The following is a 57,671-nucleotide window of genomic DNA, read 5'->3' on the forward strand; positions in this document are numbered from 1 at the left end:
CGGAGCTGATCAAGACCGCCGTCGAGGAGATGCTGCGCTACGAGAGCTCGAACCAGCTCGGCAACCGCATGACCACGGAACAGGTCGAGCTCGGCGGAGTCATGCTCGATGCCGGCACGTCGGTGACGTTGTGCATCGGCGCCGCCAACCGGGACCCCGCGCACTTTCCGGAGCCCGAGCGCTTCGACATCGCACGGACGCCGAACCGCCATCTCGCGTTCGCGACCGGCGTGCATCAATGTGCCGGCATGGCGCTGGCGCGGCTCGAAGGCGCGATCGCGATCTCGCGCTTCCTCGCACGCTTTCCCGACTATGCCGTCAGCGGCCGGCCGGTGCGCGGCGGACGGGTGAGGTTCCGCGGCTTCCTGAGCGTGCCTTGCGCCATCGGCTGACGTCATGAACATCAACCAGATGCGTGAGCGCTGGGCCGATCCGCTCCTGACGGGGCTGACCGTGCTGCTCATGATCATGATGTTCGTGGTCTCTCCGCTGCAGGCGCTGGGGATCTTCGCGTTCCAGGCCTCTGAACTGTTCCTGGCGCTTCTCCTCGTCGTCGGCATCTTCGTCATATCGGGCAGCCCGATCGCGGTCGTCGCCATGCTGATCGCCCTCGCCATGATCGTGACGGGCGCGATCCTGCGGCTCCGGTCGCCGTCGATCCTCGACCTCAATCTCTTCGCCGGCTGCTGGTTCATCGTCGGGACGACGATGGCCTGGGCGGTGGCACGCGCGATCTTCGCGCCGGGCCGCGTGACCTATCACCGCGTGATCGGCGCGGTCCTGCTCTACCTCACGGTCGCGGTGATCTTCTCGGCGCTCTACACCTTCATCGGGTCGCTGGTGCCGAACGCGTTCTCCGGCATGAAGGTGGAGGACAGCCCGGCGCTCGCGAGCCAGGTGATCTATTTCAGCTTCGCGACGCTGACGACCACCGGCTATGGCGACGTCGCCCCGGTGCATCCGATCGCGCGCAGCCTGTGCAACATCGAAGCCATCTTCGGCCAGCTCTACCCGGCAACGCTGCTCGCCCGTCTCGTCACGCTCGAGATCGCGCATCGCGAGCCGGACGAGACCTCCTGAGCGCCGTCCAGACAAAAACGGCGAAAACAACCCCATGCACAGTAGCCGGGGCTTTCACGCGAGACTCCCTGTGGGTTCGCGGAACCAGTTGACCTGCCGGACAAATCGGCGACATGCGCGCATCCAGCGCCCGGACGCCTAGACCACGGTCCTGTGCCGCTCGATACAGGTGCGCAGCACCTCGTCCATCGGCTTCCCCCACCAGTCGTTGGAGAAGATCTCGATCTCCGAATAGCCGGCGTAGCCTTGCGCCTCGACCGCTGCGCGGGCCGACCTGATGTCGATGACGCCGTCGCCCATCATGCCGCGATCGTTGAGGATGTCCTTGGTCGGCACCAGCCAGTCGCAGACATGGAAGGCGAGCAGGCGGTCCTTGCCGGCGCGCGCGATCTGGACCATCAGCTCCGGGTCCCACCAGATGTGATAGACGTCGAGCGCGACACCGAGCATGCCCGAGCGAGCGGGATCTAGCCGGTCGCAGATGTCGAGCGCCTGCTTCGTCGTGTTGACGCAGGCGCGGTCCGCCGCATAGGCCGGATGCAGGGGTTCGATCGCCAGCGGCAGCTTCGCCTGCCTGGCATAGTCGAGCATCTCGGCGAGAGCCTCCTCGACCTGCCCGCGCGCCGCGACGATGTCCTTCGATGCCGCGCTGCCCGGCCGCGAATATTGCGGCAGGCCGCCGACGACGAGGACGATGCAGGACGCCCCCAGCGCCTTCGCTTCGTCGACGCAGCGCCGGTTGTCGTCGCGCACGTCGCCGCGACGCGAGCCGTCGGACGTGAACATGCCGCCGCGGCAATAGCCCGAGAGATCGAGACCGGCATCACGCACGGCGCGGACGGCCCGATCGAGACCGACGGAGGCCACCTGATCGCGCCAGGGATCGATTGCGCGGATGCCGTGCCTTGCGCAGGCATCGATGATCTCCACGAGATCGCCCTGCTTGCGGACCGTCGCCGTGTTCAGCGACAGCCAGCGGTGGTCGGACGAAAAATCGCGCATCAGGAATCCAGCCCGTGCGAGGCCAGCACGGTCTTCATCCGCCGCGTCGCAAGTTCCGGATCGGCGAGCAAGCCGGCCTGGTCCGCCAGGCGGAACAACTCGGCCAGATGCAGCATCGAGCGTGCGCTCTCCTGCCCGCCGGCCATGGTGAAGTGATCCTGGTGGCCGTTGAGATAGGCCATGAACACGACGCCGGTCTTGTAGAAGCGTGTCGGTGCCTTGAAGATGTGGCGCGACAGCGGCACAGTCGGTCCAAGCACGTCATGGAAGCCGGCTTCGTCACCGGCCGCGAGCCGCGACAGCGCGTAGGATGCCGCGGGCGCAATCGCATCGAAGATGCCGAGCAGCGCGTGCGAGAAGCCCTGCTCGTCGCCTGCGATCAACTCCGCGTAGTTGAAATCGTCGCCCGTATACATCTTGATGCGCTTGTCGAGACGCCTGCGCATGTCGATCTCGCGCTGCTTGTCGAGCAGCGAGACCTTGACGCCGTCGACCTTGGCCGCGTTGCCGTTGATGATGGCCACCGCGGCGTCCATGGCCTTGTCGAGGTCCCCAGTGCCCCAATATCCCGTCAGCGCCGGATCGAACATGTCGCCGAGCCAGTGGATGATCACGGGCTCGCGGACCTGCGACAGCACGCGGTCATAGACCTTCGCGTAATCGTCGGCGTTGCGGCCGAGCTTGGCCAGCGCGCGCGACGCCATCAGGATGATGCGGCCGCCGACTTTCTCGACCGCGGAGATCTGCTCCTCATAGGCGCGGATCACGTCGTCGATGGTCCTGGCATCCTCGACCGCGAGATGGTCGGTGCCTGCACCTGAGAACACGAGCGCGTTGCGGCGCTTCGCGGCCGCGACCGAGCGGGTGATCAGTTCCAGCGAGGTCGGCCAGTCCAGCCCCATGCCGCGCTGCGCGGTATCCATGGCTTCAGCGACACCGAGCCCGAGATCCCAGACATGCTCGCGGAAAGCGATGGTCTTGTCCCAGTCGACGGCGACCGACAGCCAGGGATCATTGTCCGCGAAGGGATCGACGACGGTATGCACCGCTGAGAAGGCGATGCGGTTCAGCGGTCCCTCGAGCTTCGCGGGAAAGCTCCGCGACGCCGCGAGCCGGTAGGTCTCGATCGACCGGTCGGCTTTCGGCAGGCTCAACGACAATGACGACATCGGCAGGACGGGCTTGTTCATGATCTCGGACCTCTCCCCGTCATGGCGAGCGAAGCGAAGCAATCCAGGATATCTCCGCAAGGAAGGTCTGGATTGCTTCGTCGCCTCGCTCCTCGCCATGACGGCTCTATTGACGTTGGAACCCTATCGACCTCAGGCCTTGATCGGCGCGACATCGATCCAGCGCCGCTCCTTCCAGCTCTTCAGGGCGCATTCGGCGAGCTGCACGCCCTTGGCGCCTTCGAGCAACGTGAACTTGTAGGGCGCATCCTCGTAGACGTGACGGATGAACATCTCCCACTGCTCCTTGAAGCCGTTGTCGTAGGTGACGTTGTCCGGCAGCTTCTGCCAGTCGCCGTAGAAATCGTGCAGCCGCTTCTCGTCGGGATTCCACACCGGCCGGGGCGTCGCCTGGCGCGCCTGGATCATGCAGTCGGTAAGACCAGCGACCGCCGAACCGAGCGTGCCATCGACCTGGAAGGTGACGAGGTCGTCGCGATAGACGCGCGTGACCCAGGACATGTTGATGTGGGCGATGATACCGCCCTCGAGCTGGAACGTCGCGTAGGCGGAATCGTCGGCGGTCGCCTTGTACTTCTTGCCCTGCTCGTCGAAGCGCTCGGGGATGTCGGTGTTGCCGATACAGACCACGCTCTGGACGTTGCCGAAGAGATTGTCGAGCACGTAACGCCAATGACAGACCATGTCGAGGATGATGCCGCCGCCGTCTTCGTCGCGGTAGTTCCACGACGGCCGCTGCGCCTCCTGCCAGCCGCCCTCGAACACCCAATAGCCGAACTCGCCGCGCACCGAGAGGATCCGGCCGAAGAAGCCGGAGTCGCGCAGGAAGGCGATCTTCTTCAGGCCGGGCAGGAACAGCTTGTCCTGCACGGTGCCGTGCTTGACGCCTTTGGCGTTGGCAAGCCTCACGACCTCGACGGCTTCCTCGAAATTCGTCGCGATCGGCTTCTCGCAATAGACGTGCTTTCCGGCGTTGATGGCCTGGGTCAACAGGCCTGGCCGCGCCTGTGTCGTCGCCGCATCGAAGAACATGGTGTCGTTCTTGTCCGCGAGTGCCGCGTCGAGATCGGTGGTCCAGCGCGTGATGTTGAAGCGCTTGGCGAGCGCCTCGACCTTCTCGGGACTGCGGCCGACCAGGATCGGATCGGGCAACACGCGGTCACCGTTCTTCAAGCGAACACCGCCCTGGTCGCGGATCGCGACGATCGAGCGGATCAGATGCTGGTTGAGCCCCATGCGGCCAGTGACGCCGTTCATGATGAGGCCGAGGCGTTGCGTGGTCATGCCAATTGCTCCTGACGTGATTTTGGCTGTGCGAGCGGGCCAAGTGTCGACCAGTCCGGATGGACCGACGTCGCGAAGCCCGTTGCGTCGAGCGATCCCGTGAGGAGATCGCCGTCGTGAATGGAGAGCCGGACGCCCTGCCCCGTGTCGACATAGAGATCCGGATGCGCGGCCGCGAACGCCTGCGCTTCGACGGCAGGCGTCTCGCCGAACCCGTCGACATAGTGATGGCCGTTGCGCTCGGCGTGGGTCACGCCGATCAGGGCGCCCAGAGCGAGGTCCTGCTGCACGGCGAGCCCCGCCTGACAGGTGAGGTCCTCGCCGGTCACGAAGAACCTCTCGGTGCCCGTGCTCCATTTCGCGGCACGCGTCGCGTTGACGATGGACTTGTAGAGCCCCTTGCACGATTTCGAGGAGATGCCGCAATAGCCGAGCGCCCGCGCCGCCGGGAACGCATCGTAGGAATCATCGGCCTCGTCGATGATGAAACCGTGCGCGGCCAGCGCGCCGAGCGGTGATTGCCGGGTGATGTCGCGCGGCATCGGCTGCTCGACATAGAGCAGTCTCGACGCGATCGGCCACAGATCGGCATCCCGGTCGAGACGGTCGATCAGCGCCCGCAGCGCCGCGAGATCGGCGTATTGCTCGTTGGCGTCGAGCGTCACCTTGTAGTCATGCCCCAGCGTGTTCAGTTCCCGGCCGATACGCGCCAGCCGTTCGGCATCGGCTGCCGGATCACCCGACAGCTTCAGCTTGAAATAGCGCGCGCCGGCATTCTCATGCGTATCGGCGACACCGCCCTCACCCTCGACGGCGTCGTCGAGCCCGACGGTGTGCCTGATGGCCACACGCGGCAGCGGCTTTCGCGCGGCAAGGAACTGCGTGATGTCGCTCCCCTGCACATCGGGCGAAAGCCTTGCGTCGATGCCAGCGATGTTCCCCGCCATCCCATCGAAGACATTGGTCCCGGCGGCGCGGAGCAGCGCATCGAGGATCGCCTTGTCGATCTCGGCCGGGCCATAGGCCGCGGCGAGCGGCGGGATGTTTTCCTTCGCGCAGGCGGCGACCTGGGCGCCGATGCACGCCGCATGCAGCCCGAAGGGCGTCTCGAAGCCGGATTGCGCGAGATAGAGGCCACGCGCGATCTCGAGCGAACGGCGCAGGCCGTCCACCGTCTGCGCCGGCGTCAGTTCCGGGCGCTTGTCGAACCATTTCGGCACCAGCATCTCGGCACCCGCGCCGGTCGCGGCGCCCTTGCCTTCGACCTCGATCTCGACCCGCACGAAGAGCTGCGGCGTCGCGTTGATCGTGATCGCGCCGAAGCGGAACGGCCGCGCGAAATGCACGGGACGTTCGAAGAACGCGATGTCTCGCAGCTTCAGGCGTGGGGACATGGTGTCACAACGACGCGAGATGAGCTTGATGCAGCAATCATGACCCCGAGCGGCTCGCCTCTCCCGCTTTCAGAAGAAGTCGACGCGCAGCGCCGGGTGAGGGTTCTGCCCGCAATGGAAAAATCCCACTGCGGAGATACCCTCTCCCGGCTGCGAGGGAGGAGGCGCACCGTTCGTGGGGTTGCGATCACCGTCGATCTCATGAGGCCTAATCCAATGCCCCTTGCGAGAAGAAATGCTTGCGGATGCGCTGGACGAGTTCGGTGAAGACCGGGTCGGCCATCACGTCGAGCGAGCGCGGGCGCGGCAGCGGAACATCGTAGATCGCGGCGATCGCACCGGGCCGCTCGGTCATGACCAGCACGCGATCGGCGAGGAACACCGCTTCCGGAATCGAATGCGTGATCAGCAGCACCGTCTTCCTGGTTTCGCGCTGGATCCGCATCAGCTCGACATTCATGCGCTCGCGCGTCAACGCATCGAGCGCGCCGAACGGCTCGTCCATCAGCATGATCTTGGGATCATGCACGAGGGCACGGCAGATCGAGGCGCGCTGCTGCATGCCGCCGGACAGCTGCCAGGGCAGTTTCTTCTCGAAGCCTTCCAGCCCGACGAGTTTCAACAATTCCTTGGCCCGAGCGAGGTACTTGTCCCGCGGCAGGCGTTTCATGTCGATCGGCAGCATCACGTTGGCGAGGATGTTGCGCCATGGCAGGAGCAACGCGTTCTGGAAGACGATGCCGACATTGCCGTGCGGCTTCGTCACCTTCTCGCCCTCGACCAGGACCTCGCCCGTGGTCGGCGGCAGCAATCCCGAGATCAGCTTGAGTAGCGTGGACTTGCCGCAGCCGGACGGGCCGACCACGACGAAGAACTCGCCGTCGTTGATCTGAAAATCGAGCGGACGCAGCGACGGCACGTCGCCGTCGCGCGTCCGGTAGGTCTTCGACACGCCGGACAGCGTGATGCCCGACGAATCGCCCGCAGCCCGGTCGCTCACCAGTCTCAGATGTGCGGCCGGCTGCACGTCGTCGCTCGGTCGTGACGCTGGTTTCACGAGTCGCCCTTCGGCAGATAGTCGTTGGTGTAGAAGGCCTTCGGGTTCTCCTTCGCCTTGGCGTCGAGGCCGCCATATTCGACCATCAGGTTGACCGAATCCGTCATGTTCTGGTCGGTTACCTGGAACGGACGCTTGCTCTTCGTCTCAGGCGTCCGGTAGAGCGGAATGGTCAGCTCGAAGCCCTGCGTCAGCGTGTCGATCTTGCCGCCCTTCGGGTTGGCGTCGAGGATCGACTGTGCCGCCGCCTTCGGATCCTTCTCCGCGGCTTCAACCGCCTTGGTCGTCGCCGACATAAAGCGGCGGACGAGATCGGCGTTGGCCTTCACGTAGTCGGAATTGGCGATGATGCCGGAGGAGACCATGTTGATGCCGTAGTCGGCGAACTTGATCGGGAAGACGTCCTTTCCGGTGGCGTCCTTAATCTTCATCGACTGGTCCATGACGTAGCCGAGCAGCAGATCGGCCTGGCCGTTGATCACGGCGTTGAGCTTGGTCTGACCGTCGCCGGCAACGGTTTGGAAATCGCTTTCCTTCAGGCCGGTCTTCTTCAGGAACAGCGGCCAGATCTGGGTCATGGAGTCGGCGGGCGTGATCGCCACCGTCTTGCCCTTGATGTCTTCGGGCTTCCTGATGTTCTTGTCGACAAAGCCCATGGCGGACATCGGGCTGGTCTGGAGCAGCACGCCGGTCGCGATCACCGGCGCGCCCTTGATCGCGGCGCGCATCATGGTGGGAATGTCGACATAGCCGAAATCGGCGGTCTTGGCGGCAACGGCCTGCGTGGTCGCGGCGGAGCCACGTCCTTCCTGGATTTCGAGGTCGATGCCCTCGGCCGCGTAGATGCCCTTGGCCTTGCCGTAATAGAACGGCGCGTGCTCGCCATAGACGTACCAGTTCAGCATCAGCACGACCTTGTCGGCCGCCTGCGCCGGCGCTGCCGCGAATGCCATCAGCGCCGCCGAAACAGCCCCAATCCACCACTTCATCGCTACTCTCCCTTGTCCTTGTTGCTTCGGCCATTGTTGGCCGTTCGTTGCTTCACTCGTCGTTCGAGCATGGCCCTTGTCGGAAAGCCGCTGCATACCCTGCGCCCATGCGGCCCTCCGGATCCGGATCATGTTCTAGGAGGCGAAAATCACGTCCTCGCGCTGGCTGACATGCCAGGGAATGATCAGCTTCTCGATCCGGTCCACGATCCAGAACAGCACCACGCCGAGCAGTGCGAGGATCACGAGGGCCGCGAACATGGTCGGCAGGTCGAACGTGCCGATCGAGCGCTGCATCACGTAGCCGATGCCGGAATTGGAGCCGACGAATTCGCCGACGACGGCCCCGACCACGGCAAGCGTCACCGACACCTTGAGGCCCGAGAAGATCGCCGGCAGCGCATGGGGCAGGTTCACCGCGCAGAACACCTGAAACCGGCTGCCCTGCATGGCGCGGGCAAGATCGACCATGTCGGGGTCGACCGACTTGAACCCCTGCACGGCCGAGACGACCACCGGGAAGAAGCCGAGCAGGAAGGCCGAGATCACCTTCGGCACGATGCCGAAGCCGAACCAGACCACGAACAGCGGCGCGATCGCGATCTTCGGGACCGATTGAGAGAACACCAGCAGCGGATAGACGTAGCTCTCCACCGTCTTCGATCCGGCGATCAGCATCGCGACGGGAATGCCGAACAGCGCCGACAGCAGGAAACCGCACACGGTCGCATAGGTGGTCGGCCAGCACTGGCGCAGCAGTTCCGGCCAGTCGGTGCGCAGCACGGCGACGACGTCGGCGGGCGATGGGATCTGATAGGCGGGAATCTTGAACAGCCGGATCGCGAGATCCCAGGCCACCACGATGAAGACGAGAAACAGGAACGGCCTGACCCAGGCCGCATTCAGCATCTTGGACACCGCACCTTGCGGCCTCATCTCAGCCACGTCTCGCTCCCGGCGTTCTTCTTGGTTCGGACGAGAAATTAACCCGTTGGATAAATACTGTCCAGCGGTTTCCCTGTGGCGTTTTGCGCCGGTTCCGGGCGAATGGGAGACGGGGTCGCGTGCCTCAGACGCAGGCCTGGCGGAGCGCCGCCGCGCCGGGGCACGCGTATCCGCAGAGGACCGCCTTCCGGGTCCCGGTTCAGCGCAGCGTCACTTCGTGCCGCAGTTCGCCCGGGACACGAGACCGCGACTTTAGCAGCCGGATGCCTCCTCCTCGTCATTGCGAACGCAGCGAAGCAATCCAGACAGTCGCCGCGGCAAGATTCTGGATTGCTTCGCTACGCTCGCAATGACGGAGCAAGGTCGGAAAGCACCACCCCATGGCCCGCCCTTCGCGGGCGATGACGGCGGAGTATTGGGCTACTACACGGTCTGTGCCACCGCGGCGCGCGATTTCGGCGCCTTGGCGATCTCGAACAGCGCGGCCGACTGCCCCGTCAGCGCCGCCAGGACGAGGCCGACCATGTGCGCCAGCCGCTCGTCCTTGGCATCCTTGGCCAGCAGATCGCGGCCGAAGATGACGCTGAGCGTCGCCGAGTTCGAGAGGTAGAAGAAGCAGAGCCCGGCGATCGAGATGTAGAGCTGCACCGGATCGACCGCTACCTGGAAATCGCCGCTGTCGACGCCGCGCCGGACCACGGTGCGGATCATCTCGACGAAAGGTGAGTGCATCGACTTGACCTTGGTCGAGCGCTTCAGATGCTTGGCGCGCGCGAGGTTCTCGGTCTGCAGCAGCGAGAGGAATTCGGGATTGCGCAGGAAATAGTTCCAGGTGAACTCGATCAGCCGCCTGATGGCCTGCGGCGGTTCGAGGTGCTCGAGATCGAGCCCCCGCTCCTCGCTGCGGATCTTGTCATAGGCACCTTCAAGCACGGTCAGGTAGAGATCGTCCTTGTTGCCGACGTGGTAGTAGAGCATGCGCTTGTTGGCGCCGGCCTTGGCCGCGATACGGTCGACCCGCGCACCCGCGAGGCCGTGGGTCGAGAACTCCTGCTTGGCCGCTTCGAGAATGCGCAGCCGCATCCCTTCGGGATCGCGCTGCCACTTCAGATTTCGTTTCGCCTTCGCCAAACCGGTCGCTCGCTGGGTGCTCGTCCGGATCGCGTTTATCATGCACACGGCCCGCCGCATAGTTTCGTCATTGCGGGCGCGGCGAAGCAATCCAGACTGCCACCGGGAGACAGTCTGGATTGCATCGTCGCGGGAGCTCCTCGCAATGACGGCGGAGAGAGCGGCGGTCAGTCCGCCGGTTTCGGCGAGCGCTCCAGCAGGACGGTCTGGATGCCGCAGGTCCCGTTCCGCACCGTGGCGATCCGGGTCCCCGGCTTGCGGCCGTTGCGGACCTCGCTGACGTCGACGCCGGCCTTGATCAGGCGCGCACGCGTCGCGTCGATGTCGGCCACGCGCCAGCTCAGGCCCCACAGACGGTCATGCAGGGAGTCGCCGCCCGCCACCGGGCGCCGCACCACCTCGACGATGAGGTCGCCGCAGCGGAAGAACATCAGCTGGCCCCAATCGTGGTGCGATCGATCGAGCGCGAGATCGAGCCCGAGCCGCGCACCATAGAGCGCGGCGGCCCGATCGGAATCCTCGGTCGTGACCACGACGTGGTCGAGCCCCTCGATCGGCGCAACGTCGGTTGCGATCGACTGCGGACGTTGCCCGGTTAGCGCGAGGAAGAACATGCGCACGCCCCGTGTCAGCTCGGTCGCGGCGCGGGTGCGTTTCCAGTGCAGGACCGCGCCGGTCGCGGCGTCGCGGCTCTCGACATCGGCGACGGGATCCGGCTTGAGCGCGACCCGCTCCAGGCGCCGGTGCATCCTGGCCATGTCTGCGACACGAAAGCACAGGCTGGCAAGCATGCCGTCGTGGTCGTCGAGCAGCTCGCGCATGCGCGCGGCGTTCGCACCGGTGCCGCTCGGCGCCATCAACTCGATCGTCACGTTCTCGAGCGTGAACAGCACCCGGTCGGCGCCGTCGCCGGAGTTCTGCCAGGCCGGCGCGCGCCCGAGCAGCGTCTGATAGACCGCCCTGGCCGCATCGATATCCCTGACCAGAGCGACGATATGATCGAGCCCGGTGATCATCTTCTCTTCCTCCCGACGGGGCCGGAACCGACGAGCCCGAAAGACCGTTGGCTCTGCCCGGCCGATGCTGGCCCCGCCACGGTCGTATTCCGGCCCCATACTGACCTCAAGCGCCTATGGCTATGGCTTTGCGAATAATTTTGGCGTTCCTCCCGCGGAAGCGGTGCTAAGGTAAGCAAGCCGGCCGGGACCACCCAGCGCATCACGGACAAGCAATGCAGGCTCTCTTTATCGGACAGACTTATATCGACGTCGTCTTCATCACCGACCACATGCCGACCGGCGACGAGAAGCACGTGGCCTCGGACTATGCGGTCTCCTTCGGCGGCAACGCGGTCACCGCGGCGTTCTGCTGCGCCAAGCTCGGCATCGTGCCGGACCTCATCGCCACCGCGGCCAATGACTGGCTTGGACGCATGTTCCAGGACATGTGCGCGAAATACGCGATCTCGCTGCACGGGCGGAAGGTGAACCAGTCGTCGCTCTCCTTCATCATGCCCAAGGACGGCAAGCGCGCCATCGTCCGCTGCCGCGACGACTCCCACATCCATCCCTTCCCGATCCTCAACCTCGGCAATTGCCGCGCGCTGCATGTCGACGGCCATCAGCCCGATGCCGCGATCCATTATGCCAAGGTCTGCCGCGAGGCCGGCATCCTGACCTCGCTCGACGGCGGCGGCCTGCGCACCAACACGCATGAGCTGCTCGAATTCATCGACGTCGCGATCGTGGCCGAGCGCCTGTGCGAGCAGATGGACCTGACGCCGGAAAAGATGCTCGATTATCTCAAGAGCCGCGGCTGCAAGATCGGCGGCGTCACCATGGGCGAGAAGGGCCTGCTCTGGTACAACGAGACCGGCGCGGTCGAGACCATGCCGGCGATGCCGATCCCGCGCGAGCGCGTGCTCGACACCAACGGCGCCGGCGACGTCTTCCACGGCGCCTATGTCTATTCCTACCTCGCTCATCCCGGCAAAAGCTGGCGCGAGCATTTCGACTTCGCGCGTGCCGCCTCGACCTTCAAGATCCAGCGCCTCGGCAACGAGGCCGGCCTGCCGACCCTTGTCGACATCGCCAAGGTCAGGCACGAGTTCGAGGTCAAGGTCTGAGGCGCGATGAACAATCGCCGTGCTTTGGATCGTCGTTGTCTGAGCACGGTCCTTCCGGAAAATCGCGGGGCGCTTTTCCGGATCACGACCTAGTTTTCGCCGGGGGTATCGCATGGGCCGCGTCTTCGTCGCCGGCAGCATCAACATGGACGTGGTGGCCATCGCCGACCGCCATCCCAGGGTCGGCGAGACGGTCGCCGGCCGGCAGGTGCTGTATTTCCCCGGGGGCAAGGGCGCCAACCAGGCCGTCGCCGCCTCGCGGCTCGGCGTGCGGACCACGCTGATCGGCCGGCTCGGCAAGGATTCCTTCGGCGCGGAGCTGAGGACCTTCCTCGGCGACCAGGGCATCGATCTCGGCTCCATCCGGGACACGCCCGAGGCGCACACCGGCACCGCCATCATCACGGTGGCGGAGGCCGACAACACCATCGTGGTGATTCCCGGCAGCAACGCGCTGATCGGCGAGGACGACGTCGCTACGGTTCCGCTGGAGAAGGGCGACGTCGCGGTCAGCCAGTTCGAGATTCCGCTTCCGACCATCGCCGCGTTCTTTCGGCGCGCGCGCGGCGCGGGCGCCGTGACGATGCTCAACCCGGCGCCGGCGCAGACGTTCTCCGGCGAGCTGCTCGCGCTCGTCGACATCCTCGTGCTGAACGAGACCGAGCTCGGCTTTCTCGCCGGCACCGAACTGTCCGACGGCGACGACGCCGAACGGATCATCGGCGTGGCGCGGCAGCTCAGGGCGCGCGAGGATCAGACCATCTGCGTCACGCTCGGCAAGCGTGGCGTGATTGCGCTCGCCGGCCGCGAAGAGGTGACCGTGCCCGGCCGCGCGGTGAAAGCGGTCGACACGACCGGCGCGGGCGATTGCTTCGTCGGCGCGCTCGCCGCGCAACTGGCCGAGGGCGCCCCCTTGCGCTCAGCACTCGCCTTCGCCAACGCCGCCGCCTCGATCTCCGTGCAGCGCATGGGCGCCGGTCCGTCGATGCCGACGGCGGCGGAAGTGGCGGCCGTGTTGTAGAGCGCGGCGCTTCTTCACCTCACCCCGCTTGCGGGGAGAGGTCGGATTGCATCGAAGATGCAATCCGGGTGAGGCAAAGTCTCCGCGCGATCAACGCCCACTGCATGCGGGGATGGAGGCCCCTCACCCCAACCCTCTCCCCCGAAAGAACGGGGCGAGGGACAAGAGGTTCAGGCCAGCGCGCCCTTCAGGTCGAAGCCTTCATCGGCGGCCTGCTCCGGCGTGATCGAGCGGTCCATGCCCTGCAACCTGCGGCCGAACATGTGATCGCCGGCGCGGTTGATGGACTCGATGCCCAGCAGCTTGTCGCCCTTGTAGCAGAACGCCGAGAACGCCTTGCCGGTGGGATTGCCGCGCAGCACGACCCGGTCGTAGCCGGTGGTGAGACCCGCGATCTGGAGCTTGTCGTCGCCCTGATCGCTCCAGAACCAGGGATGCCCGTCATAGGCCCTCCGGTCGCCGGTGAGGCGCGCCGCCACGCAGCGCGCATGATCGGTGGCATTCTGCACGGACTCCAGCCGCAACGACCCGCCGAAGCGCGGGCTCGCGAACAGCGCGCAGTCGCCGATCGCCGAAATGTCGGGATCGGCGGTCGAGAGATATTCGTCGACGACGATGCCGGAGGCGACCGGCAGCCCGGCTTCCGCCGCGAGCTCGATGTTCGGCAGCACGCCGACGCCGACCACGATGAGGTCTGCGGGCAAGTGACGGCCATCGCTGAGGCTGACGCCGGTGACCTTGTCGCCGTCGGCCTCGATGCTGGTGGCCTGCACGCCGAGATGGATGCGGATACCGGCCTCGCGATGCCGCTGCTGGAAGTACTCGGAAACCTCGGCCGTCACCGCGCGCGCCATCACCCGCGGAGCGAGTTCGAGCACGTCGACTTCCAGCCCCTTGATCCGCGCGGTGGACGCGAATTCGAGGCCGATGAAGCCGGCGCCGATGATCACCGCCCGCTTCTTCGACGGGATGATCGTCCGCAGCGTCTCGCTGTCGTCGAGGATGCGCAGATATTTTACGTCAGGCAGGTTGGCGTTGGGCAGATCTAGCAGGCGGTTTCGGGCGCCGGTCGCCAGCACGAGGTGGCCATAAGGCAGCGTCTCGCCCGAGGCGAGGTGCACCTTGCGCGCGGGGCGCTCGATCGACGCCGCCCGGCCCGCGATCAGCTCGATCTTCTGATCCTGATAGAATTTCTCGGGCCGGAACATCAGGCTCTCCGGTCCGGCCGAGCCCTTGATGTAGGCCTTCGACAAGGGCGGCCGCTGATACGGCAAATGCGCCTCGTCGTTGATCAGGCAGATGCGGTCGGAAAAACCCGCCTGGCGAAGCGATGCCGCGACCTGGTAGCCGCCATGGCCGGCACCGACGATGATCACCGGACCGTCCGTCATTGGAACAGCCCATTTCCGGAGACACGAGCGTAACCCATGTCGTCTCCTCTCTCGCTGATTTTGGCTTGCTGGCCCCGTCCGGAGCTACCGGCGCTCGTGTCCGTCCCTAAACGAAGGCGGCCCATTTGACCCTATCGTTCCGCCCGGCGCAAGGGCATCGGCCGGCTGCCGGCAGCGGGGATTGTCACCCCGCGCCTTCTGCGATTTAGTTGCGCAAACGACCTCCTGCCGGAGAATCCCCCGATGTCAGCTCCCGTCTCCCATCCCGACGATCCCGCCCTGCTCCGGATCGATGGCCCGATCGCGACGATCACGCTCAACCGCCCCGCGGCGTTCAACTCGATCAACCTCGCGATCGCGCAGAAGCTCGAACAGCTCGCGACCTATATCGAAGGCGACGACGACATCAGGGTCGTGGTCATCGAAGGCGAAGGCCGCGCCTTCTCTGCCGGCGGCGACCTGCAGACCATCGGCGCCGCGGCCGAAGCCAATACGGTGACGCCGGTCGTCGGCGAGTTGCTGAAGCACTACCATGCCTTCATCGACATCATCCGGCGGATGCCGAAGCTGTCGCTGTCCAGCGTCCACGGCTCGGCCGCCGGCGCCGGCATGGGCCTCGCCTTCGTCACCGACCTCTGCATCGCCGCGGACGACGCGCGCTTCACGCCCGCCTATGCCAAAATCGGCGTTTCGCCCGACGGCGGCAGCACGGTCGGCATCGTCGGGACGGTCGGATCCCGTCGCGCGCTGCAGATCTTCCTGTCCGAGGACAATTTCACCGCGCAGCAGGCTCATCAGTGGGGTCTCGTCGCGAAGACTGTTCCCGCAGCCGAGTTGAAGGCGGCGACACGGCAGTTCGCCGAACGGCTGGCGCAGAATCCACCCGCCGCGATCGCCGGCACCAAGTCGCTGGTCTATCAGGCCGCGACCACGCCGGTGAAACAGCAGCTCGACGCCGAGGAGCACAAGATCATCATGGCGATGAACACCGAGGAGTTTCGTGTCGCCGTGAAAAAATTCACGAGCAAGGGCAAGTGAGCGCGCCGACGCCTCCGCGCTCGTTCTGCTGCCTGCGCCATGGCGCGACCGACTGGAACAGGCAGGGACTTTTCCAGGGCCGCACCGACAATCCGCTGAACGCGGACGGGCTTGCACATGCGCACGATGCGGCCGGCGTGCTGCAGCGCGCGAGCATCACCCGCATCGTCAGCAGCCCATTGCTGCGCGCGCTGAAGACGGCCGAGATCATCGGCGCGGCCGTCTCGGTGCCGGTCGCCGTGGATTCCGGCATCATCGAATTCGACTTCGGCAGTTTTGAGGGCCTGCCCGTTCGCGACACCATGGCCGCGCGCGGCGTCAAATCGGCGGAAGGGCTGGTTTCGATCCTGCCCGATGACGGCGAGGCCTGGAGCGCCATGACCGAGCGATCGCTCGCCTGCGTCTCACTCTGGCTGGAGCGGCACCCCGACGACCATTTCCTGTTCGTCTGCCATGACGCGGTGATGCAGGGCATGGCGAAGTCGCTCACCGGCGGCTACTTCAAGAACAGCCACGGCACGCCGTTCCGCTATGTCCGCGACGCCGCGCACTGGCGCGTCGAGCAGATCGTCACTTAGGACAGATGTAGCCGACACCCGCCGGCGACTTGAAGCAGCCGACCGATTCCGGCAGGACCTGACGCGGCAACCACAGCACGACGCTCGGGAAGTAGATCGCGAACGCGATGGTGGCGAAGAACACGACATAGATCGGCAGTGCGGCGCGCAAGGCCTTGGCGAAGCTGATGCCGACGAATTTCGACGCCATCAGCAGCACGAGCCCATAGGGCGGCGTGATCAGGCCGAAAGCCAGCGTGGCGATCAGCACCACGCCCATATGAACGCCGTTGATGTCACCCGCCTCCGTCAGCGTGTTGACCAGCGGCATGAAGATGATGATGGTCGGCACCGGCTCGATGAAATCGCCGACCACGGTGAACAGCAGCACCATCAGCAGCATGATCAAATGCGGGTCGTTGCCGGCGATCGAGGTGATCCAGTCGGCGATGTAGCTCGCGCCACGCAAGTAAGCGAGCATCCAGCCGAAGGCGTTGGCGGCGCCGATGGTGATCAGCGGCAGCGAGAAGATCAGGCCCGCGAGACAGAAATCGTAAGGTATCTTCCTGAGGTGGCCGCGATTCAGCGCCGGGATCACCACCAGGATGATCCAGACCACGGCGACGACGCCCGCCTCGGTCGGCGTGAACCAGCCGGTGAGGATGCCACCGAGCAGGATCACCGGGATCATCAGCGGCAGGGCCGCATCGCCGGCCGCGAATACTACCTGCCGCAGCGGCGCGCGCGGCTTGCGCAGGCCCGACGGGCCGAAGAAATAGCAGTAGATCATCAAGCCGAAACCGATCATCAGGCCCGGCACCACACCCGCCATGAACAGGCCGGCGATGGAGACATTTCCGACCGCGCCGTAGACCACGGCCGTGATGCTCGGCGGCACCAGCGCCGCAATGGTCGAGGCGGAGGCGATGATCGCGGCAATGAAGGCGGGCTCATAGCCCTCGCGCTTCATCGGACCGCCCAGCGCGCGGCTCATGACGGCGACGTCGGCGGTGGTCGATCCCGACATTTCCGAGAAGAACATGCTGAAGACGACGACGACCTGCGACAAGCCGCCCCGGATGTGTCCGACCAGCGACACCGACAGGTTCGCTATCCGCACCACCACGTTCGCCGAACTCATGAGCTCGCCGACCAGCAGGAAGAACGGGATCGCGAGCAGCGCTTCGGAATCGACGCCGTCGAAAATCTTCTGGATGATCGCCGCCAGCGAGACGTCGGACAGGATCGCGCCGACGAAGACGCCCGCCATCAGCGAAAAGGGCACGGGCACGCCGAGATAGCCGAACGACAGGAAGCAGATCGACATCAACGTCAGGACGACGGGTGCGCTCACGGCTGCGCCCTCACCTGCGTGCCGTCGACGGCCGGCGCGGCTTCCTCGTCCGGCGGCTCGGGATGATCGAACCCGTTTCGCAGGCCGTTGACGAGCTGTTCGATCGTGAACAGGCCGACCAGAATGCCCGACAACGGGATGATCGCGTAGAGCGAGGCGATCGGCGTACCCGACGGGAGGCGAAAACTGCCGAAGCCGCGCAGATAGTTCTGGTAGCCGTACCAGATCAGGCAGAAGGCGACACCGAGGACGACGAGGCGAATGACGACCTCGACGATCAGGCGCGGCGTTCCCTGCATCGCCTCCGAGATCGCCGTGAGATAGAGGTGGTCGTTGCGCCGGGTCGCCGCCGCCGTGCCGACGAAGATCGCGTAGATGAACAGCGTCGAGGTGACCTCCTGAAGCCACAGCCAGGGATGACCGATGGTCCGGGTGACGATGTCGGCGGCGACCGACAGCGAGAAGCCGAAGCAGAGCGCCCCGCACAGGATCATCAGCGTCAGCTCGAGCCAGTCGAGCCACCGCCATTTCAGATGGCGCTGCCGCTTCAGGACCAGCTTGTCGGCGATGGCCATTGACCTCTCCGTCGTCCCGGCGACGCCCGGGACCCATAAACCCGAAAGGGAGTTGTTGCGCGAGCCGGCGATCAAAGTCATCGCCGAACTCCATCCTGTGGTCATGGGTCCCGGCCTTCGCCGGGACGACGCGGAAGACCGCCTGCGCGGCGACCTAGTTGATCGACCGGATCAGGTCCTTGATCTTCTCGGCGTGCGGGCCGAGTTCCTTGGCGAGCTTGTCGAGATAGGGATCGGCGATCGCCGTGAAGCTCTTCTTGTCGACGTTGTCGACGACCTTGACGCCCATCTTCTTGAGCTTCTCGGCCGCGGCCCGCTCCAGCTCGAAGGCCTTCGCCGGCTCCTTCAGGCTGATCTCGCTCGCTGCGGTCTGCACCCACTGCTTCTGCTCCGCCGATAGACTCTGCCAGAGCTTGTCGGAGACGAACACCAGCGCATTGTTGGCTTCATGCTCGGTGATGTTCAGGACGGGGGCGACCTCGTAGTGCTTGTTGACGAGATAGACGTTGATGCTGTTCTCGGCGACGTCGACGACCCCGGTCTGCAGGCTCGTGTAGACGCTGCCGAACGGCATGTGCACGGTCTGGGCGCCATAGGCGGGGAACATGGTGTCCTCGGTCGCGGTCGCCTGGACCCGGACCTTCAGGCCCTTGATGTCGCCGACATTGTGAATCTCCTTCTTGGAGTACATGTGGCGCACGCCCTGCGAGCCCGTCGCGATGACGTGCAGGCCCTGGGTGGTCTCGTCGATCATGGTCCTGAGCGCTTCGAACACGCGAGGATCAGCCAGCCCCTTGATGACGTGGTTCTCGTCGCGGAACAGGAAGTGCAGCGACATCACGCCGGCCTGCGGCGAGATCGTCGCGGTGTTGGCGGAGGAGATGATCGCGAATTCGATGTCACCGGCCTTCACGAGCTGCAGCAATTGCGGCTCCTGCCCGAGCTGCGCGCCGGGATACTGGTCGATGATCATTGTGCCTTTGCTCAATTCCTTGAGCTTGTCGGCAAAGAGGTCGCCGGCGACCGAATAGCCGGTGTTGCGCGGCTGGTCGTAGGCGAAGCGATAATGCTTCACCTCCTGTGCCCCGGCTCCGCTGGTGAACAGCATGGCGGCCGCAACCGCCAACCCACGCATGGATCGTGCAATCATCGTTTCCCCCTGTTTTATCGCCCGCCGCTTCAGCGGTCTGAGCGTTCGTCCGGGTGGTTGATCACCCCTTCCCAGTCCCTGGCCCAGTCCTCTGCATGAAATCGAAGTCGCAGCCCTCGTCGGCCTGCAGGATGGTCTCGTTGAACAGCCAGGCGTAGCCGCGCCGTGCTTCCTCCGGCGCCGCAGGCGGCTTCAGGCCGGTGCGGCGGCGTTCCAGTTCGGCGGCATCGACCAGCAGCTCGATGCTGCGCCTGGCGACGTCGAGCCGGATCATGTCGCCGTTGCGCACGAGCGCCAGCGGCCCGCCGACGGCGGATTCCGGGGTGATATGCAGCACGATGGTGCCGAAGGCGGTCCCGCTCATGCGCGCGTCCGAGATCCGCACCATGTCCTTGGTCCCGCCGCGCGCCAGCTTCTTGGGGATCGGCAGGTAGCCCGCCTCGGGCATGCCGGGTGCGCCCTTCGGGCCGGCATTGCGCAGGACGAGGACGTCATCGGCGGTGACGTCGAGATCGGGATCATCGACCCGCAAGGTCATGTCCTCGACGGATTCGAACACCACCGCGCGCCCGGTGTGCTGCAACAGCTTGGGACTCGCCGCCGACTGCTTGATGACCGCTCCGCGCGGCGCGAGATTGCCGTGCAGGACGGCGAGACCGCCTTCCTTCTTGATCGGATTGTCGCGCGGACGGATCGCGTCCTGGCCGGGCACGTCCTCCGCATTCGCGACGACGTCGCGCAGCGTCTGGCCCGTGATCGTCTTCGCATCGAGGTCGACGAGGTCGCCGAGTTGCGCCAGCAGCTTCGGCACACCGCCGGCGTGATGGAAATGCTCCATGTAGTGCTCACCGGACGGCTTGAGGTCGACCAGCACCGGCACCTCGCGGCCGATCTGGTCGAACACCTCGAGATCGAGCCGGTGCGGCGAGCGATGCGCCATTGCCGTCAGATGGATCAGGCCGTTGGTCGAGCCGCCGATCGCCTGCAGCACGACCTGCGCGTTCCTGAACGAGGCCGGCGTCAACAACTCGCTCGGCTTCGGGCCCTTGGTCTTGGCCATCTCGGCAGCAACCCGGCCGCTGGCCTCGGCGAGGCGGAAGCGCTCGGCATGCGGCGCGGGGATCGTCGCACTCATGGGCAGCGAGAGGCCCATTGTTTCAATCATGCAGGCCATCGTGGAGGCCGTGCCCATCACCATGCAGGTGCCGACCGACGGCGCGAGGCGGCCGTTGACCGCCTCGATCTCGGCATCGTCCATGTCGCCGGCACGGTATTTCGCCCACAGCCGGCGACAATCGGTGCAGGCGCCGAGCACCTCACCTTTGTGATGGCCCACCACCATGGGTCCGACCGGAATGACGACCGTCGGCAGGTCGGCGCTGATCGCGGCCATGACCTGCGCGGGGAGCGTCTTGTCGCAGCCGCCGATGACGATCACGGAATCCATCGGCTGGGCGCGGATCATCTCCTCGGTATCCATCGCCATCAGATTGCGCAGATACATCGACGTCGGATGCGCGAAGCTCTCCGCGATCGAGATGGTCGGAAACACGAACGGCATCGCGCCGGACAGCATCACACCGCGCTTCGCAGCCTCGATGATCTGCGGGACGTTGCCGTGGCAGGGATTGTAATCGCTGTAGGTGTTGGTGATGCCGACGATCGGGCGCTCCAGCGCATCGTCGGAATAGCCCATGGCCTTGATGAACGCCTTGCGCAGGAACAGGGAGAAGCCGGCATCGCCATAGCTCGTCAGACCCTTGCGCAAACCACTCGTCATCATACGGCTCCTTCCAAGCTGCCATTGTGGTACAGTCTGCCCCCCGATTGTCAATAAGATTGGTCCATATCGTCGCGCTTTCTGATTTGGACTGCGCCCGGGGGCATCAATTATTGACAATCTGAGGCTTCCCTGCTCCACAGAGCGAACCGGCCGACGCCGGAGGCCGAGAGGGATGTCCGACATTCGCACCGCAGATGCCATGACGATCCGGCGTGACGATCCGGACGACGTCGTCGCGCGGCTGGAGGAAGACATCATCTTCGGCCGACTTCCGCCGGGCGCGCGCCTGACCGAGGACGCCCTGATGTCGCGCTACGGCACGTCGCGGCACTTCGTGCGCCAGGCGCTGGTGGAGGCGGAGCGGCGCGGCATCGTCCGCCGCGAGAAGAATGTCGGTGCGACCGTGCGGTTCTATTCGGCGGACGAGGTGCGTCAGATCTACGAGGTCCGCGAGATGCTGACCCGGCAGGCGGCGCTGATGATCCCCCTGCCCGCACCGCAAAGCCTGATCGAGGAGCTCGGCGAATTGCAGCGGCGCTATTGCGCCAAGGCCGATCTGCAGGACCTGCGCGGCATCCACGAGGCCAACGACGCCTTCCACGTGGCGCTGTTCGGAGCCTGCGGCAATCCCTATCTGGTGCGCTCGCTGCAGGACTACATGAACCTGACGCTGCCGATGCGCGCGAAGAATCTCGCCGACCGCGAGGGACTGGCGCAATCGCGTCGCCAGCATGAACTGATGATCGAGCTGCTCAGGGGACGCGACAGCTGGGCGCTCGCCCAGCTCTGCGTCGACCACATGCAGTTCAGCAAGTCGGATTACCTGGCACGTATCGCCGCCGAGCCCGGGCGTTAGCACGTGCCGCGGCGCTGCGCGCGCCAACCGGATCTCACTGCGCCCTGATCCTGGCCGCCCGGATCACCCTGGCCCATTTCTCAAGCTCGGTCCCGATCTGCGCGGTGAATTCCTCCGGCGTGCTGCCGACCGGGGCGAACCCGAGCTGCTCCAATTGTCCCTTCACATCCGGCTTCCTCATGCTTTCGGCGATCGCGTGGTTGAGGAAGGCGATGATCTCGCCGGGCGTTCCGGCCGGGACGAAGACGCCGAACCAATTGTCGAACTCGATCTCGGGATGGCCGGCTTCGGCCATGGTGGGAACGTCCGGGAGCGCCTGCAGCCGCGTCCGGTACGCGACCGCGAGCGCCCGCAGGTTGCCGTCCCTCACCTCCGGCACGATCGGTGCCGGAGCAGCGAGGCACATCGAGGTGTGGCCTCCGATCGTCGAGGCCATCGCCAGCGCCGCGCTGTTGTACGGGATGTGCACCAGGTCGAGATCGAGAGACTGGCGCAACATCTCTCCGAGCAGATGGCCCGGCGATCCCACACCCGCCGTCGCGTAATTGTATTTGCCGGGATCAGCCCTGATGAGCGAGATCAGCTCCCCGATCGTCCGGGCCGGCAAAGCGGGATACAGCGCAAGCACGATGGTCGTGCTGACCGCGAGCGTCACCGGATCGAACGACTTGTGGGCATCGTAGGGAACGTTGTCGTACAGGAGCGGATTGGTCACATAGCTGGGCACCGCGACCAGCATCGTATATCCGTCTGCCGCCGCCAGCGCCGCGCGACCTATGCCGATATTGCCGCCCGCGCCGCTGATGTTCTCGATGTAGAATTGCTGCCCGATACGCTCCGAGAGCTTTTCGCCGAGGATGCGCCCCAAGACGTCGGCGTTTCCACCGGCCCCGAACGGGACGATCATCCGCACCGGACGCACCGGATAGCTCGGTGCGGCGGCAACGCACCGGGACGCGGACAGCGCGGCAGCGCCGACCACCATTCGCAGACATTGCCGGCGGAGAAGGTCCATGACGTCCTCCCGTTCCGCCAACGCTATCACCAAACGCGTCGTTCCCGCAGAGGAGTCTCGGAGTTCGGTCAGTCGACTTGACCAACATGCGCCGGCGATCTCCGCAGGCGCATGCGCGACGAAGTCAACACATCGCCTAGCGCTTGTTCCAGTCGACGATGCGGCTCGCGTCGCCGTCGAACTCGTTGCTGCAGAATGAGCCGCCCTGGTAGTGGTCGCCGACCGGATCCGGCTTCAGCTTGGCCTGCTCCGCCATCGCGTGCTCGCGGAAATCCTCGGAGCGGCCGGTCGGGCGATAACCGAACTCGTAGGCGCGGTGATTGTCCCACCAGGCGCGATCGTTGAGCGAGGCGCCGTAGAAGATCTCGAAATGGATGTCGGGATGTTCGAGCCCGATCCTGCAGAGCTGCACGAGGTCGTCGGGCTTCAGCCAGATCGAGAGCCGGCGCTGGTCGAGCGGCATGTCGCCGAAATTGCCGATGCGGATGCAGGTCACCTTGAGGCCGTGCTTGTCGGCATAGAGCGCGCCGACCGCTTCGCCGAACACCTTGCTGACGCCGTAGCGGCCGTCGGGGCGCGCGGTGACGTCGGTGCCGATCCTGTGGTGGCGCGGATAGAAACCGACGGCGTGGTTCGACGAGGCGAACACCACCCGCTTGACGCCCTTCCTGTAGGCGGCCTCGAACAGATTATAGCCCCCGATGATGTTGGCCTGGAGAATGTCGTCCCAGGGTCCCTCGACCGAATAGCCGCCGAAATGGATGATGCCGTCGACGCCCTCGCAGATCGCCTCGACCTGCGCCATGTCGGACAAATCCGCCGCCTTGAATTTCTCGTTCGGTGCGAGGTCGGCGGGCGCGCGGATATCGCTGAGCAGGAGGTCCGGATAGATCGGCGGCAGCAGTTTCCGCAGGCGCGTGCCGATCCCGCCCGAAGCTCCCGTCATCAAGATGCGCGGCATTTCTTCCCTCGTCGTTGGCGACCGATTTGCGGTCATTCGTCCCAGATGATAGCAGACTTGGCCAGAGGGAACGCAACGACGAGAACAGCAAATGACAGAAGCATCGTCCCAGGGCTGGCGGCCGGCGACCTATTACCCCGATCCGGCGATCCGCGCACTCGACCCGCGCTTCGAAAAATACTGGCTGAAGCTGTCGGCCGTGGAGCGGCTCGCGACAGGCCTGCGCTGGGCCGAGGGGCCGGTGTGGTTCGGCGACGGGCGCTACCTTCTGTGCAGCGACATTCCGAACCAGCGCATCATCAAATGGGAAGAGGAAACGGGGGCCGTCAGCGTCTTTCGCAAGCCCTCCAATTTCGCCAACGGCAACACGCGCGACCGCCAGGGCCGGCTGATCACCTGCGAGCACGGCGGCCGGCGCGTGGTCCGCACCGAATATGACGGCACCATCACCGTGCTGATGGATTCGTTCGGCGGCAAACGGCTGAACTCGCCGAACGACGTCGTGGTCAAATCCGACGGCTCGATCTGGTTCAGCGACCCGACCTTCGGCCTGCTCGGCAATTACGAGGGCTACAAGGCGGAACCGGAGATCGACCCGAACGTCTACCGGCTCGATCCCGCGACCGGCAAGGCGACCATCGTTGCCGAGGGCGTGCTCGGCCCGAACGGGCTGTGCTTCTCGCCGGACGAGAAAATCCTCTACGTCGTGGAATCGCGCGGCGTGCCGAACCGCAAGATCCTCGCCTACGACGTCTCCGCGGACGGGACCAAGATCTCCAACAAGCGCATCTTCGTCGACGCGGGTCCCGGCACGCCGGACGGCATGCGCTGCGACATCGACGGCAATCTCTGGTGCGGCTGGGGCATGGGCGATCCCGAACTCGACGGTGTCGTCGTGTTCGCACCCGACGGCGTCATGATCGGCCGCATCGCCCTGCCCGAACGCTGCGCCAACCTCTGCTTCGGCGGGGTCAAGCGCAACCGCCTGTTCATGGCGGCGAGCCAGTCGATCTACGCGCTGTATGTGAACACGCAGGGCGCACTGGGGGGCTGACGCTTTCCGCGATGATGGTCTCGCAGCGTCACAGAGCGAGACGTGCCCGCCACGTCTTGCTCGTCGTCGCATGGTGGGCACGTCGCTGCGCACCTTTGCCTACCCTGCGAGATCCCTCCTACGTCATTGCGAGCGACGCGAGGCAATCCAGACTGTCGCTGACGAACGAGTCTGGATTATTTCGCTCGCAACGACGGAGAGAAGGCAACCGCGTCACCACGAAACGAAAAACGCCGGAGCGGCTTCCCGCTCCGGCGTCATGTCTGGTCAGGCTGCGAGGCTTACGCCGCGTTGAAGCCGGCGACCGCCTTCACTTCGAGGAAGTCCTCGAGGCCGTACTTGCCCCACTCGCGACCGTTGCCCGACTGCTTGTAGCCGCCGAACGGCGCGGTGCGGTCGTTGGGAACGCCCTGGAGGTTGACGTTGCCAGCACGGATCTGGCGACCGACGCGCTTGGCGTTCTCGACCGTGTCGGCCGTAACGTAGCCGGCAAGACCGTAGGGCGTGTCGTTGGCGATCTGCACGGCATCGGCCTCGTCCTTGGCGCCGATGATGGTCAGCACCGGTCCGAAGATCTCCTCGCGGGCGATCGTCATGTCAGAGGTGACGTCGGCGAAGATGGTCGGACGGACGTAGAAGCCCTTGTTGACGCCCTCGGGCAGGCCCGGGCCGCCGGCGACGAGCGTTGCGCCCTCGTCGATGCCCTTCTTGATCAGCGCCTGGATCTTGTCCCACTGGCCGCGATTGACCACGGGGCCGATGGTGGTGCCGTCGGCGCGCGGATCGCCCGCCTTGGTCTTGTCGGCCACAGCCTTCGCGATCGCGGCGACTTCCTTCATCTTCGACAACGGCACGATCATGCGCGAGGGCGCGTTGCAGGACTGGCCGGAGTTGTTGAACATGTGCATCACGCCGCCGGTCACCGCCTTCTGCAGGTCGGCGCCTTCGAGGATGACGTTCGGCGACTTGCCACCGAGCTCCTGGCTGACGCGCTTCACGGTCGGAGCCGCGCGCTTGGCAACGTCGATGCCGGCACGGGTCGAGCCGGTGAAGGAGATCATGTCGATGTCGGGATGCTCGCTCATGGCGGCGCCGACCTCGGGGCCGAGACCGTTGACGAGGTTAAACACGCCCTTCGGCACGCCGGCTTCATGGAGGATTTCCGCGAAGATCAGCGCAGAGGTCGGCGTGAACTCCGACGGCTTCAGGATCATGGTGCAGCCGGCGGCGAGCGCGGGCGCGACCTTGCAGGCGATCTGGTTCAGCGGCCAGTTCCAGGGCGTGATCATGCCGACCACGCCGACCGGCTCACGCAGCACCATCGCGGTACCGACCGGCTCCTCGAAATGATAGTTCTTGAGCACGTCGAGCGTGGTCATGAGATGGCCGAGGCCGGCGCCGGCCTGGAGCTTCTCCGCCATCGGCAGCGGCGCACCCATTTCGTCGGAGACGGACGCACCGATCTCCTTCAGACGGCCCTTGTAGATCTCGATGACCTTGGTGAGCAGCGCGACGCGCTCCTCGCGGCTGGTCTGGGAAAAAGTTGCAAAGGCGCGCTTGGCAGCGGCGACCGCCTTGTCGACGTCGGCCTTGGAGCCGAGCGCAATCTCGTACATCGCCTCTTCCGTCGCCGGATTGACCACGGGCGTGGACTTCTTGACGGCGGGATCGACCCAGGCGCCGTCGATGTAGAATTGCATACGATTGACCATCGTTAACCTCTTCTTGGGGATGGAGGGGGCGTTTCGGCAGGCATCCTTGCACGAAAGCGCCAGCAATAGAACCCGCCATATGCGGGGCCAGCATTGCGGCAGACAGGGACTATATGAGCCGGTGGCGCGAGTGTGGCAAGGTGGCCGGCGCTCATTCCCGACCGCGCCGAACGCGCGAACCGGAAATCCATTTCACTGGCTGTACCAAAGGCTCATCGATTTCGGGCTCGCGTCGACGGGCGCCCCGAAATCACAGAGTGGTTACCTCGACTACACCGCCATCTTGCGATGGACGATCGGCGCGCCCGTGGTGAGGCTTTCGGCCGCATCGATGATCGCGTTGGCGTCGATGCCGTAGTGGCGGTAGAGGTCGGCGATCGTCCCGGTCTGGCCGAACTGCTCGACGCCGAGCGCCTCGACGCGATGGCCGCGGACGCTGCCGAGCCAGCCGAGCGCGGCGGGATGGCCGTCGATCACGGTCACGATCCCGCAATCGCGCGGCAGCGGCGCCAGCAACTTTTCGATGTGGCTGAGGTGCTGCACACCACGGCGGTCGCGCCGCAATCTTCGCGCCGCCGTCCATCCCGAGTGAAGGCGGTCGGCCGACGTGATCGCGAGCAGGCCGATGTCGCGCCGGCTCTCGCCGATGAAGCCGGTCGCCTCGATCGCTTCGGGGGCGACCGCGCCGGTGTAGGCGATCACGACCTCGGCGTTGGGCCCCGGCTTGCGCAGCCAATAGGCACCGTCCGTGATGCCCTTCTCCAGCTCCGGCGTCATGATCCGCTGCGCCTGCTCGATGCTGCGCGTGGAGAGCCGCAGGTAGACCGACCCGCCCTCGCCCGCATCGCGCTGCATGTGGTCGAATCCGAACGCCATGATCGCGGCGAGTTCGTCCACGAAAGCCGGTTCGAACGAGGCGAGCCCGTCCTGCGCCATGCCGATCAAGGGCGTCGCGATCGACTGGTGCGCGCCGCCTTCGGGCGCGAGCGTGATGCCGGACGGCGTCGCCGCCACCATGAACCGCGCATCCTGGTAGCAGGCATAGTTCAGCGCATCGAGCCCGCGCTCGATGAAGGGATCGTAGAGCGTGCCGACCGGCAGCAGCCGTTCGCCGTTGATCTGGTGCGACAGGCCGAGCGCGGACAGCATGATGAACAGGTTCATCTCGGCGATGCCGAGCTCGAGGTGCTGGCCCTTCGGCGAAGCATCCCAGTTGAAGGTCGAGGGGATTTTCTCGCTGCGGAATAAATCCGCCTTCTCGGCGCGCGCGAACAGGCCGCGCCGGTTCACCCAGGGACCGAGATTGGTCGAGACAGTCACGTCGGGCGACGTCGTCACGATACGCCTGGCAAGCTCGCTGTCGCCGCGCGCGATCTCGTTCAGCACCAGCCCGAATCCTTGCTGCGTCGACATCTGCGGCGACGGCTTGAAGGTGAGCTGCGCCGGCACCTCGACGACGGGCGCCGTCAGCCGGCGGCCGTCCTGGTTGAACGGCACCTTCGCGAGGAATGTTTCGAGTTTGGCGACCTCGTACGAGAGGCCCTCGAACTTGTCCCATTCGTGGCCGGGGCGGATGTTCTGGCTCGCGCGCCACTTCTCCAGCTGTGCGACCGTCATCAGGCCGGCATGATTGTCCTTGTGGCCCTGGAACGGCAGGCCGACTCCCTTGACCGTGTAGGCGATGAAGCAGACCGGCCGGTCGTGATCGATGGACTCGAAGGCCTCGAGCATGCTCGCCATGTCGTGACCACCGAGGTTCGACATCAGCGCCAGCAAATCCTCGTCGCTGCGGCGATCGATCAGCTTCGTGATCGGCCCCTGATCGCCGATCTCGTCGTGCAGATGCTTGCGGAAGGCCGCGCCGCCCTGGAAGCACAGCGCCGCATAGAGCGCGTTCGGGCAATTGTCGATCCAGCCTTTGAGCGCCTCGCCGCCGGGCTCGGCAAAGGCCTCGCGCATCAGGCGGCCGTATTTCACGATCACCACGTCCCAGCCGAAATTGCGGAACATGGTCTCGAACTTTTCCCACAGCCCTTCGCGCACGACGGCATCGAGCGACTGGCGGTTGTAGTCGACCACCCACCAGGTGTTGCGCAGGCCATGCTTCCAGCCCTCGGCCAGCGCCTCGAAGATGTTGCCCTCGTCCATCTCGGCGTCGCCGACCAGCGCGATCATCCGGCCCTCGCGGCGGTCCTTCATCCAGCCATGCGCCTTGACGTAGTCCTGCACCAGCGAGGAGAACAGCGTCTGAGCGACGCCGAGGCCGACCGAGCCGGTCGAGAAATCGACGTCGTCGACATCCTTGGTGCGCGACGGATAGGACTGCGCGCCCTTGAAGCCGCGGAAATTCTCCAGCTTCTCACGGCTCTGCCGCCCGAACAGATATTGGATGGCGTGGAAAACGGGGCTGGCATGCGGCTTCACCGCGACCCGGTCCTCCGGCCGCAGCACCGAGAAGTACAGCGCCGACATGATCGTGGCGAGCGAGGCCGACGAGGCCTGGTGCCCGCCGACCTTCAGGCCGTCCGCATTGGGGCGGATGTGGTTGGCATGGTGGATCGTCCACGACGACAGCCACAGCACCTTGCGGGCCAGCGCGGACAGGGTTTCGAGGCGAGCGGAATCAACGGGCATGGCAATGCTCCCGGAATCGAGGCCCCCGATCATAGGCCTGCCGGCCGGGCCAAACTTCTCAATTCTTCGCGCCATAACCGGGTATATTGGGATAATTTACCAATCAGACCGCCATAGATACAGGTTTCATCCCAATGTCCGAACTCGATGCCATCGACCGCAAGATCCTCGCTTTGCTCCAGGCCGACAGCCGGCTGACGATGCAGGAGCTGGCCGAGAAGGTCGGCCTCTCGGTCTCGCCCTGCCATCGCCGGGTCAAGCTGCTGGAGGCGCGCGGCGTCATCACCCGCTACATCGCCACCGTCGACCAGAAGGCGCTGGGACTGCATGTCAGCGTGTTCATCTCGATCAAGCTGGCGCGGCAGAAGGAGGAGGACCTCAACCGCTTCGCGCGGGCGATCTCGAAATGGGACGAGGTGCTGGAATGCTACCTGATGACCGGCAACCGCGACTACCTCCTGCGGGTGGTCGCGGCCGACCTCTCATCCTACGAGGCTTTCCTCAAGAACAAGCTGACCCGGCTCGACGGCATCGCCTCGATCGAGTCGAGCTTCGCGCTGAGCCAGGTGAAATATTCGATCGCGCTGCCGGTGTGACGATACTGCCGGGCCTTTTCGGACCACCTGGCCCCGGAAAGCGCACGCCCCCGGCGTCAGGCAGTCGCTGTCACATGCACGCAACAAACCCCGTCGATGGTCGTTGGCAACTGGCACCTGAGCCGAGAGAAGGACCCATGACCGCAGCCGACCACACCTCCGAAACCGCCAAGCGCGAGCGCATCATCCGGGAGATGGCCGACAGCCTCGACGAGGAGCTGGAACTCGAACTGGACGACGCCCGCCTCGACGAACTGCTGGGCGAGACCGACGCGGCCCACCCGACGGTCGATCGCAAGGTCTATTTCAAGGAATTGCTGCGTCTGCAGGGGGAACTGGTCAAGCTTCAGGACTGGGTGCAGAGCGAGCGAAAAAAGGTCGTCGTGCTGTTCGAGGGCCGCGACTCCGCCGGCAAGGGCGGCGTCATCAAGCGCATCACCCAGCGCCTCAATCCCCGCATCTGCCGGGTTGCCGCCCTTCCGGCGCCGAGCGAGCGCGAACGCACCCAATGGTATTTCCAGCGCTACGTGGCGCATCTGCCGGCCGGCGGAGAGATGGTGCTGTTCGACCGAAGCTGGTACAATCGCGCCGGCGTCGAGCGGGTGATGGGTTTCTGTTCCGAGGACGAGTATCAGGAGTTCTTCAAATCGGTGCCAGAATTCGAGCGGATGCTGATCCGCTCCGGCATCATCCTGCTCAAGTACTGGTTCTCGATCACCGACGACGAGCAGCAGTTCCGTTTCACCATGCGCATCAAGGATCCGCTGAAGCAGTGGAAGTTGAGCCCGATGGACGTCGAGGCGCGCAGCCGCTGGGAGCTCTACACCAAGGCCAAGGAGACGATGCTGGAGCATACGCACCTGCCGGACTCGCCATGGTGGATCGTCGATGCCGTGGACAAGAAGCGCGCGCGGCTCAATTGCATCTCGCACCTCCTGAACCAGATTCCCTACCAGGAGGTCTCGCACGTGCCGGTGGTGCTGCCGCCGCGCGCCCGCAACCCCGACTATCACCGCGGACCAATTCCGCTGGAGATGTACGTGCCCGCGAAATACTGACCGCGCCCGCCGCGTGAGGCGGCGGGCCCGCTTTCGGATGAGGAAAGCAGGATGCCCGTGCCGAGCGATCTGAGCGTAACGAGGGACGTCTCGCTCCGCCGCCGCTATCGCTTCGGCCCGTGGCTCGCGCTCGCGAGCTTTCTTTCGGCCGTGACCGCCGTCCTGGCGATCGCCTACTGGGTGTGGCAGCCGACGACGCTGCGCATTGCCGTCGGCCCGTCCGGGAGCGAAGACGAGGCACTCGTTCTCGCCATCGCGAATGCTCTCGATGCGAAGGCGGGCTCGCTGCGGCTTGCGCCGATCGCGACGGACGGCACGCTGCAAAGCCTCAACCTGCTCGGCGCGGGAAAGACCGATCTCGCGGTGGCGCGTGGCGATTTCGACATGCCCACCAACACGAATTCGGTGGCGATCCTGCGCAGGAATTTCGTGGTGCTGTGGGCGCCGACGGGACGCAAGGGCGCGGCCAGATCGAAGGTTACGGAGATTGCGGCGCTTGCGGGACACCGCATCGGTGTGGTCGGCCTCGGCGACGCCAACCTGACCCTGCTTCGCGTCATCCTGGCGGAATCCGGCGTCAATCCGCAGAAGGTGACGGTCGTGCAGTTCGGGCCCGACCACATCTCCGAGATGACGCAGGACCCGACACTCGACGCCTTCATGATGGTCGGCTCACTCGACGCCAAGGTGCTCGCCGATGCGATCGCGGCCACCACGCGCCTGCGCGGTGAGCCAAAATTTCTCGCGGTCGACGTCTCCGAAGCGATCGCCGAGCGCCACCCGCTCTATGAGTCCGAGGAAATCCCGGCGGGCGTATTCGCCGCCTCGCCGCAACGGCCCGACGACAAGGTCGAGACCATCGGCATCAATCATTTGATCGTGGCGCCCGCCACGCTGTCCGAGGACACAGTCGCGACCTTCACACGCGAGCTGTTCGCGGTCCGGCAAACGCTGGTGAGGACCTTGCCCGCGGCCGCGCACATCCAGAAGCCCGACACCGACAAGGACGCCGCACTGCCGGCCCATCCCGGCGCCGCCGCCTATATCGACGGCAACGAACGCAGCTTCATGGACAAGTACAGCGACTATATCTGGGGCGCGGTGCTGCTGCTGTCCGGTCTCGGCTCCGTGGCTGCGTGGCTGCGGCACTATCTGAGGCGCGAGGAGCGCAGCATCAACGCGCTGCATCGCGACCGCCTCCTTACCGCGATTTCCAGCGTGCGCGAGGCCGCCTCGCTCGACGATCTCGCCGCCATGCAGAGCGCGGCCGACGAGATCCTGCGCGAGACGCTGGCCTGTCACGAGGACGGCGCCATCGAGGACGGCGACCTCGCCGCCTTCGGTCTCGTCCTGGCGCAATTCCACCAGGCGATCGTCGACCGCCGGGCCGTGATCGCCCGAACGGACGCGTCCGACGCATCCGCGAAGCCGGGCAGCGGCGCCCTTCAGCCGGTCCCTATCTCCACGGTCGCACGATGATCTTGGTGTGGGCCTCGGGATTGGCGAGGTCGGCAAACGCCTTCGCGACGCCGTCGATGCCGACTTCGGCGGTGACCATCGCGGCCGCATCCACCTCGCCCTCGGCGATCAGGCGCAGCGACGCCGCGAATTCATCCGGCGTGTAGCCGAGCACGTACTGGACGTTGAGCTCCTTCATGATGCCCAGCATCGGCTCGCTCTTGTCGGTCTCCATGCAGACGCCGACCACGACGATCCGCGCATCCCGCGGCGCGCCTTCGAACACCTGCTGCAGCAGCCCCGGCACGCCGACGCACTCGAAGATCAATGCCGGCTTCAGCGCCGGCAGCATCGCCTGGAACGGCGGACGCGCCGCCTTCTCGGCGTCCGACATCTGCGCGTGCTCGGCCCAGGTCGCATAGGGCTGCGATACCCTGGGGTCGACCACGACGTCGGCGCCGAGCTTCGTCGCCAGCGCACGCCGGGCCGGCGAATAATCGGCAGCGATGATCGGATGCACGCCCCTGATCTTCAGGGCGGCGATCACCGCGAGGCCGACCGGGCCGCAACCGATCACGAGCGGCACCTCGCCGCCCCGGAGATTGGCCTTGGCAACGGCGTGAACGCCGACCGCGAGCGGCTCGGTCAGCGCGGCATGTTCGGGCGCAAGACCATTGGGCACTTCGAGCAGCAGCGGCTCGCTGAGCAGCATCGCCTCGGCATAGCCGCCGACATTTTCGTTGGAATAGCCGATGCCCTCGATGCCCTGCGGCGTGACGAGGGCCGGCAGCGAGCAGACACGGGTGCCAGGCTTGAGCTTGCGTTGAGAGCCCGGACCAAAGTCGACGATCTCGCAGCAGAACTCGTGGCCGAACACGACGTCGCGCGCCAGATCCATCGGCTTGCGTCCGGCCTTCCTCGCCATCTCCACCATGCGGTGGGCGTGCTGGCGCGCGTGCAGATCGGACCCGCAGATGCCGCAGGCGAGAGTCCTGACCAGCACCTGGCCGTTGCCGGGCTTTGGCTCCGGCAGCTGGTCGACGACGATCTCGCCGTTCCTGAAAATCGCGGCTCGCATCCGGCTCCTCCCTGGTTGTTGGAGCCGTTGATAGCATGAAGCGGGACGCGCGAACTTGCGTCAGGGGTTCGGGGAACGCTCTTCCAGCACGAGGAGCTGGGCGCGGCGGATACGCTCGCGATGGGCAATGTAGAGGCCGCTGGCGACGATGAAGGCCGCACCGGTGACCGTCCAGACATCCGGCATCTCGCCGAACAGGAAGAACCCGAGGATGCTGACCCAGAGCAGCTGCGTGTAGGAGAACGGCGCCAGCACCGAGGCATCGCCATAGCGATAGGCGAGCACGACGATCCACTGCCCTACGGTGGACGCAACGCCGATGACGATGCCGAGACCGATCGCGCTCCAGCTCGGCGTCACCCAGACGAACGGCACCATCGCCGTGAGGATCACGACGCCCGTCAGCGCGGAATAGGCCATCGTGGTCACCACGGCCTCCCGCCCGCTCATCATCCGCGTCAGGATCAGCGCGGCGGCCCAGCAGAACGCCGAGATGATCGGGAAGAACGCCGCGACATGGAACGCGCTGGAGCCGGGGCGCAGGATGATCATCACGCCGACCAGGCCGACGGCGGTCGCGACCCAGCGGCGCATGCCTACCTTCTCGCTGAGGAAGACGATCGACAGCGCAGTGACGAACAGCGGTGCGACGAAGCCGGTGGCCGACGCTTCCGCGATGGGAAGAAAACGCAGGCCGCTGATGAAGAACAGCGAAGAGCCGAGCAGCGCCACGCCGCGCATCACGTGCAGACCGAGCCGCGTCGTATGCATCGCGTAGAACGGCGACCCCGGAAGCATCACCGGCGTGAACATCAGCGCGAATGTCAGGAAACGGATCCAGGTGATCTCGATCGAGGGCAGGCTCGACGACAGGTATTTCGCGGTGACGTCGGAGCAGCCGAGAAAGACCGTCGACAACAGCACCAGCGCGATGCCCTTGAAGGGATGATCGACGCGCGCGGGTGCGCGGCGTGTCTCCGGCTTCTTCTCGGGCGCGGGCATGGGAATACTGTCGAGCCTTGCGGCTGCGGCGGGCGGCGGTGTCACGGCTGAAACCCGGGGAAAATTCGAATCGAGTACAGCCGGTAAAAAACGACAAATGCGCAGCGTTCACAACTTCCGAAAACAGGATGCCGTTATGCGCTGACGGGCACGCGCGTCAACGTCCCATTAATCATGGGTGATTGTGCACTACAACATGGGGAGGCTGTGCGGCTTCGGGCCGCGCGGAAACGCCGCATCCAGTGCCGCAATCTCGTCACTCGTCAGCACGATATCACCGGCAGCCGCATTTTCGCCCGCATGCTCCGCCGACGACGCCTTCGGGATCGCGCACACCGTAGTTGCCCGGGTGAGGAAGCTCAACGCGACCTGACGCGGTGTCGCGCGACGCGCTTCCGCGATGCGCGCGAGCTCAGCGCCGCCCTTGCTCCTGGTCGTTGGAAAATCGTCGTGGCCGAACGGCGAATACGCGACCACGGCGACGCCGTGCCGCTCGCACCACGGGATCACCGCGTGCTCGATCGCGCGTTCCTTCAAATGATAAAGCACCTGATTGCAGGCGATCCTACCCTCGCCGGCAATGTCGAGAATCTCGTCGAGATCGTCGGCATCGAAATTGGAAACGCCCCAGGATTTGATCTTGCCGGCCTTCACCAGTTCCTCGAACGCGGCGACGGTGTCCTCCAGCGGATAGGAACCGCGCCAATGCAGCAGATAGCAGTCGAGACGATCGGTCTTCAGCCGCTTCAGCGAGCGCTCGCAGGCCGTGATCGTGCCGCGGCGCGAGGCGTTGCTCGGCAACACTTTTGAAACCAGGAACACTTCATCGCGCCGGGTCGAGATCGCGTCCGCGATGACGAGTTCCGCATCGCCATACAGCTCCGCGGTGTCGATATGCGTCATGCCGAGATCGAGTCCGCGCTGGAGCGCGGCGATCGCGCGCTTGCGGTCGCCGTGGTCGAGGTACCAAGTGCCCTGCCCGATGACGGAGACCTCTGCGCCCGTCTTGCCGAAGGGATGTGTTTTCATGTTCGCTCCACTGTCCGCTCTGTATTCCCGATCTCGCGGGGACAGAACCCTGTTCAAGCGTTCAGCACACCGATATCGGCGACCAGCACGCTGCCGGTTCCAGACTCCGTGATATAGAGACGATCCTTGTTCGCGCCACCGATCGCGACATTGGTGCAGCTCGGTCCCGCGCACGATTTGATTCGCGCGATCAATTCGCCGTTCGGTGCGAACACGAAGACGTGGCCCAGCGAAGCGTGGCCGACGTAGAGACGGCCGGCCGCGTCCATGGTCATGCCGTCGGGACCGCTGGTGCCGAACAGCGAGCAGAAGCGCCCCACCTTGGACACGCTGCCATCCCTCATGAACGGCAGCCGCCAAACCGCGTTATCGCGCGTCATGGCGACGAACAGTACGGTTTCACTGGGATCGAGCACCAGTCCGTTGGGGCTGATGCCGGTATCGATCAGGCAATCGAGCCGGCCGCCCGTCGTCAGCCGGTAAACGCGGCCGCTGGGATCGTGCAGGCCGGTCTGTCCCTGATCGGTGAAATAGATGTCGCCGTTGGACGCGAGATGGAGATCGTTGCAGCCGCGGAAGGATTCCGAATTGCGCGCGGTCAGGACCGGCGTGATGCGACCTGCCCCGGCGTCCAGCTCCATGATGCCGTGCATGTAGTCCGCCACCAGGATGCGGCCATCGGACGCGATCTTCAGCCCGTTCGGCCAGCCATCATATTCGATCGCGAGCGACCATTCGCCATCGGGCGCGATGCGGAAGATCCGGCCGAAGGGAATGTCGACGATGTAGAGATGGCCATCCTTGTCGAACGATGGTCCCTCGATGAACGAGTCGGTCGGCACACCGGGGCGGTTGGCGTCCGCCCAATCGGTCCGCTCACCCCTGTGGCGGAATTTGTCGGGCATGGCGGAGAAAATCTTGGTGTCGATCAGGCGCGGCGGCGTTTCCAGATACATCATTGTTGTTATGTTCGTTGGATTGGCGGGATGCGCGGCAGCATAGGGCACAATGGACGGCCCGTCGATTGGTGCAGGGAGACATCACCGCGCCGATGCGAGGGTCGCCCAGCCCCAGACGCTCATGGAAGGTGGCACGCCCAGCTGCATCAACACCGTCATTGCAAGCGCAGCGAAGCAATCCAGCCCGCCGCGGATGCATTTTCGGTTGCCTCGCAGCGCTCGCAATGACGACGGAGAGAGCTGCGGCTACCCCGCCGCGCCCACGAGCGTGACCTGCTTCGCCGGCGCCGTTTCGGTCTGCGCGATCAGCCGTTTCAGCTCGGGGATGCAGGAGCCGCAATTGGTCCCGGCCTTGAGCTTTGCGCCGATTTCCGCGGCGGTCCGCGCCCCCGCGGCGATGGTGTCGCAGATGGTGCCGCGGCCGACGCCGAAACAGGCGCAGACGATCGGCCCGGTCGAGGCGGCGCCCTCGGCGGATTTGCCGGACAGCAGCATGCGGCGCTGGTCGTCGGTGACGCGGTCGGCGGCGAATACGCTCTTCACCACATCCCAGTCCCCGGCGTCGTGCGCGGGGCCGACGAACAGGCAGGTTTCGATGCGGTCGTCGATGAACGAGGCCGCGCGATAGACCCCGCCGCCGAAATCGCGATATTCGGCAACGTCGTCGCCCGTGACGCCGTCGAGCCAGGTCGGCCAGCGCGCGAGGTCGGCATTGTCGGCGAAGAGATAGCCGAATCCGCCTCCAACCGTCGCACGCGTCCACCACAGATTCGGCGGCAGCGCGAGCTGACGGCGCGAGAGCGCGAAGCCGCGAAAGACGTATTCGTAGGGAGCGATCGCCGCCGGAGTCGCCTTCGTCTCGGGCTGGCCGGAGAACGGATCGGTGAACGATGCCGCCAGCGCGCCGACGCGACCGTGCGAGGCGTTCATCGCGCTCCAGTGGATCGGCGCGAACAGCGAGCCGCGCTGCTGGCGGTCGCTGACGACGACCTTGAGGATGCACTGGCCGTGGTCGGTCGTGACGCGCGCAAAGCCGCCATGGTCGACGCTGTATCTGTTGGCGTCGTCGGGATGGATTTCGACGAACGGCTCGGGCAGATGCGCGCCGAGACGCTGGCTCAGCCCGGTGCGCGTCATGGTGTGCCACTGGTCACGGATGCGGCCCGTGTTCAGCCGCAGCGGACGCGACGGTCCGGTCTCGCTGCGCAGCGCCGGCACCTCCGGCGCAATGAAGCGGCCTCTGCCGTCATTGGTGAAGAAGCCGCCCTTGGCGAAGAAGCGTTCGCCGGGCACGGCCCCTTCGCGCGCCGGCCACTGCACGGGCTTCAGCGCGTCGAAGCCTTCGTCGGACAGCGCCATGAGCGCGCCGATGTCGAAATCGCGGCTGCCGTTGTTTTCGAAGGCCGAGAGCGCGGCGTGCTCGCGGAAGATATCCGCCGCCGATTTGTAGTTGAAGCTATCGCCGAAGCCGAGACGCCTGGCGGTCTCGCTGAGAATCCACCAGTCCGGACGGGCCTCGCCCGGCGCCGGCAGGAACGCGCGCTGGCGCGAGATCCGCCTTTCGGAATTGGTCACGGTGCCCGACTTCTCGCCCCAGGCCAGCGCGGGCAGCAGCACATGCGGCCCCGCCTCCACCGTGTCGTTGGAGAGCACGTTCTCGGAGACGACGAACAGCTCGAGCTTCTTCAGCGCCTCGCGCACGAAATCGGCATCGGGCAGCGAAACCGCCGGGTTGGTGCCCATCACCCACAACGCCTTGACCTCGCCGCGGTGGATCGCCTCGAACAGCTGCACCGCCTTCAGCCCCTCATGGGTGGCGATGCGCGGCGCCTTCCAGAACCGCCGCACCCGGTCGATGTCCGGTGGCGTGAAGTTCATGTGCGCGGCGAGTTGATTGGCGAGACCACCGACCTCGCGGCCGCCCATCGCGTTGGGCTGGCCGGTCAGCGAGAACGGCGAGGCCCCGGGCTTGCCGATGCGGCCGGTGGCGAGGTGGCAATTGATGATGGCATTGACCTTGTCGGTGCCCTGCGCCGACTGGTTGACGCCCTGCGAATAGAGCGTGACGACGCGCGTGGTGTCACGGAACATCTTGAAGAAGGCGGCGACATCCTGCTCGGACAGGCCGGTGGCGAGCGCGGTCGCGGCGATGCTGCCCGCAATGTTGCGGGCACGCGCCAGCGCATCGTCGAAGCCCGACGTGTTGATCGCGACGTAGTCCTTGTCGAGCGCGCCATTGTCGACGAGATGGACGAACAGGCCGGAGAACAGCGCAGTGTCGGTGCCGGGCTTCAGGCCCAGGAACAGATCGACATCGCTCGCGGTGTCGGTGCGGCGCGGATCGATCACGATCATGCGCGCGCCGCGTTCCTGCCGGTTCCTGAGCATGCGCTGGAACAGTACGGGATGGCACCAGGCCGCGTTCGAACCGACGAAAACCAGAAGGTCGGCCTGGTCGAGATCCTCGTAGCAGCCGGGCACGGTGTCGGCGCCGAAGGCGCGACGATGTCCGGCGACAGACGAGGCCATGCAGAGCCGCGAATTGGTGTCGACATTGGCCGTGCCGACGAAGCCCTTCATCAGCTTGTTGGCGACGTAATAGTCCTCGGTGAGGAGCTGGCCGGAGAGATAGAACGCCACCGCATCGGCCCCGTCGCGCGCGATGATGTGCTGCATGCGGTGGGCGACGTGGTCGAGCGCATCGCTCCAGGCGACGCGTTCGAGCACGCCCTTGCAGCGGATCATGGGATAGAGCAGCCGGCTCTCGAGCCCGACCGTCTCCCCGAGCGCGGAGCCCTTGGAGCACAGCCGTCCGAAATTGGCGGGATGATCGGGATCGCCGGCGATCGCCGCGCCGCCCTTGCCGTCGGGCGTCGCCAAGACGCCGCAGCCGACGCCGCAATACGGACAGGTCGTTCGGGTGGCGCGGAGTGCCGGATCGATCGCCGTCATATCAACCCGCCTCTCTCAAGCCGCTCTGGCGGGACGCGCGAGCGCGCGGCCGAACATCATGTCGGTGCGGATCGCCGCAACGTTCTCGCGATTGCGGATCAGCTCGAGATACCAGAGCCCATCGAGCGTATCACCGATCAGCACCGCTCCCGTGAGCCGGCCGTCGGCGATGACGAGTTTCTTGTAGGTGCCGCGCCCGCGATCCGAGAGAACGAGGCTCTCGCTGCCCTCCCCGCCCATGAAGTCACCGGCGGAGAACACGCCGACACCCGACACCTTGAGATTCGTCGAGACCACGCTGCCCTCATAGGCCGCGGGGCGGCCGGCGAGATGCCGCGCCAGCACGCGCGCCTGCTCGTAGGCGGGTTCGACGAGGCCATAGCAGAGGCCGCGGTGCTCGGCACATTCTCCGAGCGCGAAGATGTCGGCCGAGCCGGTCTGCATCACGTCGTTGACGACGATGCCGCGATTGACCGCGATGCCCGCCTCCTTCGCGAGCGTGACGTTGGGCCTGATGCCGGCGGCGAAGATCACCGCATCGGCTTCGATGCGGCTACCATCGGCGAGTTCGACGGCCTCGACACGGTCCTCGCCGTGAATGCGGGCCGTCGAGGCGTTCAGCAGGATGCGGATGCCCTTGCGCTCCACGAGCATCTTGAGCAGCTCGGCCGCGGGCGGATCGAGCTGCCGCTCCATCAGGCGGTCCATCAGATGCAGCAGCGTCACCGGCGCGCCGGCCTTGGCGAGGCCGTAGGCGGCCTCGAGCCCCAGCAAACCGCCGCCGACCACGACGACGCGCTTCTTCGCGGCCGCAAGCGTCAGCAGCAGGTCGACGTCGCGGGTGTCGCGAAAGGTGTGCACGCCGGCAAGATCGGCGCCGGGCACGTTCAGCCGCAGCGGCGTCGAGCCGGTGGCGAGCACGAGCTTGGAAAACTCCATGCTCTCCTCGCCGGCGATCTTCAGCTCGCGGCGGCCGACATCTATTTCGGTGACGCGGTAGCCGTAGCGGACGGTGACGCCGCGATGGCGCCACCAATCGGCCGGCTTCAGCTCGATCTCGTGCGAGCCGGTCTCGCCGGCCAGCACGGAGGACAGCAGCACGCGATTGTAGGCGAGCCGCGGCTCATCGCCGATAACGGCAACCGCGTAGCGGCCGAGTGCGGTCTTGGCGAGTTCATCGACAAGCCGCGCAGCCGCCATGCCGTTACCGACGATGACCAGCGGTTCGCTCACGCGCCACCTCCTATTCAGCGGCCTGCGACGGCGCGCCGTAGGCCTCGGAAATCATGAAGCCCGACAGCACGCCGTAGGCGTCGGTCCAGGCGGTTGCCAGTTCGGGTGTCCAGGCTTCGCCGAGGCCCTTCTCCAGCGTCCAGAGCAACGTCGCGCCCACGACGGGGTAGTGCTCGGCCTTGGCGCCGTAGGCGACATGCCGCTTGGCGAGCGCGGAAGCCGCGGGAAGAATGGACTCAAGGTTCGACAGGCCGCTCACGACGGCGGCGAGCATGCCCATCAGCTTCTTGCGCTGCTCGGTCATGTCCTCGGGGAACATCGCGCGCACCGACGGCGCCACCTCGAACAGGCGGTCGTAGAACAGCACGGCCGCCGCCTCGGAAATCGGCGCGACCTTGGAAAAGCTCTGCTGGACGAGGGCGATCTGGTCCGATGTCATGATGTTCTCCTGCCTGTTTCGGTTTGCCTTCGTTCGCGCCGTTGCGAACCAGGTTCATGGGTCAAACTTCATCAGAGGGACTTCTCCCCGCGTGCGGGAAGAAGCGACATTCGTGCCAGTTTCAGACTCTCGCCTCGGCGAGGCTCGGCGCGCCCTCGCCCTGCGGGCTGCGACGCAGGTAGAACCACCAGGTCAGTCCGAGGCAGGAGGCGTAGAAGACGAGATAGATCGCGAGCGCGAGCTGCGGCCCGCCGGTCATGGCGATCGACTTGCCGAAACCGCTCGGGATCAGATAGCCGCCGACGGCCCCGACCGCGCCGATGAAACCCACCGCCGCACCGCTCTCGATGCTCGCCGTCTTCATCGCGGCCGCACGTGCCGCATCGCCCTTGCCGCGCGCCTTGAACAGGTTCTCCTCGCGGAAGATCGAGGGGATCATGCGGTAGGTCGAGCCGTTGCCGATGCCCGTCGTGACGAACAGGACCAGGAACATCGCGAGGAAGCCGGTGAAATCCTTGTGCCCGACGAAGTAGAGCACCCCGACCGTGGCCGCAGCCATCGCGATGAAATTCCAGAAGGTGATGATCGAGCCGCCGACCTTGTCCGCCAGCCAGCCACCGAAGGGACGCGCCAGCGAGCCGAGCAGAGGTCCGAGGAACGCGATCGAGATCGTCACCGACGGAAACTGCGTCTTGATCAGCAGCGGAAACGCCGCGGAGTATCCAATGAAGGAGCCGAACGTGCCGATGTAGAGATACGCCATGATCCAGGTGTGCCTGCGCTTGACCACCGCGAGCTGGTTCCCGATCGACGATTTGGCCGTGGCAAGATTGTTCATGAAGAACACCGCGCCGAACACCGCGATCGCGATCGGCAGCACCCACATAAGGCCCGCGTTCTGCAGGAAGACGCCGTCGACGGGGCTCGCCTGGAACAGGTTGATGATGGCGAGCGTCATCAGGATCGGGGTCAGAAGCTGCACGCTGGAGACGCCGATATTGCCCCCGGCCGCATTCAGTCCCAGCGCCCATCCCTTCATCCGGTCCGGAAAGAAGAACGAGATGTTGGTCATGCTGGAGGCGAAATTGCCGCCGCCGAGGCCGGCGGTCGAGGCCACCAGCAGCATCAGCCAGAACGGCGTGTCCGGCTGACCCACGAAGTACGCCAGCGACAAGGTCGGAATGAACAGCACCGCCGCGCTGAAGATGGTCCAGTTGCGCCCGCCGAAGGTCGTGACCGCGAATGTGTACGGAAAGCGCATCAGGGCGCCGATCAGGCCGGGAACGGCGACGAGCTGGAACAGCTGGTCGGTGGTGTAGTGGAAGCCGGCCTGCGGCAGCTTGGTGGCGACGATGCTCCAGATCAGCCACACCGAGAAGCCGATATGCTCGGCCACGATCGACCAGATCAGGTTGCGCCTCGCGACGGCTTTGCCGCCGGCATTCCAGAACGCCTCGTCTTCGGGGCGCCAGTCGGAAATCCATGTCGGATTCTTCGTCATTGCTAATCCCTTCCAGTCTCACCGCTGCGCCGTTGCAGGCTCTGCCTCCACACGGAGGCGCGCTTCGAGGCGAGGCCCCGATGGCGAGTTCACGATGCTGATTGATGATGTTGAGGGACGTCGTCGTTGGCGTCGGAGAAAGTGCTTCAATTTCCGTGCCAACCGCAGGCGATCGGGAAATTCAGGGAATTCAGAGGCTTGTTCGTATTGCCCGAAATTTTTGCAGGCCGATTTCGCACGCAAAATTTGCGATTCGCTCAATCCATGTGCGACGCACAAGGATTGAGCGAAGTGACTCCTGATTGAGCGTGGCGTTTCAACGCGCTTACGCAGCCTCGACGAAGCGGTGACGCTCGTAGAGGAATTCGAGCACGCGCTGCCGGCACTTCAGATAGGCCGTGTTGGTCGCGAGCTCGAGCCGCTTACGCGGGCGCGCGAGCGGCACTTCCAGCACCTCGCCGATGCGCGCGCTCGGACCGTTCGTCATCATCACGATGCGGTCGGACAGCAGCACGGCCTCGTCGACATCGTGGGTGATCATCAGGATGGTGTTGCCGAGCTTCTGATGCAGAGCCATCACCGAGTCCTGGAGATGCGCGCGGGTCAACGCGTCGAGCGCGCCGAACGGCTCGTCGAGCAGCAGCACCTTCGGTTCCATCGCCAGCGCCCGCGCGATCCCGACGCGCTGCTTCATGCCGCCGGAGATTTCCGAGGGACGCTTGTCCTTGGCATGGGCCATCTGCACGAGGTTGAGATTGTGCATCACCCAGGCGTCGCGTTCGGCGCGGCTCTTGGTCCGAGCGAAGACCTTGTCGACGCCGAGCTTGACGTTCTCGAACACGGTGAGCCACGGCAACAGGCTGTGGTTCTGGAACACCACCGCGCGATCCGGCCCGGGCGAGTTGACCTCGCGATTTTCCAGCAGGACACCGCCGGTGGTGGAGTCGGTCAGGCCGGCAATGATGTTGAGCAGGGTCGACTTGCCACAGCCGGAATGGCCGATGATCGAGACGTATTCGCCTTTCGCGATCGTGAGGTTGATGTCCTTCAGCACTTCCGTGGTGGCATTGCCGCGTGTGAAGATCTTGTCGATATGGTCGAGCTTCAGATAGGCGCTCATCTGCTGCGTCCTCTCAATTCTGCGCGGTGCCGCGGGTGACGATCTTGCCGAGGCCCGCAATCAGGCGGTCGAGCACGAAGCCGACGATGCCGACATAGAACAAGGCCAGGATGATCTCGCTGATATGCGAGGAGTTCCAGGCGTCCCAGATGAAGAAGCCGATGCCGACGCCGCCGATCAGCATTTCCGCGGCGATGATGGCCAGCCACGACAGGCCGATGCCGATGCGCAGGCCCGTGAAGATGTAGGGCGCGGCCGCCGGGATCATGATCTTGGCGAAGAACTCGAGCGGATTGAGCTGCACCACGGCGGCAACGTTGCGGTAGTCCTGCGGAATGTTGCGGACGCCGACGGCGGTGTTGATGATGATCGGCCAGATCGACGTGATGAAGATGACGAAGATCGCCGACGGCTGGCCGTCGCGGAACGCCGCGAGCGACAGCGGCAGCCAGGCGAGCGGCGGAATGGTGCGCAGGACCTGGAACAGCGGATCGAGGCCGCGCATCGCCCACACCGATTGCCCGACCAGAACGCCGAGCGCGATTCCAGCGACCGCGGAGAGCGAGTAGCCGAGTGCGACGCGCTGCAGACTGGCGGAGAGGTGCCAGAACAGGCCCTTGTCGATGCCGCCATGGTCGAAGAACGGATCGAAGATCAGCTCCTTGGTGTCCTTGAAAACCTTGGACGGCGGCGGCAGCGCCGAGCCGGCGCGGCGGCAGACGAGCTCCCACACCAGCATCAGCAAGGCGACGACGACCAGCGGGGGGATGACGCGCACGGCGGTCTCCCTCGCCATCCGCAGATAGGCCTCGCTGCGCGGCGGGCGCCGCGGCGTCAACGCGACGACCGGCGCAGCGGCACTCCCATGCGTCGTCGCCTCAACCTCAATCTTCGTGGCAGGCATGTTCATCGCAATCTTTCTCCGGCTCGAAAACGATGCGGCCGCCTGACGGCGGCCGCACACCCCGTCAGGCTTCCACGCGCTTGATCGCAAGCGACTTCAGATAGGCCGCCGGGTTTTCGGGATCGAACACCTTGCCGTCGAAGAAGGTCTCCTTGCCGCGCGAGGTCGAGGTCGGGATATCGGAGGCGGACACGCCGAGCGTCTTGGCGGCGTCCTTCCAGAGATCCTCGCGGTTGACCTTGGCGATCAGCGCCTTGGTGTCGAAGCCCGGCTCGTACTTGCCCCAGCGGATGTCCTCGGTGAGGAACCAGAGATCGTGGCTCTGGAACGGATAGGAAGCCTGATCCTTCCAGAACCGCATCTGCTGCGGCGAATTCTCGACCACGCGGCCGGTGCCGTAGTCGAACTTGCCCTTCATGCGATCGGTGATGTCTTCGACGGGGCAATTGATCCACTGGCGCTTGGCACAGATGACGGCGGCCTCTTCGCGGTTCTCGACCTTCTCGGCCCACTGCTGGGCTTCCATGACGGCCATCAGCAATGCCTTCGCGGCCTTCGGGTATTTGTCGACCCAGGCGGCGCGCATGCCGAGTGATTTTTCGGGATGCTTGTCCCAGAGTTCACCCGTGGTGATCGCGGTGTAGCCGATCTCCTGGTGGATGAGCTGGAGGTTCCAGGGCTCGCAGACACAGAAGCAGTCCATGGTGCCAACCTTCATGTTGGCGACCATCTGCGGCGGCGGCACGACGATCGTTTCGATGTCCTTGTCGGGATCGATGCCGCCCGCGGCAAGCCAATAGCGGATCCAGAGATCATGCGTGCCGCCGGGGAAGGTCATCGCGGCCTTCACCGCCTTGCCGCCGGCCTTCTTCTTCTCCAGCGCGGACTTGAAGGGCGCGGTATCGATGCCGACCTTGAGGTCGGCATATTCCTTCGCGACCGAGATGCACTGGCCGTTGAGGTTCAAACGCGCGAGAATGTACATCGGCGTCGGCTGGTTGTTCTGCGTCACCTTTCCGGCGGAGATCAGGTAAGGCATCGGCGTCAGGATGTGCGCACCGTCGATGCCGTTGCCCTCCGATCCCAGCACGAGATTGTCGCGCGTGGTGCCCCACGAGGCCTGCTTCTGCACCTCGACATCGGGCATGCCGTATTTGGCGAAGATGCCTTTCTCCTTGGCGACGAAGAGCGGAGTTGCGTCGGTCAAGGCAATGAAGCCGAGCTTGGCGCCCTTGACCTCGGGCCCCGCCTCCTGCGCGAACGCGCCGGCGGGGAAGTTCAGCTTGGCGGCGGCGAGAAGTGCTGCGGTGCTGCCGGTCGCCTTCAGCAATTGACGGCGGCTGAGGCCAATGTCCGAGGGCCGGCGGATGCGCTTGGTCATGGATGGTGTCGTCCTTTGCGTCGTTGCGTCATGATTGCGTCAGTGCGCACGAGCAGCCCGTCCGTCCGTCACGCCCAAATGGCGCATGCGAACGCGCGACGGGGAGGTCCCCCGTCTGGTGGCGTCAGCAAAATCGGATGAGAAGTCTCGCGGGACGGCGTCAGTGGCGTCGGCTTGAACAATTCAAGCTTCGTGCCAAGCCCGTGGACGAAGAAAATGTTTTGGAATCAGCGACTTATATTGCATGCGCCGGATTGCCGCAGCGTCCGGCGCGCACGTCGAATTTGCGATCAGCTTAAATATTGTGCGCCGCACATTAACTGGGCAGGCGTCCCTGAGGCCGCGCTAGGCCGGCTCCGCCGCCCTCGTCCCCAGCGGTTTCGGCGCCATGCCGCCGCCCGGCTTGAGGTGGAATTCGTAGGTCATCAGATGCCATGGCCCGCTCGCCTTGGTGCCATCGGGCATCTCCGGATCGTTGCGCGGTTCGACCTGGGCGACGAGATCGTCCTTGACCCCGAACACCACGTCGGAATCGAGATATTTGTCGCCGTCCAGGAAGACATGGGTGATCAGCGGCTCGTAGCCTCTGGCATTGACCAGGAAGTGCACATGCGCCGGGCGCATCGGGTGACGCCGGGTCTGCACGATCATCTCGCCGACGGGACCATCGGTCGGGATCGGGTAGCTGCAGGGCAGGATGGTGCGGAAGAAGAGGCGGCCATCGTCATCCGTGATGAAGCGCGCCCGCGCCGAGGCACCGACCGCATCATAGTTCGGCTTCTGTGAATCGTAGAGACCGTCATCGTCGGCATGCCAGACGTCGACGGGGACATTCGCGAGCGGCTTGCCGTCGAGATCGGTGACGCGGCTCTGCACGAACATCTTCTCGCCGGTCAGGTTGCTCGGCGAGATGTCGGTGCCGTGCGCCGTCACCTTGTGCTCGCCGACATAGAACGGGCCGAGCACCGTGGTCTCGGTTGCACCGTCCCGGTCACGGTGATTGACCGCGTCGACCAGCATCGAAACGCCGAGAACGTCGGACAACAGAATGAACTCCTGGCGCGTGTCGGTGCATTTCTGGCCGGTGCGGGTCAGGAAGTCGATGGCGTATTCCCATTCCTCGAAGGTGAGACCCGTCTTGCTCACGTAATCGTGCAGCGATTTCACCAATTCCTGCAGCAGGAATTTCGCGCGCGGGTTCGGCGTGTTGTCGAAGCTCCTGACGACGGCTTCGGTGAGTTCGGTCTCGTTGAACTGGGTCATGATGCGCTTGCCTGCGATTTCTCGTTCGCCCTGACGGGCATCCCTGGAGGCCTTCCAGACTGGAGCCTACACCAGCCGGCCCGGCCACGTTAAGCGCATCCGGCTTGGAATGTGGCCGCCATTTCGGCTATCAACTGGCCGACAAAACCGCCCGGAGGAACTGATGCTCGCCCCCACCCCCGCCTCGCCCGAATCCGTCGGCATGTCCAAGGCCGCGCTCGACCGTGTCGATGCGCATTTGAAGAGCCGTTACATCGATTCCGGCCGCTTCCCGGGCACGCATCTGCTGGTCTATCGCCGCGGCAAGGTGGCCTACAGCTCGGTTCAGGGCTTTGCCGACGTCGAGCGCAAAGCGCCGGTCAAGGACGACACCATCTACCGCATCTATTCCATGACCAAGCCGCTCACCAGCGTCGCCTTCATGATGCTGGTCGAGGAAGGCCGCGTCGCGATCGACGAGCCCGTGGCCAAATACATTCCGGAATGGAAGGACCTCGGGGTCTTCGTCGCCGGCACCTCGCCGGCCTTCCTGACCCGGCCGCCGTCGCGGCCGATGCTGATCGTCGACCTCCTGCGCCACACGTCCGGGCTGACCTACGGCTTCCAGCAGCGCTCCAACGTCGATGCCGCCTACCGTGCCGACAAGATCGGCGAGGTCGAGAAGGCCGGCACGCTGCAGACCATGATCGAAGCCCTCGCCAAGATCCCGCTCGAATTCTCGCCGGGCGAGGCCTGGAACTACTCGGTCGCGACCGACGTGCTGGGCTATCTCGTCGGCAAGATCTCGGGCATGCCCTTCGAGCAGTTCCTGAAGCAGCGGATTCTCGATCCTCTCGGCATGCAGGACACCGATTTCCACGTGCCGGCGGCCAAGGCACACCGTTTCGCCGCCTGCTACTCCGCCGACCCCGGCGGCGGCATGACCTTCCATGCCGGCCAGCGCCGGCAGGGGCTGACGCTGCAGGACGACCCGACGACGAGCTCGTTCCTGTCGCCGCCCTCCTTCATCTCCGGCGGCGGCGGCCTGTGCTCGACGGTCGCGGACTATCTCACCTTCTGCCGCGCCCTGCTCAATGGCGGCGAACTCGGCGGCGTCAGGCTGATCGGACCGAAGACGCTGGCGCTGATGACCAGCAATCACATTCCGGGCGGACAGGCCCTGCCGGAGGTGTCGCGCTCGCTGTTCTCCGAGGCCGCCTACAACGGCATCGGCTTCGGCCTCGGCTTTGCGGTGACCATGCGTCCAGCCGAAACACTCATCGCCGGCAGCCCCGGCGAGTACAATTGGGGCGGCGCGGCGACGACCTCGTTCTGGATCGACCCGGCCGAGGAACTGATCACCATCTTCATGACACAGGTATTGCCCTCGAGCGCCTATCCGATCCGCCGCGAGCTGCGCAGCATGGTGTACGCCGCGATCACCGAGAGCAATCTGTAAACCCTTTTTGCACCGCACCTTGCCTGCCAGCACGGAACCGGCAGGCCGCATACCAAAAGCGCAGTGGCGCAATCGCCACGCTGCTCTATGCTCCGCGCGGCCGGCGCCCACCGCGCCGGAGCAAGGGCATTTCGTTTGTCAAGATTATCCCTCCCCGTCCGACTCGCGCTCCTGGTCGCGGGAACGACACTGCCGCTGATCGTCTTCGCTGTCGGCCTTGCCTATTACAATTATCGTCAAGATCGCAGCGACGCGACGCGCCGGGTGCTGGAGACGGTGCAGAGCATGCGCCTCGTGCTCGACTCCGAGGTGCAGCGGATGACCGGCGGCCTGCAGGTGCTCGCGCTGAGCGACTCCTTGCGCAACGGCGACTTCGACGGCTTTCGGCGCCTCGCCGCGGGCTTCATCAACCAGTATGGCGAGGACAGCATCCTGCTCGTGTCCGACAGGACCGGACGCCAGCTCTTTTCGACGGTGACGACCGACACGGCCAAGCTGCCTCGGCGCGGCAACCTCGACATCGTCGAGCGGGTCTTCGCCAGCAAGGCGCCGCAATATTCCGATCTGTTCACCGGCTCGACCAAGAAGCGGCTGATCGTGACCGTCGAGGTGCCGGTGCTGCGCGACGGCGAGGTCATCTACGCGCTGTCGTTCAGCCCTCCCCTCGACATCTTCCAGCGGCTGATCGAGCGGCAGCGTCCCGACGAGCAATGGACGATGTCGCTGCTGGACAGCAAGGGCTTCGTGTTCGCGCGCGCTCCGAACCCCGGCGACACGTTCGGCAAGCAGGCTTCTCCGACGCTGTACACCGCCATGTCCCGCGCGCCCGAAGCCGTCGTGTCGACGGTGTCGCTCGAGGGCATCGCATTGAGCTCGGCCTATGCGAGGTCGGCGTTGACGGGATGGACCATCGCCGCCGGTGTCGCGGAGGGCTCGCTGGTTGCACCGCTGTGGCGCAACATCGCGATCACCAGCCTGATCGGCGGCGTGCTGCTGCTGATCGGCCTGACCTTCGCGGTACGGATGGCCACCACGATCGCGCGCGGCGAGATGCTGCACAATCTCCTGATCGAGGAGCTCAACCACCGCGTCAAGAACACGCTGGCGCTGATGCAGGCGATCGCGGTGCAGACCTTCCGCAGCAGCAGCCGGGACGAGCGAACCAAGTTCGAGGGACGGCTGGGCGCGCTGGCCGAGGCGCATAACCTCCTGAGCCAGGAGAAATGGCAGGGCTCCGACCTGAAGGACGTGATCGATCGCGTGCTGCAACCGTTTCTCCTCAACAATCCCGGGCGCATGCGGATGAGCGGCCCCACGGTGCCGCTGTCTCCGCGGCTCGCCGTGGTGCTGTCGATGGTCGTGCATGAGATCGCCACCAACGCCGCGAAATACGGCGCGCTGTCCAACGAAACCGGCCGGGTGACGCTGGACTGGGAGGTCACGGCCGACGCACCGAGGCCGCGGCTGCGGTTGATCTGGACGGAAACCGGCGGACCGCCGGTGACGGCACCGGTGCAGCGCGGCTTCGGCTCGCGCCTGATCGAGCGCAGCACGCGCGATCAGCTCGGCGGCGAGGCAACCGTGGACTTCCTGCCGCGCGGCGTCGTCTGCACCATCAGTTGCACGCTGGAAGAACCGCGATGACGTGAACCGGCAGGACGGGACATGGGATGAAGATTACCGCGATAAGAACGCACATCCTGCAAGCAGGGCTCTCGCAGCCCTTTGCCTATTCGCGCGCCTGGTACGACACGCGCACCGCGATGCTGGTCGAGATCGAGACCGACGACGGATTGACCGGCTGGGGCGAGTGCTACGGCCCGGCGCGCATGACCGCGGCCGTGGTCGACAGCGTCGCGCCGTGGCTGATCGGCGAGGATGCGCTGCGCACCGACGTGCTATGGCAGACCGTCTATGCGAGGCTGCGCGATCACGGCCAGAAGGGCGTCGTCATCCAGGGACTGAGCGGCATCGACATCGCGCTGTGGGACATCAAGGGCAAGCGCTTCGGCGTGCCGGTCCACCAGCTCCTCGGCGGAGCCGCGCGCAAGACCGTGCAGGCCTACGCGACCGGGCTCTACCGGCGCAGGTCGGCCGATCCGCTGAAATACCTTCCCGAGGAAGCGGCCGGCTATGCCACGGAGGGATTCCGCGCCGTGAAGCTGAAGGTCGGCTTCGGGATCGAACAGGATGCCGCGGCGACGCGCGCCGTGCGCGAAGCCATCGGCCCCGAGATCGCGCTGATGGTCGACGCCAATCATGCCTATGACCAGGTCGCGGCGATCCGGCTCGGCCGCCTGATCGAGCGCTACGACATCGGATGGTTCGAGGAGCCGGTTCCGCCGGAAGACATTGCGGGATATCGCGCGGTGAAAGCGGCGCTGTCCATTCCGATCGCGGGCGGCGAGTGCGAGTTCACCCGTTTCGGCTTTCGCGATCTCTTCGTCTCGCACGCGCTCGACATCGCCCAGCCCGACACCTGCGCCGCCGGCGGCCTCTCCGAGTGCAAGAAGATCGCCGACATGAGCGGGGCCTTCGGCATCCGCTACAACCCGCATGTCTGGGGCACCGGCATCGCGATCGCGGCCTCGCTCCAGCTTCTCGCGGTGCTGCCCTCGCACACGCCGACCTCGCTGGCGCCGCTCGAGCCGATGCTCGAATTCGACCGCACCGAACATCCGATCAGGCAGGCGATCCTGACGCGGCCGATCGAGCACAACGCAGGCATCGTCGGCATCCCAGACGGTCCCGGCCTCGGCATCGACATCGACCGCGACGCGTTGGCGCGTTTCGAGGTGAAGTAGGCCACGATCAATTCGACGGCGTGTCGATCGGAACTAGAAACGCGAAGCCGTATTTGCAGTCCTCGCCGCGAGCCTCGTCGAGACCGCGCGCAAGTTCGACTGCGGCGGATTCCGTGGGAAGCGCGGGCCGAACCAACGGAACGTCCCCCGCAACCATGAGCGGACGTCCGCAAGAGCGCATGCCGCTCAGCTCCTCGACGAACCAGTCTTCGCAGACGCGCATTCGGGCCGCGCGAAGCGAGCCGGCCGAGAATGCCAGAACGGCTCTGTGGTTGATCTCCAGAACGAAGCAAGGCTGTCGCGCCGTTCGCCCGGCGCGACTGCTCGTGCCCGTCGTCGACCTGCCCTCGGTTCGGCCGCCGGTGCGTGTCATCGCCGGTCCATCAGAAGTTTGCCGTAGCCGACAGCCTGAACGCACGCGGAGATCCCGGCGTGATGTTGTTGTTTCCGTCCGCGGTCGAATAGTACTTCCGATCGAACAGGTTCTCGATATTGAGCTGGGCACGCCAGGTCTTGTCGAGCCTGAAATAGACGGCGGCATCGACCCGCGTGAACTCCGGGATCAGCACGGTATCGTCGGACGATGCGAAGAAGTTCGAGTAGTGGATCACGCCGAGGCCCGCAGCCCATTGCTCGGTGAAATCGTACTTGTTCCAGAGTGAAAACGTGTTGTACGGGACCAGTCCCACCCGGTTTCCGGCGACGACGGTCGTGGAGTTGTTGCTGGTGATCCGTGCGTCCGTGTAGGCATAGCCGCCTGTGATCTGCCAGGCGTCCGTCACGTAGCCCGTCAAGGAGGCCTCGAAGCCGCGCGTTTTGGTGGCGCCGCTCAGGATGAAGAATCCGGCGTTGTTGGGATCGGGAAGGCGCTGATTGGTCCGGTCCAGATCGTAGATCGCGGTCGCGAACTGCAGGCGGGGCAGGATGTCGTATTTGAGCCCGACCTCCTTGTTCACGAACTTCTCGGGAGCTGCGATGGCGAGCCCCGGCGAGAGCACGCTGAACTGGTCGCCGGCGCTGGGCAGATACGAGATGCTGTAGCTCGCGTAGATCGAGAGGTTCTCGATCGGCTTGAACACGACCCCGGCGCGCGGCGACACCAGATTATCGATCCGGTTGAGCTCGACGAATGTACGCCGGTCGCGCGACGTCAGGTCGAATTGGTCGAAGCGCACACCGCCGATCAGTTCCAGGTAGCGCGTGATCTCGACCTGGTCCTGCACATAGACCGCCCCGAGATTGAGCCTGTAGGTGTTGTTGGCGTCCGTACTGCCGTTGTTGGCGAAGGTGACCGGAACGTAGGATGTCGGGTTCCTCGGGTCGATCGTGATCGTCGAGGACGTGCCGTTGAAAAGCCCGCTCTGCCGGTAGTTCAGTCCGTCCTGTCGTCCCACTTCGGCGCCGAACACGACGGTGTGGCGGATCGGACCGGTGCCGAACTTGTAGGTCAGGTCGGTCTGATTGAAGTAGTTGGTGCGGTCGGTTTCGTTGTTGTACGCCGAGAGATTGCTGGACGTGCCGGCGGCATTCACCGCGCCGGCGCTGGTCCCGCCGCCCGGATAGATGTTCTGATAGAACTTGTCGTAATTGGCGATCTGGGACGAATTCTTGATCGTCCAGCCGTTCTCGAAATCGTGCTCGACGACCGCGGTCGCGATGTCGACGTCGGCAAGCGCATAGTTGAGATTGGGATTGCCGAAGAAGGCCGACGGCGAGGTGTCGTAGGGATAGCGCGGAAATGCATTGCCGGCGCGGATCTGCGAGGGAATGCCCCGATCGACGGTGCGCCGGTCGTGCACGTGCTCGTAGCTCAGCTTCACAGTCGTTGTGTCGTTCGGCGCGAACGTCGCGGTGGGATTGATGGCCCAGCGCTCGAGATTGACGAAATCACGATAGCTCTGGGTGTTCTCGTACATCGCGTTGAGACGGAAGGCCCAATTCTCGTTGATCGCCTGACCGACATCGGTGGTCACGCGAGCACCGGGGTAGGAGTTGCCACCCACCGTCACCTCGCGGACCGTCGTGCCGTCGGCCTCCTTGAGCACGCGGTTGACGACGCCGCCACCGCCGCCGCGACCGAAGATCATCGCGTTCGGCCCCTTCAGCACTTCGAGCCGCTGCAGATTGTAGAAGTCGCGGAAGTACTGGACGTCGTCGCGGATGCCATTGGTGTAGAAATCGGCATTGCTGCGTTGCCCGCGAATGACCAGATCGTCACGATGGGATTCGCCCTGATGGTAGATGACGCCGGGCACATAGCGGGTTGCCTCACCGATCGAGGTGAAAGCCTGATCCCTGATGAAGTCCTTCGTCAGCACGGCCACCGACTGCGGCACGTCGATGAGGCGCGTATTGGTCTTGGTCGCACTGGTCACGCTCCGCGTCACGTAACCCTGCTGACCCGTGCGCGCATCCTGATTGTTCACGCTCGGCGGTTTCTTCTCGACCGGCGCTGCGGCAGCCGTCCGGCGGTTGGAGCGCGCGGCGCGCGAGGTCGTCGCCGTCCGGTTCTGGCGGGCACGCTGCTGCGGAGGGGCAACGGTGACTGGGGGCAAAGCACCCGGCGTCTGCCCCTGCTGCGCGGCGGCCGGCTCGATCTGTATCGTCAGTCCGGCGCCCAATGAAACTGCCGCGCCCGTCGACAGGAGAAAACCACGCAACGCCTTGCGGCGACCCCAACAACCCATGTGCATCTGCAACGCCCCAAATCTCGCGTGCCGTTCTGAAGACGGCTTCGCTGTCCAAAACCCGGGCGCATCTGCAATGCGGAGAATTAGGTGAGGATTAGATCGCGTTTAGAATAGGTCGAGGCCGCCGGATTTCCCCGCACGATATCTTTTAAGGATTCTAATTGAGGCGTATGCGCTTGACCATTTGGCCGTAACGGCGAATTTGGCTAGATGCTCGCAAGGTCCGCCGGTTCTGACGCCATCGCGCGACGAGACCCATCATCAACAGGCGATTTCCCGAACCCATGCGCGTCCTACTGATCGAAGACGATCCGATGTTCGGCACTGCGGTCGTCCGCGGATTGAGGCAGAACGGAATGACCGTGGACTGGACCCGTGACGGGCAGGACGGCTACGTCGCGCTGCAACGCGCCGAGCACGCGATCGCTCTGCTCGACGTCGGTCTGCCGGGAATGACCGGCTTCGATATCCTGAAGGCCACGCGGCGCAACAAGACGCTGCCTGTTCTGGTGATCACGGCGCGCGACCAGGTCGAGGATATGGTCGCGGGGCTGGATCTCGGCGCTGACGACTACATCGTCAAGCCGTTCGAGCTGCGCGCGCTGCTCGCGCGTATTCGCGCGATCATGCGAAGGGTCCACGACCGCTCGAATTCGCTGATGAGCAGCAAGGAAATCACGCTCGATCCATCGACTTATCTTGCGACTTTCCGCGGCATCGAATCGACGCTGTCCGCGCGCGAGTTCTCCGTGATGTACGCGCTGATGGAACGCCCCGGAACCATTCTGTCGCGCAGTCAGATCGAGAGCCGCATCTACGGCTGGAGCGACGAGGTGCAAAGCAACGCCGTCGACGTCGTCATCCACGGTTTGCGGAAACGATACGGCAAGGACATCATCAGGAACATTCGCGGCGCCGGATGGATGGTCACGAAGTCCGGGTCATGAGCTCGCTCCGCAAGACCATCACCACGCGTGCGGTGTTGTTGATGGCCGCGATCGGGCTGCTGGCGGCGGCGACGTCGTTCGGCCTCGTCGCCTATGAGATGAATAAATTTCTCGACGCCCAGTTGCAGGAGATCGCCGTCAATGTCGGTCCTGGCGAGCGGAAGGACGCAGGTCCGCTGCTCGAAAGCGAGGACGAGGATCAGCTCGTCGTGCGCATCTGGGATCGCTCCGGCGGGATCGTGCATCGCTCGGGGCCGGCGATCGATATCCCCTGGCGCCCGGTCCCGGGATTGTCCGACGAGACCGCGGACGGACAGGACTGGCGCGTCTATCGCTGGAGCCACACGCAGCACGATATACAGATCGCGCAGGCCTGGAGCGCCAGGCATGAGATCGCGTTGCATGCGGCGACCGGCGCGGCCCTTCCCCTGCTGCTCGCCGTTCCCCTGGTCTGGGCCGTGCTCGGCTGGTCGGTCAACCGGACGATGAGCGGCCTGCAGCGGCTGTCGGCCGAGATTGGCCGGCGCAGCATCGATGCGCAGGAACCGTTGCGCCCGGTCGGCGTGCCGACGGAGGTGGCTCCTCTCATCGTCGCCATCGACAAGCTGGTCGATCGTCACCGCCAGGCGCTGGAAGCGCAACGCCGGTCGTCGCGGACGCGGCGCACGAGTTGCGGACCCCGCTCGCGGCACTGCAGATCCAGGCCGAAAACCTGATCGCCACGGAATTGCCCGGGCAGGCACGCGAACTCGCCGATGAACTCCACGGCGGGGTGAGGCGCGCCTCGCGCCTTGCCAGCCAATTGCTCGAAATGGCCAGGACCGAAGGCGCCTCGGTGCAGAAGCGCAGCGACGTCGATCTCGCCGCCCTCGCGACGACGCTGCTGGCCGACTTCTATCCCCTCGCCGAGACGCGCAACGTCCAGCTCGCGATGATCACCGAGGCCCCCTGCGTGATCTCGGGTGATCGCGACACGATCGGCAAGCTCGCCGGCATTCTTCTGGACAACGCCATCCGCTATTCCGCGCCCGGCGGTTCGGTGGAGCTCAGGATCGTCAATGACGGAACGACTTGCGCAATGGATGTCGTCGATGATGGGCCGGGCATCCCGGACGAGGCGATGCCGTTCATCTACGACCGGTTTTTCAGGGCCGCGCCACAGGGCATCGAGGGGACCGGGCTTGGTCTTGCAATCGCAAAATCAACCGCCGACAAGCACGGCTTTGAATTGAAGCATCACAACCGCCACGGCGCGACCGGCGTGATCGCCCGCATCGACTTCGGCCGGGACATCATCCGGACCGCGCAGGCTTAACCGATCGTCTGCAGCGCCGGGAAGGTCTCGAGCAGCCAGATGCTCACATTCGAGACCGCGCCGGTGAGAAAGCCGATGCCGGTGATCACCATCAGCACGCCCATGGCGCGCTCGACATTGACGAGCTGACCCTTCATGCGCGCGAACAGTTTCGAGAACTGCTCGATCATCAGCGCCGCGATCAGGAAGGGAATGCCGAGGCCGGCGGAATAGACCGCGAGCAGGCCGGCCCCTTTGGTCACCGTGGCCTCGGCCGCAGCGATCGACAGGATCGCGGCCAGGATCGGACCGATGCAGGGCGTCCAGCCGAAGGCGAAGGCGAGACCCATGACGTAGGCGCCCCAGAGCCCGACCGGCTTCGGGATCGACAGCCGGCCTTCGCGCATCAGCAGGCCGATGCGCGTCAGTCCCAGGAAGTGCAGCCCCATCACGATGATGACGATCCCCGCAAGGATCGACAGCTCCGCCGACCACTCGCGGATCAGCCCGCCGATCAGCGAAGCGCTGGCGCCGAGCGCCACGAAGACCGTGGAGAATCCGAGCACGAACAGCAGCGCAGACATCATGACCGCGCGCTTCGAAGCCGAAGCCGGCTCGTCGCTCTCGACATGCTCGATCGTGGCGCCCGTGAGATAGATCAGATAGGGCGGAACCAGGGGCAGGACGCAGGGAGAGAGGAAGCTGACGAGGCCGGCAATCAGCGCCGCCGGGATCGAGACATTTTGCATGATGCAGTCGGAGCCATCTCAGGCCCTGGAGCAGCGCGCGGGGATTGCACGCGGGTCCGAGCCGCACCGGCTCTGTGTAGCCGATGCCGAAGAATGCGCAACAGAGGCGCACAAAACCCAGGCTCCTCCCGATGCCTCCTGCGATCACAGGTGCGGCATCGGGACGCGCACAAATCTCGCGCGAGCGCGAGGTCCGGCGGCGCGGCTACTTCACCACGCGGAGCAGCGGACGCCGGGGCTGGTCCTGCGTCTGCTTGGAAGGGGGCTGCGGCTCGGTTCCAGAGCTCCGCAGCATTTCGTCGCACAATGCCCGAAGGTCGGCATTGTCGATTCCATTGAGTCTCATTCGCATGTCGAGGATGACGATCGACAGCAGCTCGGCCGATTCACGGCTGTTGCTTTCGTTGAGAACCTTGCGGCACGCCTCAAGGGTTTCCAACACCGACTGCAATTGTTCGTCTGAATGCGACACCGATGT

At 65.2% G+C, this 57,671-nt stretch carries 50 protein-coding genes (1 of these 50 cut by a window edge); 17 read left to right on the forward strand and 33 right to left on the reverse strand.

The window, feature by feature from the left end:
* Positions 1 to 392, forward strand: the 3' end of a protein-coding gene (locus QM712_RS06505; RefSeq protein WP_415022243.1) for a cytochrome P450. It extends 829 nt beyond the left edge of the window; 392 of the gene's 1,221 nt are visible here — the last part of the coding sequence; the start codon falls outside the window, past its left edge; its stop codon occupies positions 390 to 392.
* A gap of 4 nt (positions 393 to 396) precedes the next feature.
* Positions 397 to 1,080, forward strand: a complete 684-nt coding sequence (locus QM712_RS06510) for an ion channel (protein ID WP_415022244.1) — start codon at positions 397 to 399, stop codon at positions 1,078 to 1,080.
* A gap of 138 nt (positions 1,081 to 1,218) precedes the next feature.
* On the opposite strand, the gene QM712_RS06515 is transcribed toward QM712_RS06510, so the two are convergent.
* The 9 genes from QM712_RS06515 to QM712_RS06555 form a co-directional block, all read right to left on the reverse strand.
* Positions 1,219 to 2,082, reverse strand: coding sequence for a sugar phosphate isomerase/epimerase family protein (locus QM712_RS06515; RefSeq protein WP_415022245.1), 864 nt, complete (start codon positions 2,080 to 2,082; stop codon positions 1,219 to 1,221).
* Positions 2,082 to 3,272, reverse strand: a complete 1,191-nt coding sequence (locus tag QM712_RS06520) for a dihydrodipicolinate synthase family protein (protein ID WP_415022246.1) — start codon at positions 3,270 to 3,272, stop codon at positions 2,082 to 2,084. Before QM712_RS06520 ends, QM712_RS06515 begins: the two co-directional genes overlap by 1 nt.
* Positions 3,273 to 3,404: 132 nt before the next feature.
* Entirely contained in the window at positions 3,405 to 4,556 is a 1,152-nt protein-coding gene (locus QM712_RS06525; RefSeq protein ID WP_415022247.1) for a Gfo/Idh/MocA family protein, read from the reverse strand.
* Positions 4,553 to 5,950, reverse strand: coding sequence for a hypothetical protein (locus QM712_RS06530; protein WP_415022248.1), 1,398 nt, complete (start codon positions 5,948 to 5,950; stop codon positions 4,553 to 4,555). Before QM712_RS06530 ends, QM712_RS06525 begins: the two co-directional genes overlap by 4 nt.
* A 208-nt stretch (positions 5,951 to 6,158) precedes the next feature.
* A complete protein-coding gene (locus QM712_RS06535; protein WP_415022249.1) occupies positions 6,159 to 7,007 on the reverse strand; it encodes an ABC transporter ATP-binding protein in 849 nt (282 codons plus the stop codon).
* The gene (locus QM712_RS06540) at positions 7,004 to 7,996 is read right to left on the reverse strand and encodes an ABC transporter substrate-binding protein (protein WP_415022250.1); all 993 of its coding nucleotides are present in this window, start codon (positions 7,994 to 7,996) and stop codon (positions 7,004 to 7,006) included. The genes QM712_RS06535 and QM712_RS06540 overlap by 4 nt, the downstream gene beginning before the upstream one ends.
* Before the next feature lie 135 nt (positions 7,997 to 8,131).
* The gene (locus QM712_RS06545) at positions 8,132 to 8,941 is read right to left on the reverse strand and encodes an ABC transporter permease (protein ID WP_415022251.1); all 810 of its coding nucleotides are present in this window, start codon (positions 8,939 to 8,941) and stop codon (positions 8,132 to 8,134) included.
* 423 nt (positions 8,942 to 9,364) lie between these two features.
* Positions 9,365 to 10,072, reverse strand: coding sequence for a TetR/AcrR family transcriptional regulator (locus QM712_RS06550; protein ID WP_415022252.1), 708 nt, complete (start codon positions 10,070 to 10,072; stop codon positions 9,365 to 9,367).
* Positions 10,073 to 10,239: 167 nt separating this feature from the next.
* Positions 10,240 to 11,088: a VOC family protein gene (locus QM712_RS06555; protein WP_415022253.1), complete on the reverse strand. Its 849-nt coding sequence runs from the start codon at positions 11,086 to 11,088 to the stop codon at positions 10,240 to 10,242.
* Positions 11,089 to 11,303: 215 nt separating this feature from the next.
* On the opposite strand from QM712_RS06555, the gene QM712_RS06560 reads away from it, so the two are divergent.
* Together QM712_RS06560 and QM712_RS06565 are read left to right on the forward strand one after the other, a co-directional pair.
* Positions 11,304 to 12,197 carry a sugar kinase gene (locus QM712_RS06560; RefSeq protein WP_415022254.1) on the forward strand — a complete coding sequence of 298 codons (894 nt, stop codon included), beginning with the start codon at positions 11,304 to 11,306 and terminating at the stop codon, positions 12,195 to 12,197.
* Between the two features lie 112 nt (positions 12,198 to 12,309).
* Positions 12,310 to 13,218: a ribokinase gene (locus tag QM712_RS06565; RefSeq protein WP_415022255.1), complete on the forward strand. Its 909-nt coding sequence runs from the start codon at positions 12,310 to 12,312 to the stop codon at positions 13,216 to 13,218.
* Positions 13,219 to 13,388: 170 nt separating this feature from the next.
* Here QM712_RS06565 and QM712_RS06570 read toward each other — a convergent pair whose 3' ends face one another.
* Complete coding sequence (locus tag QM712_RS06570; protein WP_415022256.1) at positions 13,389 to 14,609, reverse strand: NAD(P)/FAD-dependent oxidoreductase; 1,221 nt, start codon at positions 14,607 to 14,609, stop codon at positions 13,389 to 13,391.
* Positions 14,610 to 14,852: 243 nt separating this feature from the next.
* Between QM712_RS06570 and QM712_RS06575 the strand changes: the two genes are divergently transcribed.
* Both QM712_RS06575 and QM712_RS06580 read left to right on the forward strand, forming a co-directional pair.
* A complete protein-coding gene (locus QM712_RS06575) occupies positions 14,853 to 15,647 on the forward strand; it encodes an enoyl-CoA hydratase/isomerase family protein (protein ID WP_415022257.1) in 795 nt (264 codons plus the stop codon).
* Positions 15,644 to 16,225 carry a histidine phosphatase family protein gene (locus QM712_RS06580; protein ID WP_415022258.1) on the forward strand — a complete coding sequence of 194 codons (582 nt, stop codon included), beginning with the start codon at positions 15,644 to 15,646 and terminating at the stop codon, positions 16,223 to 16,225. Before QM712_RS06575 ends, QM712_RS06580 begins: the two co-directional genes overlap by 4 nt.
* On the opposite strand, the gene QM712_RS06585 is transcribed toward QM712_RS06580, so the two are convergent.
* The 4 genes from QM712_RS06585 to QM712_RS06600 all read right to left on the reverse strand — a co-directional run bounded on the left by QM712_RS06585 (position 16,218) and on the right by QM712_RS06600 (position 21,063).
* Positions 16,218 to 17,558, reverse strand: a complete 1,341-nt coding sequence (locus QM712_RS06585; RefSeq protein ID WP_415022259.1) for a TRAP transporter large permease — start codon at positions 17,556 to 17,558, stop codon at positions 16,218 to 16,220. The genes QM712_RS06580 and QM712_RS06585 overlap by 8 nt on opposite strands.
* Positions 17,555 to 18,133, reverse strand: coding sequence for a TRAP transporter small permease (locus QM712_RS06590; protein WP_415022260.1), 579 nt, complete (start codon positions 18,131 to 18,133; stop codon positions 17,555 to 17,557). Before QM712_RS06590 ends, QM712_RS06585 begins: the two co-directional genes overlap by 4 nt.
* 154 nt (positions 18,134 to 18,287) lie before the next feature.
* A complete protein-coding gene (locus QM712_RS06595; protein ID WP_415022261.1) occupies positions 18,288 to 19,283 on the reverse strand; it encodes a TRAP transporter substrate-binding protein in 996 nt (331 codons plus the stop codon).
* A gap of 61 nt (positions 19,284 to 19,344) precedes the next feature.
* A complete protein-coding gene (locus QM712_RS06600; protein WP_415022262.1) occupies positions 19,345 to 21,063 on the reverse strand; it encodes an IlvD/Edd family dehydratase in 1,719 nt (572 codons plus the stop codon).
* Positions 21,064 to 21,238: 175 nt separating this feature from the next.
* Between QM712_RS06600 and QM712_RS06605 the strand changes: the two genes are divergently transcribed.
* Complete coding sequence (locus QM712_RS06605; RefSeq protein ID WP_415022263.1) at positions 21,239 to 21,922, forward strand: GntR family transcriptional regulator; 684 nt, start codon at positions 21,239 to 21,241, stop codon at positions 21,920 to 21,922.
* A 34-nt stretch (positions 21,923 to 21,956) separates the two neighbouring features.
* Here the strand turns inward: QM712_RS06605 and QM712_RS06610 are convergent, their stop codons facing one another.
* Positions 21,957 to 22,937: a Bug family tripartite tricarboxylate transporter substrate binding protein gene (locus QM712_RS06610; RefSeq protein ID WP_415022264.1), complete on the reverse strand. Its 981-nt coding sequence runs from the start codon at positions 22,935 to 22,937 to the stop codon at positions 21,957 to 21,959.
* A 136-nt stretch (positions 22,938 to 23,073) separates the two neighbouring features.
* The gene (locus tag QM712_RS06615) at positions 23,074 to 23,898 is read right to left on the reverse strand and encodes an NAD-dependent epimerase/dehydratase family protein (RefSeq protein WP_415022265.1); all 825 of its coding nucleotides are present in this window, start codon (positions 23,896 to 23,898) and stop codon (positions 23,074 to 23,076) included.
* Positions 23,899 to 23,989: 91 nt separating this feature from the next.
* Between QM712_RS06615 and QM712_RS06620 the strand changes: the two genes are divergently transcribed.
* The gene (locus tag QM712_RS06620) at positions 23,990 to 24,952 is read left to right on the forward strand and encodes an SMP-30/gluconolactonase/LRE family protein (RefSeq protein ID WP_415022266.1); all 963 of its coding nucleotides are present in this window, start codon (positions 23,990 to 23,992) and stop codon (positions 24,950 to 24,952) included.
* 281 nt (positions 24,953 to 25,233) lie between these two features.
* Here the strand turns inward: QM712_RS06620 and QM712_RS06625 are convergent, their stop codons facing one another.
* Both QM712_RS06625 and QM712_RS06630 read right to left on the reverse strand, forming a co-directional pair.
* Positions 25,234 to 26,664, reverse strand: coding sequence for an aldehyde dehydrogenase family protein (locus QM712_RS06625; RefSeq protein WP_415022267.1), 1,431 nt, complete (start codon positions 26,662 to 26,664; stop codon positions 25,234 to 25,236).
* Between the two features lie 270 nt (positions 26,665 to 26,934).
* Positions 26,935 to 29,298 (reverse strand): transketolase, encoded by a 2,364-nt coding sequence (locus QM712_RS06630; protein WP_415022268.1) that lies wholly within the window; start codon positions 29,296 to 29,298, stop codon positions 26,935 to 26,937.
* A 134-nt stretch (positions 29,299 to 29,432) separates the two neighbouring features.
* On the opposite strand from QM712_RS06630, the gene QM712_RS06635 reads away from it, so the two are divergent.
* The 3 genes from QM712_RS06635 (at position 29,433) to QM712_RS06645 (ending at position 32,431) form a co-directional block, all read left to right on the forward strand.
* The gene (locus tag QM712_RS06635) at positions 29,433 to 29,894 is read left to right on the forward strand and encodes an Lrp/AsnC family transcriptional regulator (RefSeq protein WP_415022269.1); all 462 of its coding nucleotides are present in this window, start codon (positions 29,433 to 29,435) and stop codon (positions 29,892 to 29,894) included.
* Positions 29,895 to 30,031: 137 nt separating this feature from the next.
* Positions 30,032 to 30,952 carry a polyphosphate kinase 2 gene (ppk2, locus tag QM712_RS06640; protein ID WP_415022270.1) on the forward strand — a complete coding sequence of 307 codons (921 nt, stop codon included), beginning with the start codon at positions 30,032 to 30,034 and terminating at the stop codon, positions 30,950 to 30,952.
* 51 nt (positions 30,953 to 31,003) lie between these two features.
* Positions 31,004 to 32,431 carry a TAXI family TRAP transporter solute-binding subunit gene (locus QM712_RS06645; RefSeq protein ID WP_415022271.1) on the forward strand — a complete coding sequence of 476 codons (1,428 nt, stop codon included), beginning with the start codon at positions 31,004 to 31,006 and terminating at the stop codon, positions 32,429 to 32,431.
* Here the strand turns inward: QM712_RS06645 and QM712_RS06650 are convergent.
* The 12 genes from QM712_RS06650 to QM712_RS06705 all read right to left on the reverse strand — a co-directional run bounded on the left by QM712_RS06650 (position 32,409) and on the right by QM712_RS06705 (position 47,271).
* Positions 32,409 to 33,488: a zinc-binding dehydrogenase gene (locus QM712_RS06650; protein ID WP_415022272.1), complete on the reverse strand. Its 1,080-nt coding sequence runs from the start codon at positions 33,486 to 33,488 to the stop codon at positions 32,409 to 32,411. The two genes, QM712_RS06645 and QM712_RS06650, sit on opposite strands and share 23 nt — an antisense overlap.
* A 60-nt stretch (positions 33,489 to 33,548) precedes the next feature.
* Positions 33,549 to 34,490: a DMT family transporter gene (locus QM712_RS06655; protein WP_415022318.1), complete on the reverse strand. Its 942-nt coding sequence runs from the start codon at positions 34,488 to 34,490 to the stop codon at positions 33,549 to 33,551.
* 189 nt (positions 34,491 to 34,679) lie between these two features.
* Positions 34,680 to 35,519, reverse strand: a complete 840-nt coding sequence (locus QM712_RS06660) for an aldo/keto reductase (RefSeq protein ID WP_415022273.1) — start codon at positions 35,517 to 35,519, stop codon at positions 34,680 to 34,682.
* Between the two features lie 53 nt (positions 35,520 to 35,572).
* Positions 35,573 to 36,475, reverse strand: coding sequence for an SMP-30/gluconolactonase/LRE family protein (locus tag QM712_RS06665; protein WP_415022319.1), 903 nt, complete (start codon positions 36,473 to 36,475; stop codon positions 35,573 to 35,575).
* Between the two features lie 249 nt (positions 36,476 to 36,724).
* Complete coding sequence (locus QM712_RS06670) at positions 36,725 to 39,430, reverse strand: molybdopterin-dependent oxidoreductase (RefSeq protein WP_415022274.1); 2,706 nt, start codon at positions 39,428 to 39,430, stop codon at positions 36,725 to 36,727.
* A 15-nt stretch (positions 39,431 to 39,445) separates the two neighbouring features.
* Positions 39,446 to 40,663 (reverse strand): NAD(P)/FAD-dependent oxidoreductase, encoded by a 1,218-nt coding sequence (locus QM712_RS06675; RefSeq protein WP_415022275.1) that lies wholly within the window; start codon positions 40,661 to 40,663, stop codon positions 39,446 to 39,448.
* Positions 40,664 to 40,673: 10 nt separating this feature from the next.
* Positions 40,674 to 41,102, reverse strand: coding sequence for a globin family protein (locus QM712_RS06680; protein WP_415022276.1), 429 nt, complete (start codon positions 41,100 to 41,102; stop codon positions 40,674 to 40,676).
* A 121-nt stretch (positions 41,103 to 41,223) separates the two neighbouring features.
* Positions 41,224 to 42,603 carry an MFS transporter gene (locus tag QM712_RS06685; protein WP_415022277.1) on the reverse strand — a complete coding sequence of 460 codons (1,380 nt, stop codon included), beginning with the start codon at positions 42,601 to 42,603 and terminating at the stop codon, positions 41,224 to 41,226.
* Positions 42,604 to 42,928: 325 nt separating this feature from the next.
* The gene (locus QM712_RS06690; RefSeq protein WP_415022278.1) at positions 42,929 to 43,723 is read right to left on the reverse strand and encodes an ABC transporter ATP-binding protein; all 795 of its coding nucleotides are present in this window, start codon (positions 43,721 to 43,723) and stop codon (positions 42,929 to 42,931) included.
* 13 nt (positions 43,724 to 43,736) lie between these two features.
* Positions 43,737 to 44,633: a nitrate ABC transporter permease gene (gene ntrB / locus QM712_RS06695; RefSeq protein ID WP_415022279.1), complete on the reverse strand. Its 897-nt coding sequence runs from the start codon at positions 44,631 to 44,633 to the stop codon at positions 43,737 to 43,739.
* A 58-nt stretch (positions 44,634 to 44,691) separates the two neighbouring features.
* Positions 44,692 to 46,008: a CmpA/NrtA family ABC transporter substrate-binding protein gene (locus tag QM712_RS06700; protein WP_415022280.1), complete on the reverse strand. Its 1,317-nt coding sequence runs from the start codon at positions 46,006 to 46,008 to the stop codon at positions 44,692 to 44,694.
* Positions 46,009 to 46,353: 345 nt separating this feature from the next.
* Positions 46,354 to 47,271: an intradiol ring-cleavage dioxygenase gene (locus QM712_RS06705; protein WP_415022281.1), complete on the reverse strand. Its 918-nt coding sequence runs from the start codon at positions 47,269 to 47,271 to the stop codon at positions 46,354 to 46,356.
* A 163-nt stretch (positions 47,272 to 47,434) separates the two neighbouring features.
* Between QM712_RS06705 and QM712_RS06710 the strand changes: the two genes are divergently transcribed.
* The 3 genes from QM712_RS06710 (at position 47,435) to QM712_RS06720 (ending at position 51,513) form a co-directional block, all read left to right on the forward strand.
* On the forward strand, positions 47,435 to 48,709 hold the full coding sequence (locus tag QM712_RS06710) for a serine hydrolase domain-containing protein (RefSeq protein WP_415022282.1): 1,275 nt from the start codon (positions 47,435 to 47,437) through the stop codon (positions 48,707 to 48,709).
* Between the two features lie 135 nt (positions 48,710 to 48,844).
* Positions 48,845 to 50,353: a sensor histidine kinase gene (locus tag QM712_RS06715; protein ID WP_415022283.1), complete on the forward strand. Its 1,509-nt coding sequence runs from the start codon at positions 48,845 to 48,847 to the stop codon at positions 50,351 to 50,353.
* 26 nt (positions 50,354 to 50,379) lie between these two features.
* On the forward strand, positions 50,380 to 51,513 hold the full coding sequence (locus QM712_RS06720; protein WP_415022284.1) for a mandelate racemase/muconate lactonizing enzyme family protein: 1,134 nt from the start codon (positions 50,380 to 50,382) through the stop codon (positions 51,511 to 51,513).
* Between the two features lie 383 nt (positions 51,514 to 51,896).
* Here QM712_RS06720 and QM712_RS06725 read toward each other — a convergent pair whose 3' ends face one another.
* Positions 51,897 to 54,200 (reverse strand): TonB-dependent receptor, encoded by a 2,304-nt coding sequence (locus QM712_RS06725; RefSeq protein WP_415022285.1) that lies wholly within the window; start codon positions 54,198 to 54,200, stop codon positions 51,897 to 51,899.
* Positions 54,201 to 54,487: 287 nt separating this feature from the next.
* Here QM712_RS06725 and QM712_RS06730 point away from each other — a divergent pair, with 287 nt between their 5' ends.
* The 3 genes from QM712_RS06730 to QM712_RS06740 are packed head-to-tail and all read left to right on the forward strand — an operon-like array spanning position 54,488 to position 56,465.
* On the forward strand, positions 54,488 to 55,150 hold the full coding sequence (locus QM712_RS06730) for a response regulator transcription factor (protein WP_415022286.1): 663 nt from the start codon (positions 54,488 to 54,490) through the stop codon (positions 55,148 to 55,150).
* Entirely contained in the window at positions 55,147 to 55,866 is a 720-nt protein-coding gene (locus QM712_RS06735; RefSeq protein ID WP_415022287.1) for a hypothetical protein, read from the forward strand. The genes QM712_RS06730 and QM712_RS06735 overlap by 4 nt, the downstream gene beginning before the upstream one ends.
* Positions 55,821 to 56,465 (forward strand): sensor histidine kinase, encoded by a 645-nt coding sequence (locus tag QM712_RS06740; RefSeq protein WP_415022288.1) that lies wholly within the window; start codon positions 55,821 to 55,823, stop codon positions 56,463 to 56,465. Before QM712_RS06735 ends, QM712_RS06740 begins: the two co-directional genes overlap by 46 nt.
* On the opposite strand, the gene QM712_RS06745 is transcribed toward QM712_RS06740, so the two are convergent.
* Positions 56,462 to 57,193, reverse strand: coding sequence for a cytochrome c biogenesis CcdA family protein (locus QM712_RS06745; RefSeq protein WP_415022289.1), 732 nt, complete (start codon positions 57,191 to 57,193; stop codon positions 56,462 to 56,464). The two genes, QM712_RS06740 and QM712_RS06745, sit on opposite strands and share 4 nt — an antisense overlap.
* 205 nt (positions 57,194 to 57,398) lie before the next feature.
* Complete coding sequence (locus QM712_RS06750; protein ID WP_415022290.1) at positions 57,399 to 57,665, reverse strand: hypothetical protein; 267 nt, start codon at positions 57,663 to 57,665, stop codon at positions 57,399 to 57,401.
* Positions 57,666 to 57,671 lie beyond the last annotated feature (6 nt).

The organism is Bradyrhizobium sp., assembly GCF_047605465.1.
In the GTDB taxonomy this organism is placed as follows: domain Bacteria; phylum Pseudomonadota; class Alphaproteobacteria; order Rhizobiales; family Xanthobacteraceae; genus Bradyrhizobium.

Coding starts and splice junctions, on each gene's coding strand:
- QM712_RS06700 (WP_415022280.1), bottom strand. CDS start 46,008: ATGACCAAGCGCATCCGCCGGCCCTCGGACATTGGCCTCAGCCGCCGT.
- QM712_RS06670 (WP_415022274.1), bottom strand. CDS start 39,430: ATGACGGCGATCGATCCGGCACTCCGCGCCACCCGAACGACCTGTCCG.
- QM712_RS06745 (WP_415022289.1), bottom strand. CDS start 57,193: ATGCAAAATGTCTCGATCCCGGCGGCGCTGATTGCCGGCCTCGTCAGC.
- QM712_RS06610 (WP_415022264.1), bottom strand. CDS start 22,937: ATGGACCTTCTCCGCCGGCAATGTCTGCGAATGGTGGTCGGCGCTGCC.
- QM712_RS06570 (WP_415022256.1), bottom strand. CDS start 14,609: ATGACGGACGGTCCGGTGATCATCGTCGGTGCCGGCCATGGCGGCTAC.
- QM712_RS06660 (WP_415022273.1), bottom strand. CDS start 35,519: ATGAAAACACATCCCTTCGGCAAGACGGGCGCAGAGGTCTCCGTCATC.
- QM712_RS06595 (WP_415022261.1), bottom strand. CDS start 19,283: ATGATTGCACGATCCATGCGTGGGTTGGCGGTTGCGGCCGCCATGCTG.
- QM712_RS06665 (WP_415022319.1), bottom strand. CDS start 36,475: ATGTATCTGGAAACGCCGCCGCGCCTGATCGACACCAAGATTTTCTCC.
- QM712_RS06565 (WP_415022255.1), top strand. CDS start 12,310: ATGGGCCGCGTCTTCGTCGCCGGCAGCATCAACATGGACGTGGTGGCC.
- QM712_RS06515 (WP_415022245.1), bottom strand. CDS start 2,082: ATGCGCGATTTTTCGTCCGACCACCGCTGGCTGTCGCTGAACACGGCG.
- QM712_RS06615 (WP_415022265.1), bottom strand. CDS start 23,898: ATGCCGCGCATCTTGATGACGGGAGCTTCGGGCGGGATCGGCACGCGC.
- QM712_RS06620 (WP_415022266.1), top strand. CDS start 23,990: ATGACAGAAGCATCGTCCCAGGGCTGGCGGCCGGCGACCTATTACCCC.
- QM712_RS06590 (WP_415022260.1), bottom strand. CDS start 18,133: ATGGCCATCGCCGACAAGCTGGTCCTGAAGCGGCAGCGCCATCTGAAA.
- QM712_RS06725 (WP_415022285.1), bottom strand. CDS start 54,200: ATGGGTTGTTGGGGTCGCCGCAAGGCGTTGCGTGGTTTTCTCCTGTCG.
- QM712_RS06600 (WP_415022262.1), bottom strand. CDS start 21,063: ATGACGAGTGGTTTGCGCAAGGGTCTGACGAGCTATGGCGATGCCGGC.
- QM712_RS06730 (WP_415022286.1), top strand. CDS start 54,488: ATGCGCGTCCTACTGATCGAAGACGATCCGATGTTCGGCACTGCGGTC.
- QM712_RS06735 (WP_415022287.1), top strand. CDS start 55,147: ATGAGCTCGCTCCGCAAGACCATCACCACGCGTGCGGTGTTGTTGATG.
- QM712_RS06635 (WP_415022269.1), top strand. CDS start 29,433: ATGTCCGAACTCGATGCCATCGACCGCAAGATCCTCGCTTTGCTCCAG.
- QM712_RS06690 (WP_415022278.1), bottom strand. CDS start 43,723: ATGAGCGCCTATCTGAAGCTCGACCATATCGACAAGATCTTCACACGC.
- QM712_RS06680 (WP_415022276.1), bottom strand. CDS start 41,102: ATGACATCGGACCAGATCGCCCTCGTCCAGCAGAGCTTTTCCAAGGTC.
- QM712_RS06720 (WP_415022284.1), top strand. CDS start 50,380: ATGAAGATTACCGCGATAAGAACGCACATCCTGCAAGCAGGGCTCTCG.
- QM712_RS06710 (WP_415022282.1), top strand. CDS start 47,435: ATGCTCGCCCCCACCCCCGCCTCGCCCGAATCCGTCGGCATGTCCAAG.
- QM712_RS06625 (WP_415022267.1), bottom strand. CDS start 26,664: ATGGTCAATCGTATGCAATTCTACATCGACGGCGCCTGGGTCGATCCC.
- QM712_RS06575 (WP_415022257.1), top strand. CDS start 14,853: ATGTCAGCTCCCGTCTCCCATCCCGACGATCCCGCCCTGCTCCGGATC.
- QM712_RS06520 (WP_415022246.1), bottom strand. CDS start 3,272: ATGAACAAGCCCGTCCTGCCGATGTCGTCATTGTCGTTGAGCCTGCCG.
- QM712_RS06705 (WP_415022281.1), bottom strand. CDS start 47,271: ATGACCCAGTTCAACGAGACCGAACTCACCGAAGCCGTCGTCAGGAGC.
- ntrB (WP_415022279.1), bottom strand. CDS start 44,633: ATGAACATGCCTGCCACGAAGATTGAGGTTGAGGCGACGACGCATGGG.
- QM712_RS06560 (WP_415022254.1), top strand. CDS start 11,304: ATGCAGGCTCTCTTTATCGGACAGACTTATATCGACGTCGTCTTCATC.
- QM712_RS06630 (WP_415022268.1), bottom strand. CDS start 29,298: ATGCCCGTTGATTCCGCTCGCCTCGAAACCCTGTCCGCGCTGGCCCGC.
- QM712_RS06555 (WP_415022253.1), bottom strand. CDS start 11,088: ATGATCACCGGGCTCGATCATATCGTCGCTCTGGTCAGGGATATCGAT.
- QM712_RS06645 (WP_415022271.1), top strand. CDS start 31,004: ATGCCCGTGCCGAGCGATCTGAGCGTAACGAGGGACGTCTCGCTCCGC.
- QM712_RS06540 (WP_415022250.1), bottom strand. CDS start 7,996: ATGAAGTGGTGGATTGGGGCTGTTTCGGCGGCGCTGATGGCATTCGCG.
- QM712_RS06530 (WP_415022248.1), bottom strand. CDS start 5,950: ATGTCCCCACGCCTGAAGCTGCGAGACATCGCGTTCTTCGAACGTCCC.
- QM712_RS06685 (WP_415022277.1), bottom strand. CDS start 42,603: ATGACGAAGAATCCGACATGGATTTCCGACTGGCGCCCCGAAGACGAG.
- QM712_RS06655 (WP_415022318.1), bottom strand. CDS start 34,490: ATGCCCGCGCCCGAGAAGAAGCCGGAGACACGCCGCGCACCCGCGCGC.
- QM712_RS06650 (WP_415022272.1), bottom strand. CDS start 33,488: ATGCGAGCCGCGATTTTCAGGAACGGCGAGATCGTCGTCGACCAGCTG.
- ppk2 (WP_415022270.1), top strand. CDS start 30,032: ATGACCGCAGCCGACCACACCTCCGAAACCGCCAAGCGCGAGCGCATC.
- QM712_RS06605 (WP_415022263.1), top strand. CDS start 21,239: ATGTCCGACATTCGCACCGCAGATGCCATGACGATCCGGCGTGACGAT.
- QM712_RS06510 (WP_415022244.1), top strand. CDS start 397: ATGAACATCAACCAGATGCGTGAGCGCTGGGCCGATCCGCTCCTGACG.
- QM712_RS06525 (WP_415022247.1), bottom strand. CDS start 4,556: ATGACCACGCAACGCCTCGGCCTCATCATGAACGGCGTCACTGGCCGC.